The sequence below is a fragment of the Runella sp. MFBS21 genome, assembly GCF_029433105.1.
Classification (GTDB): Bacteria; Bacteroidota; Bacteroidia; order Cytophagales; family Spirosomataceae; genus Runella.
Genome location: NZ_JARNTW010000003.1, coordinates 461371 through 519041 on the forward strand (window position 1 = coordinate 461371; position 57671 = coordinate 519041).

Below are 57671 nucleotides of genomic sequence, written 5' to 3' on the forward strand. Positions count from 1 at the left end.
TACGCCTTTTACTCCCATTAAACTCGACGTTAATGTATTGTATCTAAACGCCGACCAGCTCAAAGTAAAAGGCTATACTCTCCCCTAATCCCTTGTTTTTTACTCGTCAGAAATTCCACAAAGCTCTCAGATAGTTTTTTTGTTTTGATTAATTTCTATGTTATCTTTCTTAAAAAAGTACAGACTTTTATTTAGTCTGATTCCCGTAGGTTTATTTATAATTGCCATTTACCCCAATCTTATCAATCTCCCTACTGGTGATGATATTTACACCATGGAGATTTTTAATCAGCTCCAAACAGCTCCTACTTGGTGGAATAAGGTTCAACTTTTGTTTTCGCAACACAACGAACACCGTATTTTGGTAACTCGGCTAGTAGCGTTGCTTCAATACGCTATCAGTGGGTACGTTGATTTGCGGTGGTGGATTATTGTCGGCAACCTGTCTCTTTTATTGATTGCTTGTCTATTTTATAAAAATATCGCCTCCGATTCTTGGCTCTTTCTCCCCATTGTCTTCATCATCATTTGCCCAGCTTCTAATACACTAGCTGCGATGCAAAATGCCAATTTATTTTCTGTGGCTTTTGGGCTAGCTTCGCTACATTTCGCCCTCAAAAACACCAAGCCCTCCTTTGATTTCTATGCCTTCTTGTTTGCTTTTCTAGCCATTTTTTCCAATGGTGGAGGCTTTGTCAGCTTTGGACTGATGGGTTGCATCTTCTTATTTCAGCGTCGCTATCAATTACTCGCCATTTGGGCCATTTATGGGCTTATCATTTTTACGGGTTATTTCTGGAATTATGAGAAAATATACCGACATCCTACCACTGAAAAACTCTTTGAACAAATCCCCAAAGCAGCACGCTTTTTAATAGCCTTTGCGGGCAGTATTGCGTTTTCACCACGATTGGCTAAAATTACTGGAATTGTTTTTCTGGGATTATTTGGGTACATCATTTACCGGCGCTATTACCTACGCAATCCTTTCATATTTCTATGTTTTACCTATGGCATTGCGATGACATTTCTGACTAGCTTGACGCGCTACGAGCATGGATTTAATACGGCTCTTTCCGAACGTTATTCGATTTATTCAATGCTTATGTCGGCTTGTGCTATTGTGATTGTCTATGATTTTTTAAAAGAATCACCCCGCAGTCAAAATTATGCGCTCATTGGTTTTTGTATCCTAAGTATTTTACTCAATCTCAAATATGTGACACTCAAACTACGCGACCCTGAAGGGACAAAGCTTAAGTTATTGACCAAAATGGAAAACTATCGCCTCAACGATTCCGGATATACCTGCGTCGAAGTTAGTATTTTGCATCGCTTGGCTCAAAATCGTTTTTATGACTACCCTATTACGCAGCCCATCCACCCCAAGAGTTATTATGATAGTCTCAATCGCCCATTATTACCCCATATAAAACTACGGGTAGATAGAGCCTATGTAACAAACAAAAATATTAACCTGCGTTGTACATTTCTATCTCCTGTTGATGCAGCAGCCCAACTCAAGAAAATTGGCCTTAAATATTTATTTATTCATAACGATGACAGTCCATTGGATTGCAGTCACAACGAATTTACTAATCCTAACAACGACCAGACCATGATACTAGACATGGAACTGGAAAATGACCGTCACCACTTAGACTTTCCTCAATTTGAGGTTATACTCCCTAAAAAACACTTTTGGAAGGGAAAATACGCCTTGTATTTTGTTTTTCTGACAGATTCTCCCGTCAATTACCGCCCTGTTAAAACTAATGTTGCCTTCCGTTTATAGAGCAAAAAGTTATTTGGCTACGCATTAAAATCACTAACTTTGTGGTTCTAAAGAACTTGTCGTTCGGGACAAGTTCTAATACGTATACTGTCAACTATAAACTGTCAATACAATAACACATGCCAGGAACTGAACTATATGGCGCCGAAGAGCGCAAAGAAATCAATGACGTACTGGAAACAGGAATATTCTTTCGTTATAACCACGACGCTCAACGCAATAATATCTGGAAAGCCCGCGAAATGGAAGCGGAAGTTTGTAAAGTAGTAGGGGCTAAATATGCCCATGCTGTCTCAAGTGGTTCGACAGCTATTCAGACAGCTCTTGTAGCCGCTGGAATTGGAACTGGTGACGAAGTAATTGTTCCTCCTTTTACCTATATCGCTTCAGTAGAAGCCGTTTTGATGATTGGTGCTTTGCCAGTTTTTGCAGAAATCGACGAAACACTTTGCCTCTCTGCGGAAGGAATTCGTAAAGCCATTACTCCTAAAACCAAAGCAGTTTGTTTGGTACATATGTGTGGCCAAATGGCTGATATGGATGCCATTATGGAGCTCGTCAATGAACATAACCTCATTTTGGTTGAAGATGCAGGACAAGCCATGGGCGCTAGTTACAAAGGAACTTTTACTGGTCTTTGGGGTAAAACGGGGGCGTACTCATACGATTTTTTCAAAATTGCTACCGCCGGTGAAGGAGGTGTATTTGTGACAAACGACGAGCAAGCCTACAAATTTGCGGACAGTTATGCCGACCACGGCCACGACCACATCGGAAGCAACCGTGGCATGGAACAACACCCAATCATCGGGTTCAACTATCGTATCTCTGAGCTTCACGCAGCTGTTGGTTTGGCCCAAACGCGCCGTGTACCGTACTTAGTGCAGAAAAACAACGAGCACAAAAAGTGGTTGATGAATCGCCTTGCCAACGTGCCTGGGGTTTCTTTTGCGCGCATCCCCGATGCTGAAGGAGATTCTGCTACGTTTTTGAATTTACTGCTCCCCGATACCGAAAGCGCACAGGCAGTTGTAGCCGAACTGAACGCCACAGGAGTGGGTGGTTTCAACTACTGGTTTACAAATATGTACCATTTCATCAATCAGTGGGATCACCTCAAAGAAATGCGTACGGCGAGTAAATTAGCGGTTCAAGTATTGGGTGCTCCGCAAGATTATGCTAATCTTGATTTGCCAAAGTCGCAAGAAGTAATCGGTCGTCTCATTTCGTTTGGTGTACGTGTTACGTGGACGCAAACCGAACTTGAAACCCTTGCCAATAACCTAGAAAAGGCGATTCGTAAGGCAATGGCAGCTTATACATGCTAATGTCTTTTCTCAAAAGTATTTAATCAATGGTAATCAGCACGATTAACGGATAACCATTAACAAATAATTGTGCTCTGGCACTAGGAATTTATGCATAAAAATTTCAAAGGAATCGAAAAAACCGTTTTTGGACGGGGAAGTTTTAGCCAATTGGGTGAAATCATCGCCCCACACCGTAGCGAAAACAACGGCTACATGGTGTTTATTATTGACAACTATTTTAAAGGTAAAGAACTAGAAAGCCGCTTGCCCGTTCAGCCTGAGGATACCGTTTATTTCATTGACGTTGACCCACACGAGCCTACCACCGAGCAAATTGACACCTTGCGCGATGAGATTTTGGCCAGTAAAGGTCTTCCGTCGGGTATCATTGGAATCGGAGGTGGAGCCATTATGGACATTGCAAAATGCGTATCGCTGATGGTAACCAACGAAGGCTCTTCTACCTTATACCAAGGGTTAAACCTCATCAAAAAACCAGGCATTTACCACGTGGGCGTTCCTACTATTTCGGGAACTGGCGCGGAGGTTTCGATGACGGCCGTGTTGACTGGCCCTGAAAAAAAATTGGGTTTAAAATGCGAATGGACGGTTTTTAACCAAGTGGTACTTGACCCCGAGTTGATTGCGACCGTTCCGCGCGACTGGTGGTTTTATGTGGGGATGGATACCTACATTCACTGCATCGAGTCAGAAAATGGGCAGTTCAACAACGCTTATTCGCACGCTTACGCCGAGCAATCGATGAAGCTTTGTCGGGAGATTTATTTAGGCGAAAACAGTGGACAAACTGCTGAAAACGATGATAAATTGATGGTAGCATCGTTGATGGGTGGTTTGAGCTTAACATACTCAGAAGTAGGTATTTGCCATGCTATTAGCTACGGGCTTTCTAAAATTTTGGGAATGCGCCACTGTTATTCCAACTGCATTGCGTTCAACCACTTGGGTGATTTTTATCCTGAGGGCGTAGCGGAATTTAAAGAAATGGTTGCCAAACACAATATCACACTACCGCAGGGATTATCGAAAGACTGGACAGATGAGCAAATCACAGCGATGGCCCATGTCTCGTACAAGCTTGATCACATGTGGAATCATGCAGTAGGATATGATTGGAAAGAGAAAGTAACGATTGCAGACATCGAAGCGATTTTTAGAAGATTGTAATTTACTAACCTTAATAAGGCTCAAAACCTTATTAAGGTTAAACTTTACCACAATAACCTGGGGAAATATCTTGATAGTTTTGAACCCAATCGATGTTATCATATATTCAATCATGCCTAGGCTAATAAATTTAATGGAACTTTAAACAATGCAACCTTTTTCATAATTAAAAGGTATAAAACCTTATAATAGATTTATCAATTTGAAAAAATCAGGCAAAATAAAAGCACCTCCCGTCAAATTTCAAACCAAAAGCGCAGCTGCTATTGCCAAACGAACCGAAGAAATAAATGCTAATTCTTTGAAAGGCTTGGTGATTCGTTCAACAGGTTCTTGGTACGACGTTCGTGATGAGGAAGCAAATATTTGGCGCTGTAGGCTACGGGGAAAATTCAAATTTCAGGACTTAAAAGTGACCAACCCCGTGGCCGTAGGGGATCGTGTATTTTGGGAAATTGAAGATGAATCTTTACAAACAGGCATCATCAATGACATCGAGCCACGAGCCAATTACATTGCTCGTCAATCCGTCCAAAAATCAGCACATTCGCATTTATTAGCTGCCAATGTTGATCAAGCTATTATTGTAGCTACCCTTACCTTCCCACGCACATCGTTAGGATTTATTGATCGTTTGTTGGTAGTGGCAGAATCGTTTCGAATTCCAAGTACCGTCATTTTTAATAAACAAGACCTGTTTGACGATGAAACGAAAGAATACCAACATCAGCTGATTGAGCTATATCAAGGGCTAGGTTATACGTGTTTCACTACATCAAGTGTGACAGGCGAAGGAGTAGAGCGTTTTCGAGAATTACTTTCTGGAAAAATTTCTGTATTGTCGGGGCATTCTGGAGTAGGAAAATCAACGCTAGTGAATGCAATTGCTCCTCATTTAAATTTACGCACCAACGAAGTGTCCACTTTTGCTAACAAGGGGGTTCATACCACCACTTTTGCTGAGATGTTTGAATTGGCTCCTTCTACGTTTATCATTGACTCCCCTGGTATCAAAGAGCTAGGACTGTCCAATATAGATCCAGAAGAGGTTAGCCATTATTTCCCCGAAATGCGCGATTTATTGAACGAATGTCGTTTCAATAACTGTCTTCACATTGATGAGCCAAAGTGTGCTGTCAAAGAGGCAGTAGAAGCTGGTAGTATTGCGCTAAGTCGCTATGAAAGCTACTTAAGCATGGTGGCTGGACAAGACAATCGTCGATAACTGAATTGAGTCATAAACAAAAAAGGCGCGTAACGCGCCTTTTTTGTTTATGATTTAAGAGTCCTACTAGTACCCTGTATTTTGCCCAAATACTGAAACTCCCTCAGCATTTTTTGCACTACGGTCAATCTGTGTTTGTGGGATTGGACGTAGATTGTGAATCGGTTTAATGTTAGTTGCAGCTTGAGGATTGTATAACTTAACACGCTCAACCAAAAGGCCCCAACGTTTCAAATCCAACCAGCGGGTCTGCTCTCCAGCCAACTCACGGCCCCGCTCTTCGATAATTTGTTCAAAATTCATATCTGCTTCTTTGATAAGCATCGCATCTTTTTTACCTGGCCAACCCGCGCGATAACGCACTTGGTTGAATGCAGCTACGGCTTCTGCTTTATTTCCTGACTGCAAATAAGCTTCTGCTTGCATCAATAACACGTCCGCCAAACGGAACACAAAGTAATCGCGGCTACCTGCTTCATACGTTAAGTCAGGACGTTTTGTATCGAAGAATTTTTGCAATGTTGGGAAAAGTGCCTCATTATACATACTCGGTACCAATACTTGGTATTTTTTAGCAGCGCGTTGCGCTTTTGTCCATTCTACGCCTGGAATAAAGATAGCAGTATCGCCAGCCGCAAAGTTTAGCTTGGTTTTAGAGTCATCAAAAGAGGGATTTAGATTCGAACCTGGATTATTTGAAAGCCATGTATCTCTAAAGGTCTTTTTGTAACGTGAGTCATTAACACGGTCAGCAAAAAGCGTGTTCAACAAATAAGACGTAGGACGAAGACGCTTAAACGGACGTCCATAGAATACATCACGCTTCATACCAGGCTGCACGTCATACTGCATTCCAAAAAATAAGTGAAGGTTATTACCACCGTTGGTCGCACCAGTGTTGTTTGTAAGGTTTGTCAACGGGTCTGATGTGTATTGCACAGCAAAGACCACTTCACTATTCACTTGATTGTTTTCATCAAAAACACTAGCAAAATCATCTAATAGCTTAAATCCATAAGCTGTAGTCACTGTTTTACACAAGGCTGCTGCTTTGGCAAAATCGTCAGAAGCTTTAGAAGCTGAGTATGCTTTTGCTAAATAAACCTTTGCCAACAATGTTTCGGCAGCAGGCTTAGTAGCACGTCCATAATCTGAAGATTGGGCTTTTGCTTCCAAATCAGGAATTGCCTCATTCAAATCTTTGATAATTGCCGCATACATTTCAGCATCAGTAGCTCTTTTGGTGTCCTTAGTAGGAGCAAGTGTTTCTGTTAACCTTAAATCCACCCCGCCAAATTGTTGGTGTAGGATATAATAGTAATGCGCTCTCAAAAACTTAGCCTCTGCTACTCTCAGTTTTTTAATAGCATCCGAAACACTAGCAGCAGGAGCTCTTTCAATCACTGCATTACAAGTATTGATACCACGGTATAATTCATCCCAAGTATTGATCAAATAATCAACCGTAGGCTGTAACTGAGTATCATAAAAGTGAAAACCCTTATAACCCCCATCCGCACCTGTGGCATAAATATCAGTACCATACTCAGTAAGCGTAAGCCCTTGCTGAGTTCCATAGTAATACCTAAGTGAAGAATAAGCCGATTTTACAGCATCTTCAAAACCCTTAGGGGTATTCATGTAGTTGTTACCAATTCCCGAAATGACTTCTTCATCCAGTAAATCTTTACATGATTGTGTTGTCAACAACAACGCCACAACCCCAAAGATTTTAATGGGTTTTATTATATTATTCAATTTCATTGTCGTAAATGTTTTAAAAGTCTTTGTTTAAAAATCTAAATTAGAACCGAACGTTCAAACCCACCGTTGTAATAGATGTGGCAGGAACAACGTTTGAGCTAACCGATGTTGTACCATTACCCGACGAAGTAATTGTTGCTTCAGGGTCAATTCCATTGTACTTGCTACGGTATTCAGACCAGATTTTTGGTTGTTGAATACTCACGTACAGACGTAGCGACTCTAACTTCAATTTGTTAGCAACACTTTGTGGAACCGTGTAACCAAAGTTAACATTTCTTAATTTGACGAATGTCCCATCAAAATAAATCAAGGTAGTATTGTATTGAGGGAATTCTTGGGTACTGAATGGACGAGGGAACTCATTCGTTGGATTGTTTGGTGTCCAATAATCCACTTTGATTTGTTGGTAACGACCAGCCAATTGGTTTCTATCTTGGTGGAAACCACTTACAATCATGTTACCAAAACGGCCAAATAAGAAGGCTGACAAATCAAATCCTTTGTAAGAAAAGCGTGTTGTAAATCCTGCACTAAAGTTAGGAATATCCGAGCCAAGTAATACCCTATCCAAGGCGTTGATGATACCGTCTCCATTCGTATCCTGTACTTTTATTTGGCCTACACCTGCGCCAAGTGGGTTCGCTTTATCGCCTGGATAGAACTTCGCTGCTTCTTCTTTCTCGCTCAGCTGCCAAATTCCTATTTTTTTATAATCAAAATAGGAATTTAGAGGTTGGCCGATAAACCAACGGTTTCCTAAGTCATCCACTTTTCCGTTGTAAAGTGAGATAATCTCTTCTTTATTTTTGGTAAACGTGAAGTCTGTTGTCCATTTAAAACCACTTGCCGTATTCACATTGACAGTAGTAAACCCTAACTCAATCCCTTTGTTACGCGTTTGACCAACGTTACGAGTTACCGCACCAAAACCAATTGAACCTGGCAACTGATCAGACAAGAGTAAGTCGGTTGTATTTGTTTCGTACAACTCCAATGAACCTTGGATACGACCTCTCAAGAAACTAAAGTCAACCCCAATGTTAGCTGTAGCAGAAGTTTCCCATTTCAAGTCAGGGTTTCCTATGGTATTTGGACGGTATCCAAAGGCCGCAGTTGTTCCCCAAGCATAAGCGGTTCTTGTCAACAACCCTTGTGTTTGGTAAGGTGCCACCCCTTGATTACCTACTTTACCCCATCCAGCACGTAGTTTCAACAAGTCGATCCATTTTACACCTTTCAGGAAAGGTTCATTACTGATATTCCATCCCAACGCAATACCAGGGAAGTTACCATACTTCGTATTCTCACCAAAACGGCTAGAACCATCGCGGCGAATCGTAGCTGTCAAAAGATATTTATCATTAAAATCGTAATTGATACGAGCCATGTACGAGTTAATCGTCCATTGAGTCAAGCCACTACTTACGCCCAACACTGACGCCGCGTTTCCAAGGTTATAAAACTGCTGCGTTTCAGCAGGAACCCCTTGTACATCAGCTGTGTATCTTTCAAAATTATCTCTTTGGATAGATTGAAGCACCGTTGCGCTAAAGTTATGTTTTTGAGCGAACGTTTTATTGTACGTTACGATGTTCTCCAACGTCCAGTTGAAACCAAAATCATTACGTGATGAAGCCTGTGGATCCCCTAACTTACGCGCGTTGGTAGCAGCACCAATAAAACGTCCCCAACGTGAAATCGTAAAATCGGGGCCAAAGTTCACTCGATACTTTAAGCCTTCTAGAATTTTAAATTCCGCATAAATACTATTGAAGATCCGATACTTTTTGGTATTATCTACCTGAGCCCCTGGTACCACCTCCGCCAATGGGTTGGTCAACAAGGCATCGTTAGTAGGTGAGAAAATGATATTACCGTTGTCATCATAAGGACGCGCCAGTGGGTTTTGCTGAATCGTAAAACCATAAGGGTTCAGGTTTTCGCCATTTCTGATACTATACATCGTATAAGATGAAAGACCCACTTTCAACCACTTATTAACACTATGGTCGATATTAGCTCTCAATGAAATACGGGTATAATCTAATCCAGCAGTAATCCCTTTATCTTGAAAATAACCTCCTGAAATGTAAAACTGAGTTCTATCATTTCCGCCTTGTACACCCAAGGAGTGGTTTTGCATAGCTCCGTTTCTTAAAAGCAAATCCTGCCAATCGGTATTTGTACCAGCGGCTAAGCCCTTCGCTACGGCAGGGTCACCGCCCAATACTGCAACTTTGGCATCGGCGGCAGCATCGGCTACTCCTGTAGGTACAGGATTTCCAGCAGCATCTTTATAACCGTTGGTAGCACGATAGGCTTCACGAACATACTCCGCAAATTCAGGTCCACTAAACAACTGAATTTTATCAAGAGGTTTTGAAACACCTCCATAAGTATCAAAAGTAACCGTCGTTTTTCCTTTTACTGCACCTCTTTTGGTTGTAACAAGCACTACCCCGTTTGCACCTCTGGCTCCATAGATAGCAGTAGCAGTAGCATCTTTCAATACTTCCATAGAAGCTACATCACTTGGGTTCAAATCTTCATACCCAGCTGACAAAGGAATTCCATCTACTACATAAAGCGGGTCGTTTCCTGCATTGAATGACCGACGACCACGAATCAAAATCTTAGGTACTGACCCAGGTCTCGAACCCGACTGTGATACGTCAACCCCAGCTACACGTCCTTGCATAGCCTGACCGATACTGGTGATAGGCATCTCTTGGAGTTGTTTGGCAGTTACTTGCGAAATAGCCCCTGTCATTTGGCTTTTCTTCTGTGTACCATATCCTACTACTACTACCTCATTCAGGGTTTTTTGGTCAGTTGTAAGTGTGATATTAAAAACACTACTTTCGCCAACTACTATTTCTTTTTTTTCAAAACCAACCGCTGAAAATACTAAAACAGCTTTATTGTCTTTTACTGTTAGTTTAAAACTCCCTTCTCCATCGGTGTTGGTACCAGTAGTAGTACCTTTGACTACCACACTCACGCCTGGTAAAGGCGAACTGTCTTCTGAAGAAATAACTTTTCCACTAACAGTCTTGTCGACACTCACGGTAGTAGTAGACCTACCACCACTTCCATTGGTGGGCGGCGTATACGCCATTACTGATGATGCACTCAGCACCACAGTTGCAGCCCACACACTACACAAAGTAGAGATTTTCTGCATGATGTTAAGAAAATTTAGATAAATTAAGTGAAGTTAAAATGTAATTATTTCGGGTTTAAGTACTACAAATCACAGGTTAATATTTGTTCGAGTTTAGGGTTAATTAGTAAATTTCACAAAGGTTAGTTAAAATTATTTTATGCAATCGTTGTCGGGAACGTTCCCGAAGTAGAAATTTTAAGACTTAAAATTGACTATTTTGAAGATTTAATTCTGTCGAGTACTATACAAAGATTGATATTTTCTTGTATCTTTTAGTATTTTTCTAACAAGAATTAAATACTATTATGCTAAAATTTATCTTTGAGGTTCCTAAAAAGTGTTATTTTAAGTAAATTTTCCAAAGCACGAGCCCTACTAGTACCACTCCTGCTAAAAGTGCTACGAGCCAACGAACCAAATAAAAAACCGATGCAAGGGGCTTTACTCCCTTATCTAGGGGGTCTATTTCGGGGATTTCATTGACAGATTCCAAAACTCGCTGCCATAATGAACGCACTTCTCCATTGGACAGACCTTCGTACATATTCGATACTTGATTGACGAGGGTCCTAGCTTGGGCTATTTCATGAGATTTGTAAGGATGATTTGTAAGCCATACTTGCCAAAAATTACTCAACTCTACATCGTCGGGCTGTTGTACCCACTGGATAAACAGCGGTTCAGCGGCGAAGTCCTCAACGGTGTAATGAGCAAAGTTTTTCATCTGATACTTTGGCGAGTCTCTATAGAGTTTATGTGATGAAGAAGAGACCAACCGGCACATTCTACTGACATAAAGGCAATTTTTTTATCCGGTACTATCCTGTAATTGGAGTCAGTAGAAAGCTAAAATTGATACTATCAGCCAATTAATCATAATTAATACGGCTTACGATGCTTCGACCGAGTGTTATTTCATCCGTATATTCGAGGTCTCCTCCAATCGGAATCCCCCGGGCGATAGTCGAAATTTTTAGAGAAAGAGGTTTTAGTTTTTTTTGTAGATAAAAAGAAGTAGTATCGCCCTCCATCGTTGGGCTTAATGCCAAAATAACCTCTCGTACTTCGGAGGTTTGACTAAGTCGTTCTAAAAGAGATTCTATTTTCAAGTCACTAGGTCCAATTCCCTCAAGAGGAGAGATAATTCCCCCTAAAACATGATAAAGACCGTTGTATTGTCCTGTATTTTCGATAGCCAGTACATCTCGACTATCTTGCACTACACATATGACAGATTGGTCTCTTTTGGGGCTAAGACAAATACTACAAAGCTCTCCGTCAGAAATATTATGGCACTTTTTACAATAGTGCGTCTGAGTCCGAACCGCCACTAAAGCATCTGCAAGCGCATGGGTTTCTTTTTCAGTACGTTTTAATAAATGTAAAACAATTCGTAAAGCGCTTTTCTTACCAATTCCAGGCAATTTAGAGACCTCACCAACAGCTTCTTCAATAAGTTTAGAAGGAAAATTCATAGATAACTCAGACGACTACACAAAATTCTCTCGCAAAAATACAAATTGCTACGCGAAAAGCACTCGTAATCTTGGAGTTTTCTTTATTCACAATACAGTTTTAAATAGATATAAATTATGGAATTTATAACAAAATCGAATAAAAATTTCCGAGACCTATAACTAATTTCATTCACTTTATTAAGAGACCTAACCTACTGTTTTGTTTTTTTTATACCGTAACGGTGTCTGTCCAAAGCTCTTCTTAAATTGTGTAATAAATTTCACCGAATTGGCATAGCCTAGCCGCTGAGCTACTTCTGCTACATTCCATTTTCCTGACTTCAACCATTGGCTAGCCTGCTGCATACGTCGCTGCTGATAGAATTGATAGAATGGCATCCCAAAATGTTCCTTAAACAGATATTTAAATTTGCTTTCACTCATACCCAACTCTTGACTCAACTCCGCAATTGTAGGAATTGGCTTTCCAAATTCACTCATGTAGTTTTGGACAATCCAATCCATTTTTAGTGAGTCATTTTCTAATGACGAAGTGTTTTTGAGAATCTCCCAAAAACTACCTAAATAATTAAACAATAGACTTTTGAGCAGAAGACTATTGGCAGTAGGCACATAACTTCCCGCTCTAAACAAAGAGGTATGGTGTTGAAGTGAATGAAAAAAAGAGGGAAACGGTGGAAAATCATAGGGGGAATTTCTTAAAGATTGTAAATAAAGTGCTACACCATTCTCCTCCAGCCATTTTGTAGTAAAAGATATTTTGAGTACCTGCCCGGCCCCTACCCTCTTCAAAGGTTCCATTTCAAAAGATTTACCTCCAAAAGACAGAAATTGCGTTTTTATTTGATATTCCAAAGAGCTTTGAAATACCTTCATCGGTGCTAACGAATCCCACAATATAACCTCATTGGTTGCCACCGAAAACGTCGTTTTAGAAGTCACACTCACAAATTCGACCTGCAACCCTGGCTCCAGGTTTAGCATAAGAGCAGTATGAAGTAATTCATCTTTGAGTTTATTTTTCATGTTAAAAAGGGCTAGAATGGTGACAAATACGAAAAAAAGGCAATCATCTTATTGATAATTGCCTACCAAGTTTATGCCTTTTTTTTAAAAAATATACCTAAAAGACTTATTGGATAATATTATGAACTTATAAAACTATTTCTATCAGGAAATAATTTCAGCCGAAATCCCCCTTCTACAAATCTCTTCTCTCATCGGGACAAGTTCTTCCCAAGAGCCATTTTTTACTCGGCACTTCCCCTTATAGTGAATAATGATAGTACATTGTTCGGCTTGTTCAGGCGTATGATTGCAGACATCCATCAAAGTTTCAATGACCCAGTCGAAAGTGTTTACATCGTCATTGAAAACTAACAAACTATACAAAGCCGCATCGACCACGCTCTCTTCAATTTCTTCTACTACGTCTATCTCGGGCATTTCAAACAGTTGCATTGGGTAAAGATTATATTATAGTTTATAAACACTTGTAACAAATTTACAAAAAACGTTATAGGTTTGCAAAACACAAAATGTTTTTAACCATTTTCTTAGCTTATGAGCCCTTTTATAGCCCTTACGATTCTAATTGTTTATTTTACTATTTTGATTTTGATTTCCATTTATACTTCAAAAGGGGCTGATACCAATGCTTTTTTCAATGCAAATAAGCAATCCCCTTGGTATTTGGTCGCTTTTGGAATGATTGGTACTTCCCTCTCGGGTGTCACTTTTATTTCAGTTCCAGGAGCAGTTGGCAAAATTCAGTTCTCTTATTTCCAAGTCGTGCTGGGTTATATTTTAGGGTATCTATTTATCGGTACTGTACTTATGCCCCTTTATTATCGCCTCAACCTTGTCTCTATTTATACTTATTTAGAACAGCGTTTTGGGTTTTGGTCATATAAGACAGGTTCTGCCTTCTTTTTACTCTCTCGTACCCTAGGTTCCGCCGTAAGACTCTATGTGGCGGCTCAGGTGTTGCAGCTTGCCATGTACAATGGTCTGGGTATTCCTTTCGAAATATCGGTATTGATTACGATTGCCTTGATTTGGGTCTATACTTTCAAAGGTGGTGTCAAAACAATCATCATCACAGATACGCTTCAAACTACCTTCTTGGTGACGGCAGTGGCCCTCACTATCTATCTAGTAGCCAAAGAATTGAACTATTCTTTTGGAGGTATGGTCAGTGCCATTTCGAATAGCGAATATTCCCGGATTTTCTTTTTTGATGACCCTAAAGACAACAAATATTTTTGGAAACAATTTCTATCAGGTGCTTTTATTGCGATTACGATGACGGGTATGGACCAAGATTTGATGCAAAAAAATCTTACTTGTAAAAACATCGGAGAAGCCCAAAAGAATATGTTTTGGTTTACGATTACTCTTACTTTTGTGAACCTGATGTTTATGAGCCTCGGCGTGCTACTTTATTTCTATGCCCACACCAAAAATATTGCTCTACCTGCCAAAACCGACGATTTGTATGCGATGCTTGCTCTCAATCATTTTGGGGTCAACGAAGGTACTGCTGGCCTGATTGTGGCTATTACTTTCTTGATAGGAATCACCGCTGCTACTTATGCTAGCTCCGATTCGGCGCTTACGGCTCTTACGACTTCTTTTTGTATTGACTTTATGAACGTTGCCAACAAACCCGAAGCCGAACGCGCCCGCATTAAAAACTGGGTTCACATTGGCTTTTCGGTCTTGTTTTATTTTGTGATTGTGCTTTTCAACCGCCTCAATAGCAAAGAAGTAATTACGGCCATTTTCGACATAGCAGGTTATACCTACGGGCCTTTGTTGGGATTATTTGCGTTTGGGCTTTATACCAAGCGCCCCATCAAAGATACACTTGCACCCGTGATATGCGTGGCAGCTCCTATTTTGACTTATATCCTCAACCAAAACTCGGAAGCGTGGTTTGGCGGTTACAAAATCGGCTTCGAACGGCTCATGCTCAATGGCTTTTTGGTCTTTATAGGTTTATTAATTATCTCTAAACCCAAAAAGCGAATCAACTAAGTACGAATTAACCATTTAGCACAACTCACATCAGATTGGTAAGTTCGGTCACCATTGCATCAGCACCTATATAAAGTGGAGCGCGCTGATGCAATGATTCGGGTATGACCTCCAAAACTCTCTGATAGCCATTGGAAGCCTTGGCACCAGCCTGCTCTGCAATCATCGCCAAAGGAAAACACTCGTACATCAAGCGAAGTTTTCCACTAGGGTCTTTGTGGGTAGGAGGATAAAGATAAATTCCCCCTTTAAGCAAATTCCGATGAAAATCGGCTACCAATGACCCAATATATCTAGCCGCATAACCACGTTTGCGGCATTCTATCAAATACTCTCGCACAAAGCTGTCGTAGCTATTATAGTTTCCTTCATTGTAGGAAAATATCTTTCCGTCAAAGGGGCTACGAATAGCGGGGTGGGATAATATAAACTCCCCCAAAGAAGAATCATAAGTAAATCCTGCCACGCCGTTTCCGGTTGTATACACCAGAATCGTAGAAGATCCGTAAAGAATATACCCTGCTGCTACTTGCTTGTCTCCTCCTTGCAAAAAATCCTCCAATGTAGGTTTTTCGCCCAAAGGAGATACTCTTCGATAAATCGAAAAAATAGTACCAATCGAGACATTCACGTCAATGTTAGAAGAGCCATCAAGAGGGTCTATTGCTACCACATACTTGCTTTGATTGTTGCCAGTATAAATGATTTCGTCTTCTTCTTCCGAAATAATCCCACATACTTCACCTCCATTGATAAGCGCCCTTATAAATCGAATATTGGCCACTACATCTAGTTTTTGCTGGGCTTCCCCTTGTACATTGTTGGTCCCAAAACCTCCCGTAATATCTATCAATCCGGCACGATTGATTTCTCGATTGATTATTTTTCCAGCCAAACCAATATCCCTCAGCAACTGAGATAGCTCCCCTGTCGCAAAAGGAAAAGCATTTTGGTTGTGCATAATATAACGGTCGAGGGTTACACCTACTGGAACAGCAATGCTCTGTGTAATAGTAGTCTCCATGATTTTCGGGGGGGTTGAGATAAAGACCTAACGATGATTTTACACAAAACTATGAAAAGTTATATTTTTACAGTCATCTTCGAATAAATAAATAATTTTAAAAATATTAGAAATATACAATTTGTTTTATATTCCTAATATCTTGTATTTTTTCCATTTTGCGGTCATTTTGAGCTTCCAACAAATCGGCGCACAAGTCGTTCGATAGGTGGTAGGTAACTTTTGCCAAACAGATTAACATGTACCAAGAGCGGATATAAATTATAAAGAGGGATACGACTTTGAAAGTTGGGGGTAAGTCGATATGATTCATTATAGGATTCATAAAACTCATCATCAAAACCTCCAAATAGGTGAGTAAAAGCGATTTCGGCTTCTCTCAAGCCATAATAGGGAGCTGGGTCAATCAGGCATACATAACCATAAGGGTTGGAAAGGAAATTGCCAGACCACAAATCTCCATGGAGTAAAGACGGTTTTTCGTTGGGTAGGAGACTAGGAAGCAAAGGGTAAAATTGCTCAAAACAATCTCGAAGATACGGAGTAATCAATCCATTGTACAATGCCAATCCTACCATAGGGCGAAGTCGTTTTTCTACAAAAAAGTCAATACCATTTTCATAGTATTGATTTTGTTGCTCTAAGGAGCCAATGTAATTATCGAAAGATAATCCAAAAGAAGAGTGCGTATGAGAATGTAAAATAGATAATGAACGGCCAAAATCTTGCCAAAAATCTGGCCGCTGCCCGCCATTTTCGATAAACTCCAACACCAAATATGATTTATCGTTATATTCTCCAAATCCTAATACTTCTGGAATACAAAGAGCGTTTGTCTGCTGAAGAAGCGCGAGACCTTTAGCCTCTTTCTCAAACATATCTTCGTGCTCGGAGTGATTGAATTTAATAAAAAATGTACTTTCGAGGGTCGAAACACGTGCTGCGGTATTGATACTACCTCCCGATACAAACCTTATGTCTGTGATCTCCATAGTGAGCCCAAAGGTTTTAAAAAGTATGGCCTCAAAAAATTGATACTGCTCAGCTGCATTCCACATAAGTGTATCGTCAAACTTAAATTTAGCGTTATGAAAAATACCTATCTTTAATCCTTAAGAATATCTATCGTTTTTCCCATGAATCCAAACCTAACAAAACTTTTTGAAATCGCCCAAAAGCCCGAAAAACGAATCATCGGGCTGATGTCGGGTACCTCTATGGATGGTCTGGATGTGGCACTTTGTCGCATCGTAGGCAGCGGAGTAGATACCGATTTGACTTTAGAGAAGTTTGAAACTGTTTCATTTTCTGAAGATATCAAAGATGAAATTCGAAAAATCTTTGCTAAGAAAGAAATCGACTTTCAGCATCTTTGTTTGCTCAACCCTTGGATAGGCCAACTACACGGAAAAATCGTACTTGATTGTTTAGACAAATGGGGCATTCTTCCCTCGGAGATTGACATTGTAGCAAGTCATGGGCAAACTGTCTTTCATGCCCCTCAAATCCTACATCGACTTTCTAAATACCCCAATGCTACCCTCCAAATAGGCGACGGAGATCACATAGCTGTTAAGACAGGAATTATTACGGTCAGTGATTTTCGTCAAAAACATTGTGCGGCAGGTGGCGAAGGTGCTCCTTTGGCGGTATATGGAGATTATTTTATTTTTTCAAAAAAAGACGAAAACCGTATCATGCTCAACATGGGCGGTATTGCCAATTTTACGTACCTACCCGGTACGCTTAGTTCTGAAGAAGTATTTGTGACTGATACGGGTCCTGGCAATACACTCCTTGATGCTTTTATGCGTAAGTTTTTTAATCGCCCCTATGATGAAGGTGGCAAAGTATCCCTTAGTGGTAAAGTTCATCCTGAGCTGCTCAAATGTCTAAAAAAAGACCCTTTTTTTTCGGGGCCTTTTCCCAAAACTACGGGACCAGAGCTATTTAGCCTTGATTATGTGCGTTTGGCTCAACAACGTAGTCAAACCACTTCCCTTGCTCCTGAAGATCTTATGGCTACACTTACTCGATTTTCGGCCGAAACCATTGCTGAAGCCATACAGCGCGTGTGTTTGCCGGATCAGCAGTATCATCTTTATTTGAGTGGAGGAGGGATGCACAATCCTGCCTTGATAGCTTCATTACGCGAACTTCTGCCGGATTTTCCGATGGCTAGTACAGATACGCTTGGGATTTCGGGCGATGCCAAAGAAGCTGTTTTATTTGCGATTTTGGCCAATGAAGCCTTGTGTGGCAAACATACCGATTTTGGAAGTAGAGAAGGTGTACCGAGTGTCTCGATGGGAAAGATTTCATTTCCTTTTTAAAAAAGTTTCGCCCCAAATTTCCAATTTGATTTGGGGCGAAACTTAAATCTATTGCATCATATCATACGTTTGAGTTGAAATTTTACAAACTGAATTGAGCCGTTTCGTCTCACAAGAAGGCTGATTTCTTTTCCTTCTCCTTTCTGAAGAATTTTATATATTTCACTTATTATCAAATCATTAGAAGACCTATTGTTGATAAATAGCACTTCATCTCCCTCTTGTAAGCCTGCTTCCCAGGCAGGTGAATCTTCTACGATTTTATCAATATAATATCGGCGAAAGTCCTCGCCTTTGGCCCTAACCTCCATACCACTCATATCATGCTCAAATGTCTCTTTCAAACGACGCTTAACGGGCTTCAAAATCATGTAGCGGTCGGCATAGTTAAAAGTTACTTTGAAGCGGCGAAGCAGTTCACATCCAATGTTGCCGTGACGTTCGTCTCGTGCAGAAAGCTTCACGCCAAAACTCACACTATCTGGAAAAGAGGCCAATACATTTTCTAACTCATATTTACCAAAACGTACTTTATCAATTCTTCCCAAACTTCCATTAATGACCCCATTAAGGCCACGACCTAGTTGCGCTCGAAGTACTTTCTGAGGAAGTTGGATTTTGTTGGTAGGTGTTTTGTCAATCAATAAGGCGTGTCCCGCACCCGTATCTATCACCACTCGGATGGGAAGCTCCCGCCCTCCTTCTACCAATGCGACCACATCAGCATAAGGCTTGGTGTCTTCGATTACGATAGGATAGCGCTCCCCTTGTTTGCGACGGTATTTATAGATTTCAGGCCGTACCAATACTAGCTCCCTGTGCAGGAAGTCAATGGTTACGACAAAACTGTTGAAAACATCATACCCAAAAATGCCATCAATCGGCACGCCCACATATTCAGATAGTTTCAGGACATCTTCGTCAAGCACTACCATATTTTGGTGGGTAGCCTTCATCTTACTCATTTCGATGGTATTGCCGATAGCCACAGAGGCAGTGAGTGCTTGCCCCTCTCCCGCACCAGTCAGCTGCACTTTACGAGTAAAATGGAATTTTTGTTTTTTGATGGCGTCAGGATTTGTAATGAGCACAGAGCTCACTCCGGTATCCAAAATGAAATGGAGCGTATCAGAATCATTCACCTTTACAGGCACAACGATGAGATTAGCGTGCATTTCAAAAGGGATTCGGGTAAATTTAGAATTACCCGACAAAAAATATCCGAACCTGTCGTCTTTTTTGCGAGCCTTCTGGGCAAACAAGAAAAAAGGCAACATGGATAACAAGGCCAGTTGTAGATAACGTCGCGCCATAGCTTTATCCCCTAAAAATTCGTAGGCTGTTAGTAAAGATATACTTATTTCTTAGAAAAACAAAAAATATACCCAAAAAAGTGCCGTTTTCAATTAATTTATTCTTGCTAATTTCGCAACACTTTTCAAGTACAAATGCGGTAAATTACTGTTAATTTTGTTGTTTTGAGTTTTACCTTCAAAATCAGTTTTGTAATCCGTATAATATAAAATAAAATTAACCCAATTTTTGTTTAAACCGCTCGATTGAAATGAGAAAAAAAATTGTTGCTGGCAACTGGAAAATGAATAAAACGCTCGATGAAGCGCTCATTCTCACCTCAGAAGTAGTAAATATGGTGCGCGACGAAGTACGCGGCGATGTAGAAGTAGTACTTTGTACGCCTTACATTTATCTGCCAGTACTACAAAAATATGTGGAAGAAGTATCACGCATCTCTTTGGGTGCTCAAAACTGCCATCACAAAGCTTCAGGTGCATACACAGGCGAAATCTCAGCAGCAATGCTTGCTGCCTTGGGTACGCCTTATGTCATTGTCGGGCACAGCGAGCGTCGTCAGTACTTTGGCGAAACAGACGAACTTTTGGCCGAAAAAGTAAAAATTGCACTTGCCAATGGACTCAAGCCTATCTTCTGCTGTGGCGAATTGCTCGAGCAACGTCAAAATGAAGATTTTATAGCTATTGTAAAAAATCAAATCACGGCGGCTCTTTTTGACTTATCAGCCGAAGATTTCGGGAAAGTAGTCATTGCCTACGAACCTGTATGGGCCATTGGTACAGGTCTTACTGCTACTTCACAGCAAGCACAAGACATGCACGCAGCCCTTCGCGCTCATATCGCTTCTCAGTATGGCGAGCAAGTAGCCGATGATACTACTATTTTGTACGGTGGTAGCTGCAACGAAAAAAATGCCCCTGAGCTTTTTGCTTGCCCAGACGTTGACGGTGGGTTGATTGGGGGTGCTTCGCTCAAATCCCGCGAGTTTACGAATATCATCAAAGCTCGGATGTAAGCTGACGACTCTAGAAAAGCTTCTCAGCTTTTCTAGAGTCGTTTCTATTTACTAGTCCTTCACTGCATTACAGCCTCCTCCCAACTCCCTCTCATGAAAAACTCATTCTCTATTTTTCTTTCGGCGATTTTTTGTTTGGTACTCACTCAGTGTCAGCGTCCCGCCACTAAACTATCTCAAGGCGCAATGATTGTCAAAGAAGGGTTTATTGATTGTTTTGAAGCAGGACTACAAGCGGGAGGCAAAGATGTATGGTGCGAAGCTTCGGCGATTTTGTACGACGGCAAAAATGTGACATTGGCAAATGACAAAGATATGCCTGGCGCCAACGCTTCGGTGTTTTATTGGGCATATGCCGATATGGGCACGTTTTCTGCCAAGCCCACTTATCTTACACAATCACTTTTGAAAGCAGCTCAGAAATACGAAGATTTTGCATTGACGCCCAACGGTAAAGTTGCCTTTTTGACCACGGCATTTGATCGTATCAAAGAAGGTAGCCACGAGTGGGATACTTACAACACCCTCTTGTACTGGCTCGTCGGCAACAATCCTCAGCAAATACAGCCTAAAGCCGTGCACCTTGTAGCAGGTGAAAAATTTTCGGTCAGTTTACGAAATGCCCTTTCCAAAGCGCTCACTTCTCCCGAATTTCCAAATGGGATGCCTTATTTCAAAATTGAGGGATTAGCAGCTACCCAAGACAAACTTTATTTTGGAGTGCGGGAAGAAGGAAAACAGTATGACAACTTCAAGTATAAAGCCAAAGTATTGACGGCCTCCTATCACATGGCGGGTGACTCTTTAATATTTGAGAACAATCTTCAAACTATGGCCGATATTAATATTGCCGAACTTCACCCTTCTTTACCCAAACCACTCGCCCTGTCTTGCATCGAATATGACGTACAGCGCAAAATATTTTGGGTACTTACTTCTATGGAAAGTGACACCCAATCCAATTGTGCCTATCTGTGGTGGGCCACCGAAAACGATCTCAAAAACAACAAATTGAACCTTGTTTATGATCGTGCAGGGCAGCCTCTAAAATTCAATCACAAAGCGGAAGATTTAACCCTTGTAGGCGCTCATCGTCTATTGGTGATTCATGATGACGACCGAAACCGCACAAAAATAGGCGACCAGACGCGTCAACCCCATCAAGCCGCCTATTCAGTAGTCGAATTTTAGTACTGAATCTCAAACGCATCGGCATCCAAATGCGCTGGGAAACGCTCTCGAAAGCTCACGAGAGCATCTTTGTCTAAGGTATAAATGACGGTTTTTTCGGCTGAATCTCGGTCAGTAAGCAAATCCCCCTTAAAATCAATCACGACCGAATCTCCCGAATGAGCCACGCCATGTCCATCTTCTCCTACCCGATTGACCCCTAGTACATAACTCAAATTTTCGATAGCTCGCGCTTGCAAAAGCGTATTCCAAGGGTCTCGCCTCACCGCAGGCCAATTGGCTACGTACAGCAACACATCATAGACAAGCCCTTGGTTTCTAGCCCATACTGGAAAACGTAAATCATAACAAATCAGTGGACAAATCCGCCATCCGTTGATTTCTTTGATGATACGTCGCTGCCCTTCGGTATAATGCTCGTGCTCTTTTCCCATCCGAAACAAATGCCGCTTGTCATAATAATCATATTCGCCATTGGGCTGCATCCAAAGCAGCCTATTGAAATATTGCCCTTTTTCTTGAACAATATAACTTCCCGTAACCACCGCTCCCGACTGTGCCGCCATCTGACGCATCCATCTGAAAGTGGTGAGATTCATGGGTTCTGCCAGCGCCTCAGGTTTCATCGAAAAACCCGTCGTAAACATTTCGGGTAATACAATCAAATCAACTTTTTGGGTAATTTCGGCTATTTTTTCCTCCAACATTGCAAGGTTGGCGGTGGGGTTTTCCCAATAAAGTGCCGTCTGAATCAAGGCAACAGTAAGCATCTATTTTTTGTTTATGGAAAATGTCCGTATTCGTTTTAGTAAATAATCCACCCTTATTTCAATTCACTAGCTTTGATTTCACGCGTCCAAAGCGGTTTGTTTTTGGCATCATATACGCTTACTTTTAGCACTCTTTCTTTGGCAGGGCCTGTCACTTCAAAAATGCCAAAATTTCGGGTGTTTTCAACTGTAGTCCCTTCCACAAAAGTAGCGGCCTTTTTTTCTATATCATTGGGTTTTCCAGCTCCTGAAGTAAGGGGAGAAATCGTAAAATCATAAAGAGGATAGGTTCCAAAACGCTCCAACTTGTGCAAAGCTGTGTGGTGGCGGTCACCCGTCAAAAATACTACGCCTGAAATTTTGGCATCCGCAATTTTTTGGAGAAAACGCGCCCGTTCTTCACCATAAGTCGCATAGTTTTCAAACAGATTGGCAGCATTGATTACCTGACCACCCGTCACGATAAATTTAAAAGATGCTTTGCTATTGATAAGTGCATCGATAAGCCATTGGATTTGAGCATCACCAAAATAGGTGCGGTCGTCGGTACGGTTGTTGGGACTACGAAACCAACGATCGTCCAATAAGAAAAACTGTACGTCATTCCATTCAAAAGTACCTGTGCAGGCGCCATCAAAGATATAGTTAGGATTTCCCCAAAAAAGGCGGAAGGCTTCGGAAGTAACATTTTTGAGTGCAAAGCTACGGTCAGCGTCATTGGGGCCATAGTCATGGTCGTCCCAAATAGCATAATGATGCACCGAGCCTAGTAAAGGCTGTAGCTCTGGCAACGAGCGGGTGTGTGTATAGCGATAAAGCACCCCCGTACGTGTATTCCAATCAGGGTCACGGGTGTAAGTATTGTCGCCGCCCCACACCATAAAATCAGGCTTTTGGGAGGCAATACTTTTAAAAATCTCATATTCGCCGCCGTAAGCATTGGGACGGTCGTAGGGAGCATCGTTGATATAAGCACAGCTTCCAAAAGCAAATTTCAAAGCAGGAGGGTCGGTACGCCATTGCCATAAAGTCTGCGATTGAAAACTGAGCTGATAGCTAACATTTGCTTTTTTGCCATCAATCCACACTTCATAATCATACTTCTTGCTAGGCTGCACTTGGTCGGCTATCAGACGTGCAACAAAAGCGGTATTTTTGGCGGTAGTTACCTCATCTGTACTTAGTTTTTGGGCAGGGTTTCCCTGTTCCCAATACATAAACCTCACCTTAGCAGCTTGTTTGGTTTGTACCCAAAGTAACACTTCTCGCATCTCCGAATAGCCCACCATAGGCCCTGACTGAATCTGCGCTAAGCCACACAAAGCACACAGGAACATAAGAGCAAAAAGAAAGGATATTTTCTTCATAGTTATCATTATTTTTGATGCAAGTTAAAAAACAAATGCGGAGTCAAAATCCGTATGGGCAGGTTTTGGTATAAAGTTTTTGTAAAATTCTATCCTATGAAAGACCTCTTCTCTGGGCACGCTCATGATTATGGGCTTTATCGTCCCACTTACCCTACGGCTCTGTATGAATGGGTATTTAGTTATGTCAAGCAGTTTGATTGTGCATGGGATTGTGGCACCGGAAACGGCCAAGTGGCTTCTATACTAGCACAGCGTTTTAAACAAGTAGAAGCCACTGACCTCAGTCAAGCCCAACTTAGTCAGGCAATCGCACTGCCCAATGTACATTATCAAACTTCTCCAGCTGAATACACTCCCTTTGCAGACGCTACTTTCGACCTCATTACAGTAGGCCAAGCGCTTCATTGGTTTGATTTCGGGGCATTTAATGCCGAAGTAAAAAGAGTTGCCAAAAAAGATGCCATCATTTCGGTGTGGGGATATGAGCTATTGCAAATTTTGCCCAAAATCGACGCTATCATTTTGGATTTTTATCGCAACGTGGTGGGGGCATTTTGGGATACTGAACGGCAACATATAGAAAACGAATACGCCGATATTCCTTTTCCTTATCGGAATGTTGAAAAAAAAGTTTTTCTGCAACAATATGATTGGACTCTCACGCAGCTTTGTTTGTATCTCAATACATGGTCGAGTGTACGTAAATTTGAGAAAACCAACGGCTTTAATCCGATTCCTGATTTAGAAGAAAAGCTCTCTCTAGTCTGGGGAACAGCCCCTACCTTGCCCGTCATCTTCCCCGTATTTGCCCAGCTAGGCATCGTGTAAGCCTCCTCTTACCTTAATCATCTACCCCATTATCAGGGCTTTAATACTCCACTCCGTTAAATAAAATCACGAAAGTGAGCTAGGTATTGCTATCTTTTTTTGAAAAATTTGCTTTTCATTGTTCACTTTTATCCAAATTACTTACCATGAAATCTCTCGTTATTACACTACTTGGTTTGGCAATTTCAGCCTCCTCTTTTGCCCAAATTTCCAACGACAATAGCCTTAGTGTACAAATCGACGGCAAAGAATATAAGACCGCTCCTCGCCGTATCAGGATTGGCCCCACATGGTATATTACCGCCAATGCCATTAAGCCCGACAAGTCTTTGCGTTTTTGGTTTTATTCGTTAGAAGGAAAAGAAGTTCCTAGTCCAGGACTATACAAAATTGTGGATGAAGATTATGGTTCCAACAAAAAAACCATGAAAGAATTTACCGAAGACGGCAAATACAAGGGTATCGCCATAGTACGGTATGCTGAAGAAACCCGCAGCCCACGTATGGAATTTCACATGGGAAAATCGCGCCGCGAAAACGGTGGCGAAATAGAAATTACGGCTTCGTCCGAAAAAACACTTGAAGGTAAATTCAACGCTACCCTCGACGGTACTTATTGGAAAGAACGCACTAGCTCGACGGTTTTTGGAGGCGTAGGGCGTATCATCAACAAAATGGAAGACAAAGCCATCACAAGTGCCACAGGCTACGATTCGGATATCGACCCCGAAAAGTGGGACTACAAAAAACAATCCCAAAAAGATGAGATTGCCCTCAAAGACGGGGTCTTTAAATTGGTATTGATGAAAGAAGAAAAATAAGCTACCGCACCGGAATGTTGTGTTATATTTTTTCGCTAAAAGAAACCATTGACTATCTTTGCGCCTCAAAATCTGGAACATCGCCCCAATAACCGTCTGGGGGTTCTGTAATTTAGTCGCTCTGTGAAAATCAATAACAACCAATACGAAATACAAAGCATTCCGGTGCTGGATATTGCCCAGCAATTTGGCACTCCTCTTTATGTGTATGATGCCGATAAAATTGTAGAAAAAATCAATCAACTACGTAGCGCTTTTGCGACGGTTGATTTGAAAATAAAGTTTGCTTGCAAAGCCCTCACCAATATCTCTATCCTCCAACTGATGCGCCAAAATGGCGTCGGGATTGATGTGGTGTCTCCCCAAGAATTAGCGTTAGGATTACATGCAGGCTACCAAGGTAGCGATATTACCTTTACGCCAAGTGGAGTATCTTTTGACGAAATAGAAACCGCAGTTGCGGCAGGTGCGATTATCAATTTGGATAATCTTTCGGTACTTCAAAAATTTGGCGAAAAATACGGCAATACTGTGCCTTGCATGATTCGAATCAAGCCCAATGTGGCAGCGGGTGGCAACGCCAAAATCATGACGGCTCATGAAGGTTCAAAATTTGGAATTGACATTCGTCAACGCGACGAAATCCTCCAAATCGTCAGTCAATATGACATGAACGTGGTAGGGCTGCACCAACACACTGGCTCCGACATCAAAGAAGCAGAAGCCTTTGTACGCGCTGCTGACATCATTTTTGAATTTGCAGCTTCTTTCCCTAAGCTCCAAATCATCGACTTGGGAGGCGGCTTTAAAGTATCCTATAAAGAAGGGGACCCTATCACTGCGATGCCCGAACTAGGGGCTCAACTTAGCGAAGCATTTCACCAACTAAGCCAAAAGCTAGGCCGCAAACTTCAGCTTTGGTTTGAGCCGGGTAAGTTTTTGGTAAGCGAATCAGGGGTTCTTTTGGTAAATGCCAATGTAGTAAAACCCACCCCCAATCGTACTTTTGTAGGAGTCAACTCAGGACTGAATCACTTGATTCGGCCTATGATGTATGGCTCTTATCATCATATCGTAAATGTCTCCAATCCAGTAAGTACACACACTCAAACTTATGATGTAGTAGGGTATATTTGCGAAACTGATACCTTTGCAGAAGCAAGAACCCTCAATGAAGTACACGAAAACGACGTGCTCGCGCTACTCAACGCAGGAGCCTATGGATTTACGATGAGTAGCCAATACAACAGCCGCTTTCGTCCCGCCGAAATACTTGTGTATCAAGGTAAAGCACACCTCATCAGAGCCAGAGAGACAATGGAGGATATATTACGAAATCAAATTCTTTTAAATATTCAATAATCACAGGGAGGTAGTTCGGACAATAGAGCCGAGACTTTATTTCAAAAAAAAGGACTATTTACCTTTTACTAAAACATAGATTCACTCATTTGATATGGGACGCGCGTTTGAATACCGAAAAGCAAGTAAACTAAAGCGGTGGGGAATGATGGCCAAAACCTTCACCCGTATTGGTAAGGATATTGTAATGGCTGTAAAAGCGGGAGGTTCTGATCCTCAAAACAACTCACGCTTACGTGCTATCATCCAAAATGCCAAAGCGGCTAATATGCCCAAAGACAACGTAGAAAGGGCGATCAAGCGGGCCGTGTCTAAAGACCAAGAAGACTACAAAGAGGTAGTATATGAGGGAAAAGGACCGCACGGAATTGCGATTTTGATTGAAGCCACTACCGACAACACCAACCGTACCGTAGCCAATGTGCGTAGCTATTTCAACAAACTTGGCGGCACGCTTGGCACATCGGGCATGCTCGATTACTTGTTTGACCGTAAATGTGTATTCAAAATTTCAGCCGACAATATCGACCTCGAAGAGCTAGAGTTTGAGTTGATTGATTATGGTGCCGAAGAAGTATTTTTGGACGAAGATACCAACGAAATCAACATCTACGGAGAGTTTACGGCCTACGGAAGCCTCCAAACCTTTTTGGAAGAAAAAGGCTATGAACTAAAAGGGGCGGAGTTTACGCGCATCCCGACTGAGCTTAAAGAGCTCACCGAAGAGCAAGCTGCCGAAGTAGATAAGCTCATTGAGCGCATTGAAGAAGACGACGATGTTCAGAATGTATATACCAATATGAAATAAGCCTCTCATGGCTTATTGTACAAAAGCGCGGACTATTACCGCGCTTTTTTTATGTCAACCAAAGGCTTAAAAACTTTCAAGCTATCTGCATTTGAGCCCACGATGAGAGCCGTATGAGTATCTTTGAGCGTGATTTTGGCTACTGTTCTGGCGTCGCTCCTTACCCAAAATCCTGATTTTGAAGTGGCGAGTGGGGTAAAATTCCCACGACCATCTCCCTTCAATGTCCATCCTTGAGAGGCATCATAGCGCCCTGTTAGTGACTCTGGCGCGTACGAATTACCTACTGCTACGATGTCTAATTTGCCGTCTTTATCAAAATCAAGCGGTAAGATATCATTGATAGGGGCGACTTGTGCAGCCGTAGGAAGAAGCTTGGCCTTGAAATGTCCATTACCTAGATTTTCAATATATACTGAGCCCATAATATTGGCTTCTTCTTTGTACATTCCATCTTGGTCTTCTTTAGAAAACAAATCATCAAAGCCCATTTTACCGTATTTATGATAATACAAAACTTTTCGCTTGAGACTCGCCACTTGCTCCACCATCGTCCCACGCGGATGTGCGGGATACTCTCGACCGTCGTTGTAGAGCGACAAAAACGCATCATAATTGCCATTGCTATCAAAATCCTTGGCTCTGACCCTCACAGGCTGCTGTTCAGAAGCTCGATACCGCGAATTCAGCCCTAAATTTCCCACTACAAAATCTATATCACCGTCATTGTCAAAGTCGGCAGCGGCCAAGCTGTTATACCATCCTTTTTGATGATTTAGCTCATGCTCTACTTTTTGTAATGATTTGCCTTGTTTGTTTTTGAGAATCAAAAGGGGCATAAATTCTCCCGTCACTACCAAATCTGGCCAATGGTCATTATCCACATCTACCCATTGGGCCGTCGTTACCATACCAATCGTGGCAAGTTCGGGATTCAATTGGGCGGTCACATCCGTAAATTTCAATTTATCTGGTTGACCTTTGGGAGTATCGTTTCGCAGTATATAGCTACGCGCAGGCTGCGGCCACTTTCGCGGTACTACTCTTCCTCCTACAAATAAGTCCAGATCGCCATCATGGTCATAATCAGCCGCTACCACGCACGAGCCACTTGCGGTAGTAAGGGGTAGTGCCTGCGATGCGGCACTGAAATTGCCCTTACCATCATTCACAAAAAGCATATCTTGATAGGCATCTGTATCGGCAAACTCATTACCTCCTACTACACAATACAAATCATTGTCACCGTCATTATCAGCATCAAAAAGCAACACACCCGTTTCTTCTTGTCTTTTTTCGGCAAGCTGATTGGTCATGTTTTTTTTGATAAACCCTTGGGGAGTTTGTATAAAAAAATATCCACTATGACGCGAAGCACCTGCCACATAAAAATCTTCTAGCCCATCGCCGTTGACATCTCCAACGGCAATTTTAGGGCCTTGGCGAGAATAACGGTGCGGCAAAGTAGGTTGGTAATTAAAGTCCATGTAATCGTTTTCTTCGTGCACAAAAGAAATACCCAAAGATCGACTCGCTTCTATCCAAATAGGCATTTCGGGCGTCTGGAGCAGTTCACGAACCTCATTTTTAGCCTCTTTTTCAGCAAGCACCAAAGTCTGATTTGCACTTACATTTTTTAATAATTGGCGCTTTCCTGAAGACCATTTTATTTCAACTGAATCAATGGAAGGAGTATTACCCAAACCAAAATATTCCATATTTTCGACCGAAGACAAATACCCGCGCTGGAGGGTATGCTCGGCATACTGCTGCTGTTGCTGATGCCACAGGGTGATTTTAGCGCCAATTCCTTCCAGATTGCCTATTTCACCTTGGAGTTTAATTTTCAGGAAATGATTGTTTTTAGATTCTGCGTCTTTGCTTCGAGCATTGTTTTGATACACAAAAGCCTCGTCATTAAGATTATTCATGATAAGGTCTAAGTCGCCATCATCATCAAAATCGGCATAGGCGGTACCATTGCTAAATGTCTTTTCGGGCAAACCCCATTGGGCAGCTTTATTGGTAAATGTCAAATCTTGGTTATTGATAAACAACCAATTGGGCTTTTTAACCTCCCCTAATTCATTGGCTTTTTCACGCAATTGTTGGATTTTCGACGTTTTCCCACCAAAGTTATACTCATTGGCATAAGACGTAAAATCCATATCGGTCACATCCTTGACATAGCCATTGGTAATTAGTAAGTCTTTCCAGCCATCCAAGTTAAAATCCGCAAAAAGCGGCCCCCAACTCCAGTCAGTAGCTGCCACGCCAGCCATGTAGCCAATGTCAGAGAAAGTAACAGCACCATTGCCCATAGGGATGGGACCATTGTTGAGTTGAAGCATATTACGAACAAACTGCGGCTGATACCCTTTCAAAAGTTGTTGCTCATATTTGTCATGCGTTACAGTCGGAAACATCGTTTTTTGCCGTAGATTGTCTTCAGGAAGCATATCTACTACACACAAATCCTCCAATCCGTCGTTGTTGAAATCGGCCATATCTACCCCCATTGAGTTGTGGGATTGATGCGCCAAATAATCCGCTATTTTGTTAGTAAATGTACCATTACGATTATTGATGTAAAGCTGGTCGTTGGACTGAAAATCATTTGCCACATACACATCCGACCAGCCGTCTCCGTTAAAATCTTTGACCACAACCCCTAACCCCCAGCCTTCTATCTGAATTCCAGCCTCTTTGGATACATCTGTGAAATGAGGAAAATTAGGCGAAGCTACCCCTACGTTTTTTGGAAGCGAGCCATCATTACGTAGTAGTTTATCCTGACTATTGCCCGTACCGTCGGTGCGCTGTCCCATGATTTCATTACGGTTAAAATCTTCATGAGAGTTGTTGCAGAGATAAACGTCCAAATCACCGTCATGGTCATAATCAAAAAAAGCCGCTTGGGTAGCATAAGCCGAATCAGCCAGCCCTGCTTCAGCCGCCACTTCCCGAAAAGTAGGAATGCCTTCGTTGTTGTTTCCTTCATTTAGAAAAAGCAAGTTGGGGGCAGGTTTGTTTTTTTGAGGAAATGCCGTAGAAACATAAATATCCAGCCACCCGTCTTGATTAATATCAATCATAGCAACTCCCGTACACCAGTAAGCAGTCTCCGTACGCGCTATTTTTGTAATATCACTAAATCGAATCTTTCCTTCTTGGCTTTCGTTTAAATAGAGCTTACTACTTACTATATTTCCCGCTAAAAACACATCGGGCTTACCGTCATTGTTGACATCGCCTACGCCTACACCTCCCCCATTGTAGATATATTCAAAATTAAACACATTGAGTGTGTCATTTTCTTGGATATTGTTTCGGAAATCAATGCCCGTTTGGGAGGCATCTAACCGCGAGAAGAGGGCATCATCCGAATGGCAGCCCATAAGACAGCTCATTAGCACTACCACAAAAAGAGGAATCAGTTTAGTCATATCACAAATTTATGAAAAAAAGCCCCTCCACATCGAAGGGGCTTTGTCAATAGAGCCTTCAAACTAATAGCTAGGATTTTGGTCTTTTTGTTCAATTTTGGGGTTGTTATCAATTTCACTCTGTGGAATCGGCAACAACTCATGCTTATTGGCAATAAAGTAAGAAATAGGCTCCGTTTTTTGTTTTTTGTTTTTGCGCCAACGAACAATGTCGAAGTTGCGAATTTGCTCGGCTGCAAGCTCTATCATACGCTCATGCACCACCGCATCAAACACTTCGCTCTGATTGCTACAAGGGTAATTTTTGGTAGGATAAGGAGGCATGGCTACCGATTTTCGAGCTCTGACTTGATTCATCAAAGAAATAGCCGCCGCCGAATTGCCCAGTTCATTTTCACATTCGGCTAACATCAACAACACATCTGCATAACGCATGATACGCATATTGATACCACTTGTCACAAACCCATTATCAACTTTATACAAGACAGAATATTTGCGCCAACTTACTTTTTGAGTGACACCATCCACCACCGAAGAGTTTCCTTGCACTCGGTCGTCAGTCATGGTACTTGCACCGTTGTTGAATTTGTCACCTTCTTTCCAATAAGACATATCATAACGAGGGTCATTTTTGGCATCTCCTTTAGAAACCCTTTCGTAAGCGTTCAGCATTTTGTTGGAAGGAATTACATTTCGCCATCCTACGGCTGAATATTCCTGCGTACGTACGGTTTCTTCTTGAACAGCCGAGCCATCACTATCGCCGCCCCAGTTGTAAGCGCCTCCTGACTGGGCATATACTATTTCAAAAATAGACTCACTATTAAACTCACCTTCTTCGTTGGTCAAGTCGAGGTAATTGTCCACCAATTTATAAAACCCCGAATTTACTATTTTCTGTAATTCAGTTTTGGCACTATTGTAGTCACCCATTTGAAGATAGGTACGTGCCAAAAGCGTCTGAGCCGCCGCCTTAGTAGCACGCCCTTGGTTGTTGGCATCATAAGAAGCTGGGAGACCTGATTCGGCCGCTTTCAAATCTGCAATCACCAAATCAAATACTTCTTTTTGAGTAGAACGAGGCGCTGAGCCTTCTACCGACTTTACAAACTCTTTATAAATAGGTACACCTCCAAAAAACACCCCTAGTTCGTAATAAGCCCATGCTCTTAAAAAGCGAGCTTCGCCCACGAGACGGTCACGGGTAGCGGTAGGCATATTGGCTACAGTAGGGCCTTTTTCAATGATTACATTGGCTCTGTGAATAGTACGATACCATCCTCTCCAGATACTATTTGTGAGACCATTGGCGGGGTCATGAACCCCAATCAAGAGCTGATTACGAGGTGTTTCGAGCTGTCCTCCCCCTGAAGCCATCTCATCTCCTCGAAGGTCGTGGGTAAAAAACCATTCTCTTGAAACCAAGCTATTTGACTGTATTAGGGCATAGACAGCATTTACGCCCGCTGTCAGTTCGGCTTCATTGTTAAAATAAGTCTCAAACGTCACCCCATTAGGGTTTACTTTGTTTAAGTCTTCGTCGCTACAGCTGGTGGCCATCCCAAAAGCCAATATACCAGTAATCACGATTGCTTTTTTCATTGGTATTTTCATCATTATTGAAATCCTTTTAATGTGTTAAGTCCGCACACTTTTCTAAAATTTACTAGGCTAGAATCCTAAACTTACCCCAAACATCAAAGTACGGGCTTGTGGATACTGACCATAGTCGATTCCATTGTTCAATAAATTATAGCTTTTTGAAGAAACTTCAGGGTCGTAGCCTGTATATTTAGTAAAGGTCAAGAGGTTTTGGCTTGACACATATACTCTAAGCTTATTTACAGCATTTCGGGTCAGTTTGCTAAGCGAAGCCGCCGGAATGGTATAGCCAATGCTTAGGTTTTTGAGACGTAAATAAGAACCATCTTCCAAGAAGCGATCGGATGTGCGAGTGTTTTGATTAGGATCCCCACTTACAGCTCTTGGCACATCCGTATTGGTATTTTGTGGCGTCCAAGCATTCAAAACATCGGTAGTAGAATTAAACAAACGAAGCATTCCTTGTCCAATCACTTTGGTACCATTATAGACTTTATTGCCTTGTACTCCTTGGAAATAAAGGGTAAAGTCAAAGTTTTTGAAATTACCAGACCAGTTGAGACCATACGAAAACTTAGGAATAAAGCTACCCAAATAAGTGCGGTCGCTTGCATCTACTTTGCCGTCGCCATTGAGGTCTCTAAATTTGATATCACCAGGAGCGGTTTTATCGTTTTGGTAATAAATCGTCTGTCCATTGGCATCTTTTTTGTTCACAGCGTCGATTTCGGCTTGATTCTGGAAGATTTTTTCTACCTGCCATCCATAGAAAGATTGAATAGGATGCCCTGCTTCGGTACGCGTAATGTCATTGCCACCAAAGTCAGAATTAGCCCCCGAATTGATAGTAGCACTTGGCGTAGCCAAACTCAACACTTTATTGCGCGTCACGTCAAAAGTTCCAGTAAGATTCCAATTGAAGTTACTGCTACTATAATTATAACCTGCGGCAAGTTCAAAACCCCAGTTTTTCATGCTTCCAACGTTGGCAAGGGGGCTTTCTGAATATCCTAATGACTCAGACAAAGGTACACTCAACAATAACCCCTCTGTTTGACGAGTATAGTATTCGGTGCTTACAGTGATTTTGTTGCTCATAAGAGATAAATCTAGGCCTACGTTGCTCATACTTGTCACCTCCCAGCTCAACTGATTGTTGCCCAATCGGTTGAAGTACGAACCTAGGTTAGTATTTTGATTCCCAAAAGGATAAATGGTGTTATTGGCTTGAACCAATGGCTGCCATTCATAATCGCCGATAGAGTTGTATCCTGTTTGACCATAGCTTGCACGAAGTTTCAATTCAGAAATCATCGGTAAAGAGTTCATAAATTCTTCTTCGCTGATACGCCACCCTACCGATACGGCAGGGAAGGTTCCCCATTTCCGCCCTGGAGCAAACTTAGAAGAGCCATCTCTCCGAATCGACCCTCCTATTAGATACTTACCAGCATACTCGTAATTGAGACGACCTACGTACGAAATCAAGGTGTTTTCTGACAATGTACTTGAGCCATTTGGATTAGATACCCCCTGAATCACCTGAATATTGTTGTCGGGACGTTGTCCTCGTGCTGTCAGACCTCTTGAAGAAGCTCGTTGCTTTTCGGCCACCGCTGTTAGATTCACGTAATGTTTACCCAACGTTTTTTCAAAAGTCAATTGATTTGTAAACACCGCCGAGAAATATTGATTACGTGTTTCGCTCACGTCGGCAATAACCCGGCTACGGTTACCGTCATTGTAGATAGGTAAAAACGAATTGAAACGCGATGTAGCAAAATCTCCCCCCATCGTAAAGCGATACCTCAACCAATCGGTAAACTTAAGTTCGGCAAACATCGTCCCTAAAAACTTAAAAGCGCGGTCGGTTTGATACTGCTGCTCTTGTTCTGCCACGCGAAGTGGATTTTCGGGGTCAGTAGCGTCTAAGCCTTGGGCTGTTGTGCTGAACCCTCCAATTTTTGTTGGGTCGCGTTCGGGCCAATACGGAATCATCCTCATGATATTCATTACCAAACTCCGACCACCTCCGTCTCGCTCTTGGGTGCGGAAGTCGGTAGCTGCTAATAAGGTTTGTCCAATCGTCAGGTACTTATTGACCTTATGGTCAGAGTTAATACGAAAACTTTGGCGATCGTAGTTGGTAAAAGGCAAAATCCCTTCCTGTTTGAAATACCCTAATGATGCATAAAAACGTGAGGTGGAATTACCGCCTGATAGCGATATCTGATTGTCAGTAATAGGGGCATTTCTAAACATCGTCTTTTGCCAGTCGGTATCGGTCTGTGCAAAAGTCTGCGTAGCACCGTCGTAAATAGGAACATTCAGATTCGTAAATCGTCCCGGAATAGGCTGTCCGGCGGCGGTCAAGAGCGCTGTACCATAACGAATATATTCATCGCGGTTGAGTAAATCGAGGGTTCGCCAAGCCGATTGAGTACCTACATAAGAATCAATTCCGATGCTCAATTTCCCATTGTTGGAGCCTTTTTTGGTAGTAATCAAAACCACCCCGTTAGCTGCCCGAGACCCATAAATAGCTGCGGCACTTGCATCTTTAAGTACTTCCAACGACTCAATGTCTTTGGGGTCAATATTGTTGAGCCCTCCTGCTGGAACCCCATCTATCACATACAATGGATTGGGATTAAGGCTAATAGAACCTACACCACGTATCCTTACTACCGGCTCAGAACCTGGGCCGCTGTTGTTGGTAATCGATACCCCCGGTACACGTCCTTGCATCGCTTGCGTGGCACTTACTACGGGCAAAGCCTTGAGTTCTTTCTGAGTTACTGACGATACGGCTCCCGTCAATGAGGATTTTTTCTGAGTACCATACCCTACCACAACTACTTCATTCAAAGATGAAGTAGAGGCTGCCAAAGCTATATCAATAGATGTACGTCCCGATGTTACTCTTACTTCTTGGGAGGCGTACCCAATAAAGCTAAAAACCAAGGTTACATCTCCGTCAGGTACCGACAATTGATAACGTCCCTGTCCGTCGGTAGTAGTACCTTTGTTAGTACCTTTTAGAAGTACACTTACTCCTGCTAGCATTTCTCCACTTTCTTGGTCCGTAATTTTACCTTGGACTGTACGGTCAGCGATTGATGTCATGCTGAACCCCATACGGGTTATCTTCGAAGCCATCAATGTATTAGGAGTGGTATTGATTTCACTTACGCTATGAGAGGTTTCAGGGAAATCGACTTTGTTGAGCTTACGAATCACTTTTTCTTTCTTTTGCTCACTTGACAAAATAATGTAGAAATTATCGCGTACTTTCTCGTATTTAAGGCCACTATTTTTTAGGACTTTATCAAGTTGATCTTCTACTTTAGATGCTTTTCCAGTATTGACCAACGGAATTTGAGCATCCATTAATTCACTACGATAAATAAACGATACTTTATACCGTTTTTCTAAATCAGTAAGTACAGTCTTAAGGGCTATCATTTTGGGTCGTTCGGAGGTACTCCCATTCTCTTGAGGCGTGTAACGCTGATTCGACGCTACCAACTGAGCATGTGATGATTCTGTAAACAGAACACCCACAAGTCCCAAGCTCATCAGCCAGTGTACAATTCGTTTCATCATGTGTGTAGTTTTAGGTTTTGAGTGAGTTTAACTTTGTTTTGGGTGATTAATTGAAAAATGGCTATTGATTGGATTGGATAATGACTTTATCTTGATTTTTAATAATTTTCAGATCAAACAAACGTCCTAGAGCTTCTAGCAAAATATCAATATTTTGGGTAGGAATTGTGCCCGAAAATTCTTGACGAAGTAGCGTTTTGTCTTCTATTACTACTTCTAATCCATAGGTATCTTCTAGCTGTTGGGCGATGTCAGCCAGCGACATTTTGTCAAAAGTGAGTCGGGCATTACGCCACGAAGAATAGACTTCAGAATTAACCCTACGGGCGACAAGTTTTGTATCCTGAGCATTTGACTCGTACAAGTCCCCTGGCTTCATTACCAAAGGTGTATAGTCTTGCTCTGAATGAGTGAGTTGAATCTTTCCAGTATTTAGTACTACGCGAGTTTTGGTTTTACGAGCATACACATCAAATTCAGTCCCGAGTACTTCTACATTTACTTTATTGGGTAAATGCACCAAAAAATGCTGATGATTAGGAGTATGAGCTACCTGAAAAAAGCCCTCCCCCTCAATCCACACCTCCCGCTTCTGAAAACTGTGCCACTGTTTTTTGAAACGTAATTTTGAATTGCCATTGAGAGTGATTAGCGTACTATCAGATAGTTTTACGGTGCGCGTCTCGCCATAGGCAGTTTGAACAATCTCCTCTTTCATAAACTGATACCAATACCCTCCTGCTAGTACTACCATAGCTGCTGCCACCCAACGTGCCCATGTCCAATACATCGAATGCACATTAGAAAAAGTCGTGCGCTTATTGATTTTTTGTTGCAGGCGAGCCAATAAGGCTTCCGAATCAAAAGCAGCTTCTGATTCACTAAGCTCTCTATGGGCTAAGTCATCATCTAAACGCTGCTGTAAGTACTGCTGTCCTTCTTTAGTATCAAACCACTTGAGTACTAGCTCAGCCTCTTCTACGCTGCACTGATTATTAAAATACTTTTCAACTAATTCTGATTGCATAGGTTGACGTGTAAGAAATGTTACTTCCTTATACACCAAACCACAAGAGTGGTATTATACTAAATGAAGATTATTTTAAGTTTTTTTTAGATAAAAAACCTAGAAGATTGAAAATCAAAACATTATCCAAAATAATATTGGAAATAAAACAATTTCAATACGGTGTTGAACGTAGGTTCTGAGAAAATGAAGGGCTTGAGAAAATTGAAATTTAACCGTATTAATAGAGAGACCCATTTGAAACGCTACTTCCTCGTTTTTGAGCCCACTTTGCATTCTTAGTTCGAATACTTTCTTTTTTTGAGGCGACAACTTTGAAATTCCCTGCTGAAGTATGCTACTATATTCGTCCCATTGTTTGACTTCCTCCCCTGTTCCTTCGCTTTCAGACCAGTCGAGGGTGTATTCGATGTATCGTAAAATCTCGCGTTTTTGATCCCTTAACACATTAAGAAGGTGATTTTTCATCATAGTCGCCAAAAAACCTTTGAGAGACTGCTGGGTATTTAATTGATAACGATGAGTCCAAAACTTCAAAAAAATATCTTGGAGCGCATCTTCTGCCAAAGCGGGATCTTTAAGATATTTCAAAGCAATTCCATACAAATACCGATTGTATAAACGGTATACTTTAGCGAAAGCAGCCTCTGCCAAAGAGGTAGCCTCTGCTTGAAGATCCACTATCAGTTGTACTTCTATTGTAGAGTTGCTTCTCGCGACCGAAGGGTGCATTTTTTTAAAATTACTTATTCAACCTATGTACTTTATTTGTCAAACTTCACTGCCTATTAGTGAAATTTTATCTAAATATAGTAATATATTTTTAACAAAGCAACAGCTTATGGTAATTTTAACTATATCTTTTTGAAATTAAATCAACTTCCTTTACAATCCCCTCAAAATCAGACGCTTTAAACCATCTAAAATTCCCTTGATGCTTAAACCATGTAAGCTGGCGCTTAGCATAGCGGCGCGAGTTGCGCTTCAACAATCTAACCATTTCATTAAACCCATATTGCCCGTCGAAATAATCGAAAACTTCTTTATAACCTACCGTTTGGAGAGCATTATGCTCGCGATACGGTAGTAGGGATTTGGCCTCTTCGACAAGCCCTTTACGAAGCATATCATCCATTCGCATATCAATGCGCTGATACAATTCTTCCCGGTCTCTTTCGAGCGCTATTGGGATGATTTGAAAGGGACGTTTTACAGGCTGACGCTCGCGAAAAGACGAAAAAGGTTTAGATGTCATTATACATACTTCCAAGGCACGCACCACTCTTTGCGTATTTTGGAGGTCGTTTTGGGCACAATAAACTGGATCTAATTCACGCAGCTGACTCTGGAGCGATTCAAGTCCTTCGAGTTGGAGTCGATGCATAAGTTCGGTGCGAAGCTCCAGCGGAGTCTCAGGCAAATCATCCAATCCTTCACATACTGCTTTGATATAAAGCCCTGAGCCTCCTGTCAAGATGACAATGTCTTTTGTCTCAAAAATCTTATCTATCACCGCCAAAGCATCTCGCTCAAAGGCCCCTGCACTATACAAAATATCAATCGAATGAGAATCTATAAAATGATGCGGTACACCCGCCATTTCTTCGGGGGTGGGTTTGGCAGTACCGATGCTCAATTCTCGATAAAACTGCCGCGAATCGGCCGAGATTACCTCTGTATCAAAAAATTTTGCCAAACGCACACACAGATTTGTTTTTCCTACTGCCGTGGGGCCCGCAATCACTACCAGCGTTTTTGGAGTTGGCATATCATCATAAAAAAAAGCTAAGTGTTCAATATCAGGCTTCTTCAAACCTTTTACTCAACACTTAGCCAACAAAAATGTATTAATTAATTTGCTTTTAAAGTCAACTCTTCCGTTTCTCCTGATACGTTTTTAGTTGATATTTCTAGCGTATTTCGCGTAAAATTGCTTATCGTATATTTTGTGGTTTTATTGAGAATAAGCTCCGTCTCGGCGGTATTAAATTCCCAACTTCCCTTTTCATAAACTTGTTCGTCAGTAGGTTTACATTTGGTTGCACCTTCATTACGCTCATACGTTTTGTTGGTATTAAAAACCCAATTATCATCCTTAGCACACGCAAGTGTGTAAGGCAATACATTCAAACCATTTACTTTGGCTACTTCTACCCGCCATGATTTAGTGGAGGTTCCGGCCAGCAATTCGGTCTTGGTGACACCTGGCTCAGGTTGGGGGTCATCCTCGTCATCTCCTTTTGTAGTCTCACATCCTAGCACTCCCACCACTAGTGACACTGCCAGCAACCATGTAAAAACAAGTTTCATGCTTTCAAATTATATTTATTCAAAATAACGCTTTTCTTTTTAAAGAAGCAATGATTTTGCCAAAGTTACCCTTTGTTTCTTCCACAAATTAGAAAACGAAAAATTTATCTAACTTTCGCAAAATCATCACAAGCAATGGACTTTTCTTTATTACTTTTTTTCCTTATTACGCTCGGCCTAGGCGGTGGGCTTGGATTTGGTACTTTATATTTTTTAAAGTCCAAACAAAATGCCAATAAGCAACTCGTTCAGTCTTCTACTATTTTGCTAGAACGCATCGAAAAGGTGTTTAAGGTAGTGATGGCTGAAGGCTATTTTACCGAAATATTTGATTATAAAGACGACAAAAAGTTTTTATATCTTTTCAAAAACTCAAAAAAAGCACTCATCATCGCCAAAGCGAAAGTGCTCGTAGGATTTGATTTTGCAAAGATGCGATTTCACATTGACGAAAAAACCAACAAAATGGTCATAGAATATTTTCCCGAACCAGAGGTGCTTTCAATCGATACTGATTATAAATTTTATGATATTGAGCACGGCATTTGGAACAGGTTCAATCACGAAGATTATACAAACCTGCTGGTAGATGCCAAACAAGCCATGAACGAAAAAGCGCTTACAAGCGACTTACCCCGTATTGCCAATAATCAGGTACAATTCATGATGTTTCAGTTGGCATCTTCGATGGGTTGGAATATTGATATGCAGCTTCCCCCTTCCAACCAAAAAAAGCTCGAACAATTTAACGAATATGACGAAGTAAAGGCGGAAGTTTTGCCCTTGCCCAAAGACGAAAATGACGAAGACTAGTCTGTCAATGCAAAATCCGAAAGATAAGTTCTTTCAAAATAGCTTCTTCATTGACGGTACCTGATTCAATGCCTTTGGAGGCATTGTCGGCATGGCGAATCGCTTTGATGGCATTGACCACATGCCCCAATGAATACTGACGTGCTGCCGATAAATAATCTTTCACAAAAAACGGATTAACCCCCAATACCGAAGCCAAATTACCTTCTGACTTATCCTGAGTACCGTGAATGACTAATACTTTACTGAAAAAATTGTAAAGAATAATCAACACCTGTGGCAAGGGATTTTCTTTGGTATGGGTCGCGAAATAATTAGCGATTTTATTGGCTTTAATCACATCCCGCTGAGTGAGTGCTTTCTGAAGCTCAAATACGTTGTATTCTTTGCTGATACCCACATATTTTTCCACCACTCCGGCGGTGATTTCGTCACTAGCTGAGAGATTGAGTAAGATTTTGTCGATTTCGCTCGTAATACGTTTCAAGTCATTGCCAATATTTTCGACCAGCATCTGAATCGCCTTGATACTGATTTTGGCTCCTAAGCTACGCGTGTATTCGCCTACCCAATCGGGGAGTTTGTTGTCGTACATTTTTTTACATTGTACCAGCACGCCATTTTTTTCGAAAGTCTTGGGCAAGGACTTTCGCATGTCAAAATTTCCTTGAAAACACAATACCAATATCGTAGAAGACAACGGCCGCGTAGCATAGTCCTCTAGCAAAGTAGTTTTTTCTTTGTTGTCGATACCGCTGATTTGCTGGGCTTCTTTGACCAATACGAGCTGGCGCTCCGCCATAAAAGGAAACCGACGAGCATAATTTAGGATGGCTCCCAAATCAACATCTTTGCCAAAGAGCACAAATTGATTAAAGCCTTTTTCGGCTTCTGGAACTGCCACTTTTTCGATGGCCTCCGCCAATTGCTCAATGTAGTAAGGTTCATCGCCGTAGATAAAATACAAAGGTTGTAGTTTTTTTTGGCGAATTTCTTTGAGCGTTTGTTCGGGGGTAAGATTCATGAAGTAGTAGTTTACAAAAATGCCATGGGGGCTATTGAAGACCATGTAGGCCGCAAAAATCGGAAATCATCTATCAGAAATCAACTATATCTTTTACCTTCTTCCATATTCAATCAATCGATACCCTACAAGTTGGTCAGCTCTAGCCGCCGGAGGGCGGTGATAGACAAAGATTTCGTAATCGTTGGCGGTGTTAGAAAAACTCCCTTCAAAAGAAACATCGTCCATCTGGCCGTCTCCTTTCAAAGCATAATAGCAGTAATTTACCACGCCTTGTTTGATATACATACTCGCTTCGTAAGCTCCTGAGCTATTATTGTAGGTCATGCGGCTGGCGTCGTCGTGCTGCCATAGATTAAAAGCTCCCCCTACATACACCTGCGCGTTGGGATATAAGGGAGATTGAAGCGTAAATACAACATTGAGGTAATCGGCTTCATTGGAACTATTGGCGGCATCTCGATTGAGTACAATGTACTGTCCATTGAGGTCTTGCGCCTGAAAATTTGCTCCCCCCGCCAGTCGAGAAGCATCTTTGTGAAGTCGCACTATGGTCTGGTCAGGCAGTTGCTCAATGTCATTGACGCTCATTCCTACGGCTCGTGACAGGCGAGTATCAAACCAGCGAAACTCATTGCCTCCTAGAATGTTGTTGGACAAGTCAAAGGGGCGGTACTCCAATCGATAATCAAAAGCCCGCACATTGGTAGGACGTAGTTTTGTAAGGACTTTGTCCCAACGGAAATTTTGTCGAATTACTATTTTTAAATCATCCTGTGGTGACAATAGCTCATATCCTTTGTATTCGATATCAAAATCTATCTGTTGGTGAGTGCGCTGCTCGGCTATGCCGGTCGAAAGTCGGACTTGAGGCGATACATTTACCCGCGCCTGATACACCATAAACCGCCGACTCAATACTAATTTGGCAGGTCGTTTGTCTTCGTATACCGCTACTACGTAGTTTCCAGGAAGCTTCAACTTAGGTAATTCAAATACATAGTGGAAGTAAGGAACTTTGGTATTGAACGATGATTGATAGTCGTTGATAGGGTAATCATTGTATTCATAAGTAAACTCAATATCGTTGAGATTGGAAGGAGTCCAGTCTGCATTACAATGAAAAACCTTATAACGAAAACTACGAAAACGCGCCGAAAGATCATCAAACTCGGCAATGAGTGGGGTATTGGAATCCAAGCTCACCACTGGCGGATAAGTAGTACGGGCGGGGTCTTGCAACTGCACGGGAGCAGGATATACCGCTACTGTTTTGATATTGGCTTCATAGATAGCATCTTCATAGCGCAGGCCATTGAGTTTTTGAGCAAAAAGGTTCGTGGTTATGCCCAAAAACATTATCAAGAAATAAGTAAGTTGTTTAATCATTACATAATTTTCTTTTGGTATATACCTTGTACTCTAACGGAATGAGGTTCATTTTTGTGTTTTCAAATCACTATATTGCACAAATGTAAAAACTGATTTCCATGCAACGTCGAAATTTCCTCCAAACCCTTGCCGCAACCACCACACTCACCGTGCCAGCTTTTTCAAAAGCAAAGCCAATCATCAAACCTCCTCGCCTCAAGCCCGGCGATACCGTCGGTTTGGTATGCCCTGCTGCTCCTGCTTATAGCAAACAAACCGTGGAGGTCATTGCAGAATCTATGCAAGCATTAGGATTTAAGGTCAAATATGGCAAAAGAATGTGGGAAAGATATGGCTACTTGGCAGGAAAAGACGACGAACGCGCCGCCGACATCAACGAAATGTTTGCCGACCGTTCGGTACAAGCCATTGTATGCGTACATGGTGGATGGGGTTGTGCACGCCTTTTACCACTTTTAGACTACGACATGATACGCAAAAACCCCAAGGTACTCCTTGGTTACTCAGATGTCACGGCTTTGTTGTTAGGGATTTATAGTCAAACGGGCCTTGTGACTTTCCATGGTCCCGTAGGAGCAGTAAGTTGGAATGAATTTACGGTGAGTTATTTACGAAAAGTTTTGATGAACGGAGAAGCGATTCTTTACAAAAACCCAAAAGTTATAGGTGATAACCTCACTCAAGTAGCTGACCGCATCGACGTAATCAACTCCGGGAAAGCCCGTGGACGTCTATTGGGCGGAAACCTTACCGTCTTGAGTCACTTGCTAGGTACGCCTTATTTACCTGAATGGAAAGGTTCACTTTTTTTTGCGGAAGATGTAAGTGAGGCTCCCTACCGCATGGACCGTATGATTACGCAAGTGAAGTTGGCAGGAATCTTAGACGAAGTCAATGGTTTTATTTTTGGTAAATGTACCGAATGCGACCCTGGCGACGGTAGCTACGGCTCACTCACCCTCGAAGACCTCTGGAACGACCACATCCGTCCTTCTCAAAAACCTGCCTTTGCGGGAGCTATGATTGGGCATATTCGCCAAAAGTTCACAATTCCCGTAGGCGTCGAAGCCGAAATGGACGCCCAAGCTGGCACGATTCGCTTCTTAGAAAGTGCCGTAATCTAAACGAAGTACGGATTAAAATTGGATAAAAATCAAACTTTTTGCTCTTCGTTTTTCGTTTGAGTAGATTATCACTCCTTTGCATGAAACCAGTTTATTATTACCTTTTTTTGTTAGCCGTTTTTTCTTTTGCATTGAGTTCTTGTCAAGACCCAACAGAAAAAACCGTTCCCGTGAGTATTCAGCGTTTAGAAACGGAAATTTTTGGTGCCAAAAGTCCCAACGATTTGGCTGCTTTATTTAAAAAACATCCCTATCTAAAGGCATACTTTGGACTTCCTAAAAACACCTCTGATTCTTTGTTGGTAGCACAGCTCTTTGTCAATATCAACAACCAAGATTTACAACAATTCCAAAAAGAATTGCAAGCACAATTTGGAGATTTGACTGACCTCCAAACCCAGCTTCAAGGGGCGTTTGGACAAATTAAGGCCAATTATCCCACCTTTAAAGTGCCTCAAGTGATGACGGCCATAACGGGTTTTATGGGTTCGGATTTGTACGTATCAGATAGTGTCATCGTGATTGGGTTAGATTATTTTGGCGGCCCCAAAGCCAAGTATCGTCCACAGTTGCATGATTACCAACTGCGCCGTTATGAGCAAGAATACATTGTACCAGCGATTTTGTTTTTTATTTCTGAAAAATACAACAAGGTTGCCAAAGAAGACCAAACGCTCTTAGCGGACATGATTTGGTATGGTAAGGGTTTTGAATTTGTCAAACATATCGCTCCTGCTACAGCCGATAGTCTCATTATTGGGTATTCTACGCAGCAATTGGCCGATGTGTATGCCTCTCAAGAAGACATTTGGGCTTACTTTATTGACAGAAAACTATTATATCAAACCCGCGACGCCGAAAAAGATCGTTTTATCGGCGAGCGTCCTGCTACACCTGAGATTAGCCAATATTGTCCTGGAGGGATTGCCAGGTGGGTAGGATGGCGCATCGTAAGCAGGTATTTGCAAGAAAAACCAAGCACTTCATTGACAGACTTAATGAATACTACCGACCCTCGTAAAATCTTAGAAGACTCTAAATATAAAGGTCAGAAAGAAGAAGAGTAAAGGTTATTCTTAATCCAAACACCTAAAAAAAATGTCCCAATCTCAAGAAAACTCTCCAGATTCTTCAAGAAATAAAAAACTTAAATTCAATAAAGAGAATATTTCTAAGACCTTCAAAATTTTTCGTTTTGTTTGGCCTTATAAAACTCAGTTTTTATTAGGAATTTTATTTTTAATTTGTTCTACTACTACCAATCTTATCTTTCCCAAACTTATTGGGGAGATTGTGTCAGTGATTGAAGGAAAATCAAACTATCAACTCAATCAAGTAGTTATTTTCTTGATCGGTATCCTAATAGTTCAATCTGTATTTTCCTTTGGCCGTATTTACTTTTTTTCACTTGTTAGTGAGCGTTCCATGGCCGCCATACGTCATACCGTGTACCAAAAAATCATCTCTCTGCCAGTAGGATTTTTTGAACAAACTCGTATAGGAGAGCTGATGAGCCGTATCACTTCTGATGTACAATCGCTCCAAGATGTGCTATCTTATACCCTAGCTGAACTTTTTCGGTCTATTGCTGTGGTAAGTGCAGGTGTTGTTATTATTGGATTGATTTCTTGGAAGCTTACTGTTTTTATGTTAGCGACGTTTCCAGTTGTCATCGTAATAGCGATGTTTTTTGGGCGGCATTTACGGAGATTATCAAAAAAAGCCCAAGATGAACTTGCCCGCGCCAATGTGATTGTGGAAGAAACGCTTCAGGCAGTAATGGTTGTTAAAGCTTTTACGAATGAACCTCTCGAAAGTCAACGCTACGGAAATGCCCTCTCGAAAGTTATTGTAGCTGCTATCAAAGTAGCTCGTTTTCGGGGGAGTTTTGCTTCTTTTATCATTTTTGCGCTTTTTGGGGGAATTGTAGGCATTGTGTGGTTTGGCGCTACGATGGTAGAAAAGGGCGAAATGCCACTTTCTGAACTCATGACCTTTTTGTTTTATACCATGTTTATCGGGGGGTCAATTGGAGGCTTGGGAGATATTTATGCCCAAATTCAAAAAACTTTGGGCGCTTCTGAACGGTTGTTAGAAATTTTGGATGAAAAATCAGAAGTTGAAATAAGTCCCCAACTCGCTCCTGTGTCGATTGGTGGAAATATTACTTTTGAAAATATTCAATTTTCTTATCCTACCCGCTCCGACATCACAGTATTAAAAGACATCTCCTTAGAAGTAGCTGCGGGTCGAAAAATCGCGTTGGTGGGTTATAGCGGCGCCGGAAAATCTACTATTGTGCAGCTATTGATGAGATATTATCATCCTCAGAAAGGAAAAATTTTGGTAGACGGCCAAGATATTCAGTCCTTTGAAATCAGTGCTTATCGACAAAATATCGCCGTAGTACCCCAAGAAGTCATTCTTTTTGGAGGAACAATCTACGAAAATATCGCTTATGGCAAACCTACCGCCACTGAAGCAGAAATTGTATCGGCAGCGCGAAAAGCTAATGCTTTAGATTTTATTGAATCCTTTCCTGAAAAATTTGAGACCGTTGTAGGTGAGCGAGGCATTAAACTTTCCGGCGGACAACGTCAACGGATTGCGATTGCGAGGGCGATTTTAAAGGATCCCAAAATTTTGATTCTTGACGAAGCCACTAGTTCATTAGACGCCGAGTCAGAAAAGCTCGTACAAGAAGCACTTGATAGCTTGATGCAAAACCGTACAACCATTATCATTGCACACCGTCTAGCCACCGTCCGTAATGTAGATTGTATCTATGTCATCAAAGATGGGGTTATTCTTGAATCTGGTTCACATGAGCAGCTCACGGCTTATCCCAACGGACTCTATGCTAGCCTAATCAAGCTACAGTTTGAGATGGTTGACTAAATCATGATTTATCTTTATTTTATAATATCATTGATTTTCAATTCTGTTTTTATTTTTTTGAGGGCCATTTAAATCATCCAATATTCATTCAAATCTTCTAAATGATATGCTAAACCTCATCGTCCGACTTGTAGTGAGTACAGTGGTAGTGATTGTAGCAAGCCGCGTACTCAAAGGCTTCTATGTAGATACTACCCAAACCGCCATCATCGTGGCTATCGTAATGGGTATTCTCAATACATTTATCAAGCCTATTTTGCAGTTTTTGTCCTTGCCAATCACGATTCTCACACTTGGCTTATTCTACTTTATTATCAATATTGCATTGGTATACTTGTGTGCCTATTTGGTAGATGGCTTCGATGTTAATAGTGCTTTGGCGGCTCTTTTGTTTAGCCTAGGGCTTTCGTTGGCACATTCTATTGCAGGGGCATTTATGGATTAAAAAATAAAAAAATACCCGTCAGTGCTAAACTGACGGGTGTCTCAACATTACCAAGATGGTGTAGTTATAGTAATTTGTTGACTAAAGACATTAGAGGAAAATTATTTTACTTTTACGTATTGTTTGAAGATTTTGTCAGCAACCGTAAATTCGAAAACATACTCACCAGAAGCTAGATGTCCTAGATTAAAACGATTGGCATTTGACAAATAACCGTCATACACTACTTCACCTGCAAGGTTTAAAATAGCTACTCCCAAGTCAGCTACGTTTTTGTTTGAAGTAGTCACTGCGAAGCGATTAAGTCCAATCGATTCTACTTGTGGAATGATTACTTCTTTATAGCTATTTTCGTTGATTTCAACGTTACCGTTTTCGATTGAAAGCTCTTGGGAAGACCAAAAACCGTCGTTTGAGCAGTTGAGGTAATAAGTGCCAGAAGGCAAGGCATTGAGGTTAAACTGAGTGGTAACATTTTCGTTACCTTTAACTTCACCTGCATATACAATGACACCCTCTTTATCTTTCAATTCTACGTCCAACGTACCTACGTTTGGCTGGTTGATACGTAATTCAACTTTCTTTGTATCGCGTTTTACTAATTTTACATCCTTGTTGATTAGATGACTTTCTGCCATGGCGCTTCCTGCGTTGGCCAACATCATAGCTGCTAAGATTGTCGAAAGTACTGTGATCTTTTTCATTTGGTTTATTGTTTTAGTACCATCTTGTCACACCTTCATAAGGTGGTTTGTTTTTGACATTGCAAAGTTGTAAGGTTTTGATTTATAAAAAAATAGGGTAAAAACAACCTCTTGATAAAGTCATATACACCATTTAAACCTTTTCTCAAAATAGTACAAAACACAGAATTCTAAAACCAGATAATTCAATACGTACTAGGTTTCATACAATTAAATTTTTCACAAAACTGAAAAGTTCTTTAAATAATACAACAAAAATAGAAAAAGTACAACATTCAATAATCCAGTTCGCTACCCAAAATGTACAAAAACGTCATTTTGACACTTATCCAAACATTACTAGCTCACCTCTACTTTGCATAATTTGAAGATGGTGCGCGGTATGATAGACTGTAAAAAGCATCATTTCTTTAAGAGTAATAGAGCCTAACAGAGGATGTGGAATCAAGCAATTTTCTAGGTCACTTTCAGACCACGCCAAAAACACCCTCTCTAATTCTTTATAAGTAGAAGTAAATGTTTTTATTAACTCTTCGGTATCATTTCCTTCTAAGATAGGAACAAAGGCACTTGGGGCTTGAACACCCCCGCCCAAAGCTTCTTGATAAATCCTCACCATGACCTCATAAGACCTCGACGTGTAAGAAGCCTGCCCCCATTTCTCTACAAAATAGCTAGCAGGCCGTCCCAATACTCGTATAAAAGGCTGCGCCGACTGAATTAAGTGCTGCACATTTTCAGCTGCCGACCATACATCTACGCCAGGCTTCGCATAAAGCACCTCAGAAGGAGTATGAGTCATAAAAGACACAACTGCATCGGCTTTTGTCCACAATAGGGAAAGAATAGCTACTTTTTCCATGATGATTTGATTGTTTTTGAATTGTTGGTAATTCAATTATAAATTGTGAGTGTCGAAACGATAAACTGCCCGCTGTAATACATCCTCTAAATAGCGACTCTTACCCGTAAGTTTGACCATGATCCACGCGCCTTCATACTCTACCACCGCCTGCTCTGCCAATTTTTGCGCCTCCTCGGAAGTATATTTATAGGCATACACATGTGAGAGTACTTGTAAATATTCTTCAAAAAACACCTGCATTTGTGGCAAAAATTCGTCCGTGACTAGGGCCGTTTCGATAGCCATGTTTCCCATCAGGCATCCACCTTCGGTACTAGCTACGATTTTTATTTTTTTTGAGATCATTTTCTCAAGCCGTTGGCGCGGCGACAATGATTCATCGTAGGCAATCGGGAATACTTTTTCTTTAAAATAGCTATGAACCAGCTTTAACACCTCACTCATCAAAGCATCTTTACTAGGGAAATAGTGATAAAAACTACCCTTTTGCAAGCCACAAGCCGCCGCCAAATCAGCCATACTTGTACGATGATAGCCTTGCTTTTTAAATAGCAATAACGCCTGTCTCACCACCTCCTCTTTTGTAACCTTTTGAATAGGCATCTCACACTTGATTTTATATTTTGTACTACAAGATTAAAACTTAAAAATGATTTTACCAAACGGTCGTTTGGTAAAATATCTATACTATTTTACCAAAATAATATAGATAGATTTTAAGTCTTAGTTACTTATTTTTGTAGACTCAACAAACTACCCAATGAGATACCGCTCTCAACTATTATTGCTTGGAGTTTTATTTTTTCATTTAAGCATAGGATTTTCCCAAAAAACCTATTTGCTAAAACCCGCTCGTGTTTTTGATGGGATTGCTATCCATGAAGGTTGGTGGGTATTGGTTCAGGAGGAAAAAATTGTGAGGGTAGGTCCCTCTACTGATTTTAAAAATCTATCGAATACTTCTCTCGAAACCATTGATCTCAAAGGGTGTACTTTACTTCCAGGTTTGATTGAAGGGCATTCACATCTTTTTTTGCATCCTTACAATGAAACACCTTGGGACGACCAAGTACTGCGGGAAGCACGTTCTCTGCGCACTGCCCGCGCCACCCTCCACGCCAAACTCACCCTTAAGGCAGGATTTACAACTGTGCGGGATTTAGGGACCGAAGGAGCCGAATTTGATGATGTGGGGCTCAAGCAGGCCATCAATCAAGGGATTGTTCCGGGGCCTCGAATGCTCATCGCGACCAAGGCTCTCATTGCCACTGGAAGCTATGCTCCCAAGGGCTTTAGCCCTGATATAGAAGTACCTCAAGGCGCAGAAGAAGCAGATGGACATGACAAACTGATTCAGGCCGTAAGAAGGCAAATAGGAAAAGGGGCGGATGTTGTCAAAATCTACGCTGATTACCGCTGGGGATTGATGGGCGAAGCCCGCCCTACGTTTTTAGTAGACGAAATCAAGCTCATCGTAGAAACTGCTCGCAGCAGTGGCCGCCCTACTATAGCTCACGCAGGTAGCACCGAAGGAATGCGACGAGCCATAATGGGAGGTTGCGAAACCCTCGAACATGGCGATGCAGGTACTCCTGAGATTTTTAAATTGATGCAAGAAAAAGGGGTAGCTCTCTGCCCAACACTAGCTGCTGGTGATGCTGTGAGTCAGTATAGAGGCTGGAAAAAGGGAGTAGAACCTGAGCCTGAACGTATTAAAAACAAACGCCTCACTTTCAAACAAGCCCTTGACGCTGGCGTCATCATCTGTTTTGGAGGCGACGTGGGTGTGTTTGCCCACGGCGACAATGCCCGCGAAATGGAAATGATGGTAGAATATGGCATGAAACCCCTTGAAGTATTAAAATCTGCTACTTCTACCAATGCTCGGGTATTTCACTTAGCACAACTAGGGCAGATACAACCGTCGTTTTTGGCTGATCTGGTAGCCGTAGAAGGCCACCCAGACCAACAAATCAGTGATATTAGAAGAGTAAAAATGGTCATGAAAAATGGCATTATTTTTAAAGAATAGATGTTAAACTAAAATCACTTATATTGGTTATAAGTGAAAAAATAAGCAAAATCGTTGGGGATAATATAGTGAAAATGGATTTTTTTTCGCAAAATTGTACCCTTGTCCGAATCCATCCAATATTCATTAACCTACCACTGCTCTATGTCAGATAAAGCACAACTTATATTAGAAGGTAAAACCTATGAGTTTCCCACCATTGAAGGATCTGAGCAAGAAAAAGCCATTGATATCAATACCTTGCGCGACTCAACGGGTTATATAACAATCGATAGTGGCTACAAAAATACGGGAGCAACCAAGAGCGCCATTACATTTCTAGACGGCGAAGAAGGGATTTTGCGTTACCGTGGTTACTCAATCGAAGAATTAGCCGAAAAGGCCACCTTCCTTGAAGTAGCTTACTTGTTGATTTATGGTGAACTTCCTACCCAAGCCCAGTATGATCATTTTGAGCATGAAATTCGTACCCATACATTGGTAAACGAAGACATGCGAAAAATCTTTGAAGGATTTCCCGTCAATGCTCACCCTATGGGCGTACTTTCGTCGCTAGTAAGTGCGATGAGTGCTTTCTACCCTGATTCTTACAATGAAAAAGCACCCGATAGCACCGAAACCCACATCATCAGATTGATGGCCAAAATGCCTACGATCGCTACTTGGTCATTCAAAAAATCACAGGGGCATCCAGTAAATTATCCTAAAAACGAACTCGACTACTGCTCAAACTTCCTCCACATGATGTTTGCTCTACCAGTAGAAGAATACACCGTAGACCCTGTTGTATCAAAAGCTCTAAACAAACTTTTGATTCTCCACGCTGACCATGAGCAGAACTGTTCAACTTCGACTGTAAGGCTCGTAGGTTCATCACGTGCCAATCTTTATTCTTCGATTTCGGCGGGGATTTGTGCTTTGTGGGGACCTCTTCATGGAGGAGCCAATCAGGAAGTAATCGAAATGCTCGAAGATATCAAAGCCGACGGCGGCGATGTAGCCAAATATGTGGATATGGCCAAAAATGCCAAAACAAGCGGCTTCCGTCTCTTTGGATTTGGGCACCGGGTTTACAAAAACTTTGACCCACGTGCCAAAATCATCAAAAAAGCAGCAGACGAGGTATTGGCCAAATTGGGTGTGAATGACCCCGTTCTTGAAATTGCTAAAGGACTTGAAGAAGCAGCATTGCATGACGAATATTTTGTGAGCCGCCGCTTGTATCCAAACGTAGACTTCTACTCAGGAATCATTTATCGGGCGTTGGGTATTCCTACCAACATGTTTACGGTAATGTTTGCATTGGGACGTCTACCTGGCTGGATTGCTCAATGGAAAGAAATGCGTACCAACAAAGAACCTATCGGACGCCCACGTCAAATCTACACTGGAGCTACTTTACGTCCATTTGTTGAGATGGCAGACCGTTAAGCACAGACTTTATTAGCATACATAATTGAGGCATTATCAATTAGTGCTTTCATCAATAAAAATCCCCGAAAATGTCTATTTGACAAATTTCGGGGATTTTATGTTTCAAAGGATTATCAACAATGCTTTTGGGCACTCTCCCACTCTAAGCTTTTAAGTTTATTTTGACTCTCTCTAAATAACAATTCAAAATATTGTATCTTTGCAGTCATGATTGACAGAGCGACATATCAAACAGAACTTTTTAATAATAGCAAAGGGGTTACATACCAATGTGACCGCACAGCACGGATTATCGTGGAGTTTAGCGGCTATATTATGGCTTTCAAAATCACCGATTTTCTTTACTTCAAAAGAAAAGTTGACAGTGTAGATTTGCACGCCATGATTTTTAATTTATCTGATGATTATGACTTTGAAGTAATCGAAGCTCCCCAAGCCAATCTATCGCTCAAACTAACCCTCTGTGACTTGGTCAATCTTCGCGATTTGTTGGCAGGCACTAAGTTTATGCTGGATCTCAACAGTATGCTTTATGAGTTGATTTACAACGTCCCTACTTACGCTTGATATCTACATTCAAAATTTGACAATCAACTAGTCACCTTTTTGACCTCTACATAAAAGTTGTTGTCAACTTCAAGCTCTTTTAATCTCTTTATTTTTAAGGTTTTCCAGTCAGAAGTAGGTTGTATTTTTTCCCATTCTCCTTTCTCATTTTTATATTTAATTGGCATCGCAAAGCCTTCTACGCAATTGTTCCAACGGTAGAGTAGCTTTTTCTTTTCGATTTTATATTCAAGTAATGGAATCTTGGTATCTCGTAGGTATTGGTCAAAAATTTTCGACAAGTCCATCCCTGTTTGTTGACTCATATAATCTTCAATCTGACGTGTAGTGACAGTTTGATGGTAAAAAGATTGGTTCATACCCCTCAATATTTGACGCCATTTTTCATCGTTATCTACCATTTGGCGAATCGTATGAAGCATATTGCCGCCTTTGTAGTACATATCTCCCGACCCACTATTATTGACATTATAAATGCCAATAATGGGTTTGTCGTTACGGATTAGCTTTCTACATCCAATCACGTATTCGCTACCTGCTTGTTTACCAAAATAGTATTCTGTATATAGATTTTCGGAGTAATTAGTAAAACTTTCGTGTATCCACATATCAGCTACGTCTTTGTAAGTAATGTTGTTGGCATACCATTCATGGCCCGATTCGTGGATTATAATAAAATCCCATTTCAAGCCCCAACCCGTAGCGGATAAATCTCGGCCCAAATAACCATTTTGGTACCCATTGCCATAGGTTACAGAGCTTTGATGCTCCATTCCTAAATAAGGTACTTCTACCAATTTATAGCCATCTTCGTAAAATGGATAAGGGCCAAACCAATGCTCAAAAGCACGCAGCATTGGCTTCACTTGCTGAAATTGACTTTTGGCTTTTTCTATGTTTTCGGCCAAGGCATAAAACGATAAATCTAACGTTCCTTTCTCCCCTTTTAGGGTGTCAGTCCAGCTTACATAATTTCCGATATTGACATTAACGCCGTAGTTGTTGATTGGATTCTGAACATACCATTCAAAAGTCCGGGTATTATCATTGTTGTCGATTACACGCCGCAAACGTCCGTTAGAAATATCCATCAATGGCTTGGGCACAGTCACGCTAATTTGCATACTATCAGGCTCATCGTACATGTGGTCTTTGCAAGGCCACCATACACTTGCCCCTAGCCCCTGACAAGAAGTGGCGACGAAAGGCAAGCCTTCTTTGTCTTTTTTCCACGAAAACCCTCCGTCCCAAGGAGCGCGTTTAGCAACGTGTGGCTTGCCACTGTACTCCACCAAAATAGATTCTTGATTACCACTAGATTGGGGTTTTTGAAGTGTTACAAAAAAAGCATTACCATCACGACGAAAATCCAGTTCTTTTCCGTCTTGGGTGATTCGTTGTATGGTAAGGGGTCGCTGTAAATCTACTTGTAATACTTGAGCAGGCTGAAGTACTTTGTAGCGAATGTTTACACTGCCTTTGATACTACTGTCGGCAGGATTGATGCGGACATTAAGATGATAAAACTGCAAATCCCACCAAGCACGCTCTTGGGTAATACTCCCCCTCAAAGTATCGTCATGAGTAAAGGTATATTTTTGGGCAAAAAGGTTAAATTGAGCAATTAAAAACAAGCCTACAAAAGCAAGAAATTTCATTGGATACTAGGTTAGTTGTGGGGCAGAAGTAAATCGGGCAAATTCGATACAACAATAATAGCAGTTTAAGGGCAAAAAAAAAATCCGAACAGGAAGCCCATTCGGATTTTCAATCTTTACTCAACGTTATGAAAAACTCTATACTTAAGACGTGAGTAAAGAACTAAGGTCACATTTTTTATTTTTTTTTACGCAATCACCACGCAATCACCCCTTTCCACTTCGTGTTCTACCTTTTTGTACTTCACATCTTTCACCACGCGCCCGTCACGGTACTGAACAGTCACTTTTTGGTTACGGTCGGCGATTTTGATAGAGCGTACAGGGGCTTGTTTTTCGACTTGGCGAGCTGCATAAGCATTAGGCCCTCCTGCCACTTCTTCTTCCTCCTCTACACGATTGGTTTGTAATTTGGGTTCTGGGGCACGACGTGCCGAGCGAGGGGCTGGCTGTTGAGGCTCTTCTTCCTGCGGAATGTAAGTCTTCATCAAGAAGCTAATCGTCTCAAAATTAACTTTAGTCATGAGACGCTTAAACAACTCCACTGATTCAAACTTATAAATCAACAATGGGTCTTTTTGCTCATAGGCCGCATTCTGAACAGACTGTTTCAAATCGTCCATGTCACGGAGGTGCTCTTTCCATTCTTGGTCGATGAGTGAAAGTACCACAAATTTCTCCATTTCACGTACAATCTCACGACCATTGGTATCGACAGCTTTCTGTAAGTTTACACCGATTTGGGTACCTTTGATACCATCCGTAAACGGAATCACTATCTCCTGAACTGTTCCGCCGTGTTCGGCAGCAATTTGTTTGAGTACGGGCACTACTTGTTCAGAAATGACTTTATTCTTTTGGGCATAGTGCTGTTCGGCAGCGTTGTACAAACGTTGTACTCGCTGTTCTGGCTTCAACTTATTGTATTCATCACGTTGGAATGGCGGCTCAATTCCGAAGTTGGTAATCACTGCCAATTCCAATTCTTCGTAGTTACTTTCGGTATTGGTGATGATTTCGTTACAAACTTCATAAAGCGTATCAGCAATGTCAATTGACAAGCGATCTCCAAACAAAGCATTGCGGCGACGTTTGTAGATGTTTTCACGCTGCATGTTCATCACGTCGTCGTATTCGAGCAAGCGCTTACGAATACCAAAGTTGTTTTCTTCTACTTTGATTTGTGCACGCTCAATTGACTTGGTCACCATCGAATGCTGAATCACCTCGCCTTCTTCGAGCCCCATACGGTCCATGATACCCGCAATACGATCAGAACCAAACATACGCATCAAACCATCTTCGAGCGATACAAAAAACTGTGAAGTACCAGGGTCTCCTTGACGACCTGCACGCCCTCTCAACTGACGGTCTACGCGGCGGCTTTCGTGGCGCTCTGTACCTACAATGGCCAAGCCACCTGCCGCTTTTGCCTCTGGTGTCAGCTTTATGTCGGTACCCCGACCGGCCATGTTGGTTGCGATTGTCACTGTGCCTGGCTTACCAGCCTCGGCTACTATTTCGGCCTCACGTTGGTGCTGTTTTGCGTTCAATACTTGGTGAGGAATCTTACGCAAGGTCAGCATCCGGCTAAGTAACTCGGAGTTTTCGACCGAAGTAGTACCCACCAATACGGGGCGCCCTTTTCCTACTAACTCCACTATCTCGTCTCCTACGGCATTGTATTTTTCGCGTACTGAGCGATATACTTTATCTTCTTCGTCTTTTCGTACTACTGGTATATTAGTAGGAATACTTACTACATCAAGTTTGTAAATGGTCCAAAACTCCCCAGCCTCGGTTTGGGCAGTACCCGTCATCCCACATAGCTTATGGTACATACGGAAATAGTTTTGGAGCGTAACAGTCGCATAGGTTTGAGTAGCATCTTCTACCTTCACATTTTCTTTGGCTTCTACGGCTTGATGAAGTCCATCTGACCAGCGACGCCCCTCCATGATACGGCCTGTTTGCTCATCTACGATTTTAACTTTACCGTCCATGAGTACATAGTCCACATCCCGCTCAAACAAAGAATAGGCTTTCAACAATTGTTGTACCGTATGCACACGTTGTGTTTTGATAGAATAATCGCGGATTACCTCTTCTTTACGCAACAATTTCTGTTGGTCATTATAATCTGGGTTTTGGTCGATAGCATTCAAGTCAATCGACAAATCAGGAAGTACGAAGAAAGTAGGATCTTCACCTTCTCCTGTGATATAATCTAATCCTTTTTCGGTAAGCTCTACGCTATTGTTTTTTTCTTCAATGGTAAAAAACAATGGGGCATCAGCCTCGGGCATCAACTTCTGGTTTTCGGCCAAATAGATTTTTTCGGTTTCCTGCATGAGGGTTTTCATCCCCGTCTCACTCAAAAACTTAATGAGAGGTTTGTATTTGGGAAATCCGCGATGCGCACGAAACAACGCCAATCCACCTTCTTTTTTATCGCCAGCCGCAATTTTTTTCTTGGCTTCGTTGAGCAAATCTGTCACCAAACGTTTTTGGGCATCCACTATGCGCGATACGCGAGGCTTCAATTCTGCAAAATCCTGCTCATCACCACGAGGCACTGGCCCACTGATAATCAAAGGAGTACGAGCATCATCAATCAATACTGAGTCCACCTCATCGACCATCGCGAAGTGGTGCTTACGCTGTACAAGTTCTTCGGGGGTATGCGCCATATTATCACGCAGATAGTCAAAACCAAACTCATTGTTGGTTCCATAAGTAATATCCGCTAGGTAAGCTTGACGACGCGCAAAAGTATTGGGCTGATGACGGTCGATACAATCCACGCGCAACCCGTGAAATTCAAACAGAGGTCCATTCCACTCACTATCGCGGCGAGCCAAGTAGTCGTTGACAGTTACGACATGCACTCCCTGCCCCGACAATGCATTCAAGAATG

46 protein-coding genes (2 of these 46 only partly in view) are annotated in these 57671 nt (G+C 41.6%); 21 read left to right on the forward strand and 25 right to left on the reverse strand.

The features are described 5' to 3' along the window. The 5 genes from P1X15_RS09355 to rsgA all read left to right on the forward strand — a co-directional run. Window positions 1-88, forward strand: partial view of a peptidylprolyl isomerase gene (locus P1X15_RS09355; RefSeq protein ID WP_277337883.1) — the end only. Its footprint begins 494 nt before the window's first position; the window shows 88 of its 582 coding nt (coding positions 495-582); its start codon lies beyond the left edge, outside the window; it ends in the stop codon at window positions 86-88. 69 nt (window positions 89-157) lie between these two features. Next, entirely contained in the window at window positions 158-1795 is a 1638-nt protein-coding gene (locus tag P1X15_RS09360; protein WP_277337884.1) for a hypothetical protein, read from the forward strand. 119 nt (window positions 1796-1914) lie between these two features. Continuing rightward, window positions 1915-3123 carry a DegT/DnrJ/EryC1/StrS aminotransferase family protein gene (locus P1X15_RS09365; RefSeq protein WP_277337885.1) on the forward strand — a complete coding sequence of 403 codons (1209 nt, stop codon included), beginning with the start codon at window positions 1915-1917 and terminating at the stop codon, window positions 3121-3123. Window positions 3124-3213: 90 nt separating this feature from the next. Continuing rightward, window positions 3214-4293 (forward strand): iron-containing alcohol dehydrogenase family protein, encoded by a 1080-nt coding sequence (locus tag P1X15_RS09370; protein WP_277337886.1) that lies wholly within the window; start codon window positions 3214-3216, stop codon window positions 4291-4293. A 301-nt stretch (window positions 4294-4594) separates the two neighbouring features. Next, window positions 4595-5518 (forward strand): ribosome small subunit-dependent GTPase A, encoded by a 924-nt coding sequence (rsgA, locus tag P1X15_RS09375; protein WP_310586012.1) that lies wholly within the window; start codon window positions 4595-4597, stop codon window positions 5516-5518. Between the two features lie 66 nt (window positions 5519-5584). On the opposite strand, the gene P1X15_RS09380 is transcribed toward rsgA, so the two are convergent. From P1X15_RS09380 to P1X15_RS09405, 6 genes are all read right to left on the reverse strand, one after another. After that, a complete protein-coding gene (locus tag P1X15_RS09380; protein ID WP_277337887.1) occupies window positions 5585-7282 on the reverse strand; it encodes a RagB/SusD family nutrient uptake outer membrane protein in 1698 nt (565 codons plus the stop codon). Between the two features lie 40 nt (window positions 7283-7322). Further along, on the reverse strand, window positions 7323-10403 hold the full coding sequence (locus P1X15_RS09385; RefSeq protein ID WP_277338068.1) for a TonB-dependent receptor: 3081 nt from the start codon (window positions 10401-10403) through the stop codon (window positions 7323-7325). Window positions 10404-10791: 388 nt separating this feature from the next. Next, window positions 10792-11175, reverse strand: coding sequence for a hypothetical protein (locus P1X15_RS09390; RefSeq protein ID WP_277337888.1), 384 nt, complete (start codon window positions 11173-11175; stop codon window positions 10792-10794). 145 nt (window positions 11176-11320) lie between these two features. Then, entirely contained in the window at window positions 11321-11926 is a 606-nt protein-coding gene (recR, locus tag P1X15_RS09395; protein ID WP_277337889.1) for a recombination mediator RecR, read from the reverse strand. A 189-nt stretch (window positions 11927-12115) separates the two neighbouring features. Then, window positions 12116-12955: an AraC family transcriptional regulator gene (locus P1X15_RS09400; RefSeq protein WP_277337890.1), complete on the reverse strand. Its 840-nt coding sequence runs from the start codon at window positions 12953-12955 to the stop codon at window positions 12116-12118. 144 nt (window positions 12956-13099) lie between these two features. Then, window positions 13100-13390: an ATP-dependent Clp protease adaptor ClpS gene (locus tag P1X15_RS09405; RefSeq protein ID WP_277337891.1), complete on the reverse strand. Its 291-nt coding sequence runs from the start codon at window positions 13388-13390 to the stop codon at window positions 13100-13102. A gap of 102 nt (window positions 13391-13492) precedes the next feature. Here P1X15_RS09405 and P1X15_RS09410 point away from each other — a divergent pair, with 102 nt between their 5' ends. After that, window positions 13493-14968, forward strand: a complete 1476-nt coding sequence (locus tag P1X15_RS09410; RefSeq protein WP_277337892.1) for a sodium:solute symporter — start codon at window positions 13493-13495, stop codon at window positions 14966-14968. Window positions 14969-14993: 25 nt separating this feature from the next. Here the strand turns inward: P1X15_RS09410 and fbp are convergent, their stop codons facing one another. Both fbp and P1X15_RS09420 read right to left on the reverse strand, forming a co-directional pair. Further along, window positions 14994-15992 carry a class 1 fructose-bisphosphatase gene (fbp, locus tag P1X15_RS09415; protein ID WP_277337893.1) on the reverse strand — a complete coding sequence of 333 codons (999 nt, stop codon included), beginning with the start codon at window positions 15990-15992 and terminating at the stop codon, window positions 14994-14996. A gap of 164 nt (window positions 15993-16156) precedes the next feature. Continuing rightward, complete coding sequence (locus tag P1X15_RS09420; protein ID WP_277337894.1) at window positions 16157-17050, reverse strand: fructosamine kinase family protein; 894 nt, start codon at window positions 17048-17050, stop codon at window positions 16157-16159. 78 nt (window positions 17051-17128) lie between these two features. Here P1X15_RS09420 and P1X15_RS09425 point away from each other — a divergent pair, with 78 nt between their 5' ends. Further along, on the forward strand, window positions 17129-18325 hold the full coding sequence (locus P1X15_RS09425) for an anhydro-N-acetylmuramic acid kinase (RefSeq protein ID WP_277337895.1): 1197 nt from the start codon (window positions 17129-17131) through the stop codon (window positions 18323-18325). Between the two features lie 56 nt (window positions 18326-18381). Here P1X15_RS09425 and P1X15_RS09430 read toward each other — a convergent pair whose 3' ends face one another. Beyond that, window positions 18382-19638: an aspartyl protease family protein gene (locus P1X15_RS09430; RefSeq protein ID WP_409049678.1), complete on the reverse strand. Its 1257-nt coding sequence runs from the start codon at window positions 19636-19638 to the stop codon at window positions 18382-18384. Between the two features lie 251 nt (window positions 19639-19889). On the opposite strand from P1X15_RS09430, the gene tpiA reads away from it, so the two are divergent. Continuing rightward, entirely contained in the window at window positions 19890-20654 is a 765-nt protein-coding gene (gene tpiA / locus P1X15_RS09435) for a triose-phosphate isomerase (RefSeq protein WP_028666887.1), read from the forward strand. Between the two features lie 93 nt (window positions 20655-20747). After that, a complete protein-coding gene (locus tag P1X15_RS09440) occupies window positions 20748-21845 on the forward strand; it encodes a hypothetical protein (protein ID WP_277337896.1) in 1098 nt (365 codons plus the stop codon). Here the strand turns inward: P1X15_RS09440 and P1X15_RS09445 are convergent. Then, window positions 21842-22615, reverse strand: a complete 774-nt coding sequence (locus P1X15_RS09445) for an amidohydrolase (RefSeq protein WP_277337897.1) — start codon at window positions 22613-22615, stop codon at window positions 21842-21844. The genes P1X15_RS09440 and P1X15_RS09445 overlap by 4 nt on opposite strands. 53 nt (window positions 22616-22668) lie before the next feature. After that, a complete protein-coding gene (locus P1X15_RS09450) occupies window positions 22669-23982 on the reverse strand; it encodes an alkaline phosphatase (protein WP_277337898.1) in 1314 nt (437 codons plus the stop codon). Between the two features lie 96 nt (window positions 23983-24078). Between P1X15_RS09450 and P1X15_RS09455 the strand changes: the two genes are divergently transcribed. The 4 genes from P1X15_RS09455 to P1X15_RS09470 all read left to right on the forward strand — a co-directional run bounded on the left by P1X15_RS09455 (window position 24079) and on the right by P1X15_RS09470 (window position 27804). After that, a complete protein-coding gene (locus P1X15_RS09455; protein WP_277337899.1) occupies window positions 24079-24813 on the forward strand; it encodes a class I SAM-dependent methyltransferase in 735 nt (244 codons plus the stop codon). Between the two features lie 146 nt (window positions 24814-24959). Further along, window positions 24960-25634 carry a hypothetical protein gene (locus tag P1X15_RS09460; protein WP_277337900.1) on the forward strand — a complete coding sequence of 225 codons (675 nt, stop codon included), beginning with the start codon at window positions 24960-24962 and terminating at the stop codon, window positions 25632-25634. A gap of 123 nt (window positions 25635-25757) precedes the next feature. Beyond that, window positions 25758-26996 carry a diaminopimelate decarboxylase gene (lysA, locus tag P1X15_RS09465; protein ID WP_277337901.1) on the forward strand — a complete coding sequence of 413 codons (1239 nt, stop codon included), beginning with the start codon at window positions 25758-25760 and terminating at the stop codon, window positions 26994-26996. A 94-nt stretch (window positions 26997-27090) separates the two neighbouring features. After that, entirely contained in the window at window positions 27091-27804 is a 714-nt protein-coding gene (locus P1X15_RS09470) for a YebC/PmpR family DNA-binding transcriptional regulator (protein ID WP_028666894.1), read from the forward strand. A 35-nt stretch (window positions 27805-27839) separates the two neighbouring features. On the opposite strand, the gene P1X15_RS09475 is transcribed toward P1X15_RS09470, so the two are convergent. From P1X15_RS09475 to P1X15_RS09505, 7 genes are all read right to left on the reverse strand, one after another. Next, window positions 27840-31250 carry a VCBS repeat-containing protein gene (locus P1X15_RS09475; RefSeq protein ID WP_277337903.1) on the reverse strand — a complete coding sequence of 1137 codons (3411 nt, stop codon included), beginning with the start codon at window positions 31248-31250 and terminating at the stop codon, window positions 27840-27842. A 63-nt stretch (window positions 31251-31313) separates the two neighbouring features. Then, entirely contained in the window at window positions 31314-32855 is a 1542-nt protein-coding gene (locus P1X15_RS09480) for a RagB/SusD family nutrient uptake outer membrane protein (RefSeq protein WP_277337904.1), read from the reverse strand. Window positions 32856-32924: 69 nt separating this feature from the next. After that, window positions 32925-36461, reverse strand: coding sequence for a TonB-dependent receptor (locus P1X15_RS09485; protein WP_277337905.1), 3537 nt, complete (start codon window positions 36459-36461; stop codon window positions 32925-32927). A gap of 61 nt (window positions 36462-36522) precedes the next feature. After that, window positions 36523-37488, reverse strand: a complete 966-nt coding sequence (locus tag P1X15_RS09490; RefSeq protein ID WP_277337906.1) for a FecR family protein — start codon at window positions 37486-37488, stop codon at window positions 36523-36525. Between the two features lie 114 nt (window positions 37489-37602). Then, the gene (locus P1X15_RS09495; RefSeq protein WP_277337907.1) at window positions 37603-38220 is read right to left on the reverse strand and encodes an RNA polymerase sigma factor; all 618 of its coding nucleotides are present in this window, start codon (window positions 38218-38220) and stop codon (window positions 37603-37605) included. 118 nt (window positions 38221-38338) lie between these two features. Then, complete coding sequence (miaA, locus tag P1X15_RS09500; protein ID WP_277337908.1) at window positions 38339-39256, reverse strand: tRNA (adenosine(37)-N6)-dimethylallyltransferase MiaA; 918 nt, start codon at window positions 39254-39256, stop codon at window positions 38339-38341. 83 nt (window positions 39257-39339) lie between these two features. Beyond that, a complete protein-coding gene (locus tag P1X15_RS09505; protein WP_273215460.1) occupies window positions 39340-39798 on the reverse strand; it encodes a hypothetical protein in 459 nt (152 codons plus the stop codon). A 135-nt stretch (window positions 39799-39933) separates the two neighbouring features. Between P1X15_RS09505 and P1X15_RS09510 the strand changes: the two genes are divergently transcribed. Then, a complete protein-coding gene (locus tag P1X15_RS09510) occupies window positions 39934-40611 on the forward strand; it encodes a DUF4230 domain-containing protein (RefSeq protein ID WP_277337909.1) in 678 nt (225 codons plus the stop codon). A gap of 4 nt (window positions 40612-40615) precedes the next feature. Here the strand turns inward: P1X15_RS09510 and holA are convergent, their stop codons facing one another. Next, the gene (holA, locus tag P1X15_RS09515) at window positions 40616-41635 is read right to left on the reverse strand and encodes a DNA polymerase III subunit delta (RefSeq protein WP_277337910.1); all 1020 of its coding nucleotides are present in this window, start codon (window positions 41633-41635) and stop codon (window positions 40616-40618) included. A 93-nt stretch (window positions 41636-41728) separates the two neighbouring features. Beyond that, entirely contained in the window at window positions 41729-43024 is a 1296-nt protein-coding gene (locus tag P1X15_RS09520) for a DUF5103 domain-containing protein (RefSeq protein WP_277337911.1), read from the reverse strand. A gap of 101 nt (window positions 43025-43125) precedes the next feature. Between P1X15_RS09520 and P1X15_RS09525 the strand changes: the two genes are divergently transcribed. The 4 genes from P1X15_RS09525 (at window position 43126) to P1X15_RS09540 (ending at window position 47494) form a co-directional block, all read left to right on the forward strand. Further along, a complete protein-coding gene (locus P1X15_RS09525; RefSeq protein WP_277337912.1) occupies window positions 43126-44151 on the forward strand; it encodes an LD-carboxypeptidase in 1026 nt (341 codons plus the stop codon). 80 nt (window positions 44152-44231) lie between these two features. Then, entirely contained in the window at window positions 44232-45218 is a 987-nt protein-coding gene (locus tag P1X15_RS09530) for a gliding motility protein (protein ID WP_277337913.1), read from the forward strand. A 31-nt stretch (window positions 45219-45249) separates the two neighbouring features. Continuing rightward, entirely contained in the window at window positions 45250-47049 is a 1800-nt protein-coding gene (locus P1X15_RS09535) for an ABC transporter ATP-binding protein (protein WP_277337914.1), read from the forward strand. Between the two features lie 106 nt (window positions 47050-47155). Further along, complete coding sequence (locus tag P1X15_RS09540) at window positions 47156-47494, forward strand: phage holin family protein (protein ID WP_037327581.1); 339 nt, start codon at window positions 47156-47158, stop codon at window positions 47492-47494. Window positions 47495-47595: 101 nt separating this feature from the next. Here P1X15_RS09540 and P1X15_RS09545 read toward each other — a convergent pair whose 3' ends face one another. From P1X15_RS09545 to P1X15_RS09555, 3 genes are all read right to left on the reverse strand, one after another. Further along, on the reverse strand, window positions 47596-48198 hold the full coding sequence (locus tag P1X15_RS09545; RefSeq protein ID WP_277337915.1) for a hypothetical protein: 603 nt from the start codon (window positions 48196-48198) through the stop codon (window positions 47596-47598). 325 nt (window positions 48199-48523) lie between these two features. Further along, entirely contained in the window at window positions 48524-49060 is a 537-nt protein-coding gene (locus P1X15_RS09550) for a DinB family protein (RefSeq protein ID WP_277337916.1), read from the reverse strand. Between the two features lie 36 nt (window positions 49061-49096). After that, window positions 49097-49666 (reverse strand): TetR/AcrR family transcriptional regulator, encoded by a 570-nt coding sequence (locus P1X15_RS09555; protein ID WP_277337917.1) that lies wholly within the window; start codon window positions 49664-49666, stop codon window positions 49097-49099. 157 nt (window positions 49667-49823) lie between these two features. Here P1X15_RS09555 and P1X15_RS09560 point away from each other — a divergent pair, with 157 nt between their 5' ends. From P1X15_RS09560 to P1X15_RS09570, 3 genes are all read left to right on the forward strand, one after another. Then, window positions 49824-51095, forward strand: coding sequence for an amidohydrolase family protein (locus P1X15_RS09560; protein ID WP_277337918.1), 1272 nt, complete (start codon window positions 49824-49826; stop codon window positions 51093-51095). Between the two features lie 144 nt (window positions 51096-51239). Then, window positions 51240-52526 (forward strand): citrate synthase, encoded by a 1287-nt coding sequence (locus P1X15_RS09565; RefSeq protein ID WP_277337919.1) that lies wholly within the window; start codon window positions 51240-51242, stop codon window positions 52524-52526. 210 nt (window positions 52527-52736) lie between these two features. Further along, window positions 52737-53096: a hypothetical protein gene (locus tag P1X15_RS09570; RefSeq protein ID WP_277337920.1), complete on the forward strand. Its 360-nt coding sequence runs from the start codon at window positions 52737-52739 to the stop codon at window positions 53094-53096. Window positions 53097-53119: 23 nt separating this feature from the next. On the opposite strand, the gene P1X15_RS09575 is transcribed toward P1X15_RS09570, so the two are convergent. Together P1X15_RS09575 and secA are read right to left on the reverse strand one after the other, a co-directional pair. Continuing rightward, window positions 53120-54754, reverse strand: a complete 1635-nt coding sequence (locus P1X15_RS09575; protein ID WP_277337921.1) for a M1 family metallopeptidase — start codon at window positions 54752-54754, stop codon at window positions 53120-53122. Window positions 54755-54942: 188 nt separating this feature from the next. After that, window positions 54943-57671: the 3' portion of a preprotein translocase subunit SecA gene (secA, locus tag P1X15_RS09580; RefSeq protein ID WP_277337922.1), read on the reverse strand. Its footprint extends 625 nt past the window's final position; the window shows 2729 of its 3354 coding nt (coding positions 626-3354); its start codon lies beyond the right edge, outside the window; its stop codon occupies window positions 54943-54945.

What these genes read in the sequence shown, in the direction of transcription:
- P1X15_RS09360 (WP_277337884.1), top strand. Translation starts at nt 158, where the DNA reads ATGTTATCTTTCTTAAAAAAGTACAGACTTTTATTTAGTCTGATTCCC.
- P1X15_RS09365 (WP_277337885.1), top strand. Translation starts at nt 1,915, where the DNA reads ATGCCAGGAACTGAACTATATGGCGCCGAAGAGCGCAAAGAAATCAAT.
- P1X15_RS09370 (WP_277337886.1), top strand. Translation starts at nt 3,214, where the DNA reads ATGCATAAAAATTTCAAAGGAATCGAAAAAACCGTTTTTGGACGGGGA.
- P1X15_RS09380 (WP_277337887.1), bottom strand. Translation starts at nt 7,282, where the DNA reads ATGAAATTGAATAATATAATAAAACCCATTAAAATCTTTGGGGTTGTG.
- P1X15_RS09385 (WP_277338068.1), bottom strand. Translation starts at nt 10,403, where the DNA reads ATGGCGTATACGCCGCCCACCAATGGAAGTGGTGGTAGGTCTACTACT.
- P1X15_RS09390 (WP_277337888.1), bottom strand. Translation starts at nt 11,175, where the DNA reads ATGAAAAACTTTGCTCATTACACCGTTGAGGACTTCGCCGCTGAACCG.
- recR (WP_277337889.1), bottom strand. Translation starts at nt 11,926, where the DNA reads ATGAATTTTCCTTCTAAACTTATTGAAGAAGCTGTTGGTGAGGTCTCT.
- P1X15_RS09400 (WP_277337890.1), bottom strand. Translation starts at nt 12,955, where the DNA reads ATGAAAAATAAACTCAAAGATGAATTACTTCATACTGCTCTTATGCTA.
- P1X15_RS09405 (WP_277337891.1), bottom strand. Translation starts at nt 13,390, where the DNA reads ATGCAACTGTTTGAAATGCCCGAGATAGACGTAGTAGAAGAAATTGAA.
- P1X15_RS09410 (WP_277337892.1), top strand. Translation starts at nt 13,493, where the DNA reads ATGAGCCCTTTTATAGCCCTTACGATTCTAATTGTTTATTTTACTATT.
- fbp (WP_277337893.1), bottom strand. Translation starts at nt 15,992, where the DNA reads ATGGAGACTACTATTACACAGAGCATTGCTGTTCCAGTAGGTGTAACC.
- P1X15_RS09420 (WP_277337894.1), bottom strand. Translation starts at nt 17,050, where the DNA reads ATGTGGAATGCAGCTGAGCAGTATCAATTTTTTGAGGCCATACTTTTT.
- P1X15_RS09425 (WP_277337895.1), top strand. Translation starts at nt 17,129, where the DNA reads ATGAATCCAAACCTAACAAAACTTTTTGAAATCGCCCAAAAGCCCGAA.
- P1X15_RS09430 (WP_409049678.1), bottom strand. Translation starts at nt 19,638, where the DNA reads ATGGCGCGACGTTATCTACAACTGGCCTTGTTATCCATGTTGCCTTTT.
- tpiA (WP_028666887.1), top strand. Translation starts at nt 19,890, where the DNA reads ATGAGAAAAAAAATTGTTGCTGGCAACTGGAAAATGAATAAAACGCTC.
- P1X15_RS09440 (WP_277337896.1), top strand. Translation starts at nt 20,748, where the DNA reads ATGAAAAACTCATTCTCTATTTTTCTTTCGGCGATTTTTTGTTTGGTA.
- P1X15_RS09445 (WP_277337897.1), bottom strand. Translation starts at nt 22,615, where the DNA reads ATGCTTACTGTTGCCTTGATTCAGACGGCACTTTATTGGGAAAACCCC.
- P1X15_RS09450 (WP_277337898.1), bottom strand. Translation starts at nt 23,982, where the DNA reads ATGAAGAAAATATCCTTTCTTTTTGCTCTTATGTTCCTGTGTGCTTTG.
- P1X15_RS09455 (WP_277337899.1), top strand. Translation starts at nt 24,079, where the DNA reads ATGAAAGACCTCTTCTCTGGGCACGCTCATGATTATGGGCTTTATCGT.
- P1X15_RS09460 (WP_277337900.1), top strand. Translation starts at nt 24,960, where the DNA reads ATGAAATCTCTCGTTATTACACTACTTGGTTTGGCAATTTCAGCCTCC.
- P1X15_RS09470 (WP_028666894.1), top strand. Translation starts at nt 27,091, where the DNA reads ATGGGACGCGCGTTTGAATACCGAAAAGCAAGTAAACTAAAGCGGTGG.
- P1X15_RS09475 (WP_277337903.1), bottom strand. Translation starts at nt 31,250, where the DNA reads ATGACTAAACTGATTCCTCTTTTTGTGGTAGTGCTAATGAGCTGTCTT.
- P1X15_RS09480 (WP_277337904.1), bottom strand. Translation starts at nt 32,855, where the DNA reads ATGAAAAAAGCAATCGTGATTACTGGTATATTGGCTTTTGGGATGGCC.
- P1X15_RS09485 (WP_277337905.1), bottom strand. Translation starts at nt 36,461, where the DNA reads ATGATGAAACGAATTGTACACTGGCTGATGAGCTTGGGACTTGTGGGT.
- P1X15_RS09490 (WP_277337906.1), bottom strand. Translation starts at nt 37,488, where the DNA reads ATGCAATCAGAATTAGTTGAAAAGTATTTTAATAATCAGTGCAGCGTA.
- P1X15_RS09495 (WP_277337907.1), bottom strand. Translation starts at nt 38,220, where the DNA reads ATGCACCCTTCGGTCGCGAGAAGCAACTCTACAATAGAAGTACAACTG.
- miaA (WP_277337908.1), bottom strand. Translation starts at nt 39,256, where the DNA reads ATGCCAACTCCAAAAACGCTGGTAGTGATTGCGGGCCCCACGGCAGTA.
- P1X15_RS09505 (WP_273215460.1), bottom strand. Translation starts at nt 39,798, where the DNA reads ATGAAACTTGTTTTTACATGGTTGCTGGCAGTGTCACTAGTGGTGGGA.
- P1X15_RS09510 (WP_277337909.1), top strand. Translation starts at nt 39,934, where the DNA reads ATGGACTTTTCTTTATTACTTTTTTTCCTTATTACGCTCGGCCTAGGC.
- holA (WP_277337910.1), bottom strand. Translation starts at nt 41,635, where the DNA reads ATGAATCTTACCCCCGAACAAACGCTCAAAGAAATTCGCCAAAAAAAA.
- P1X15_RS09520 (WP_277337911.1), bottom strand. Translation starts at nt 43,024, where the DNA reads ATGATTAAACAACTTACTTATTTCTTGATAATGTTTTTGGGCATAACC.
- P1X15_RS09525 (WP_277337912.1), top strand. Translation starts at nt 43,126, where the DNA reads ATGCAACGTCGAAATTTCCTCCAAACCCTTGCCGCAACCACCACACTC.
- P1X15_RS09530 (WP_277337913.1), top strand. Translation starts at nt 44,232, where the DNA reads ATGAAACCAGTTTATTATTACCTTTTTTTGTTAGCCGTTTTTTCTTTT.
- P1X15_RS09535 (WP_277337914.1), top strand. Translation starts at nt 45,250, where the DNA reads ATGTCCCAATCTCAAGAAAACTCTCCAGATTCTTCAAGAAATAAAAAA.
- P1X15_RS09540 (WP_037327581.1), top strand. Translation starts at nt 47,156, where the DNA reads ATGCTAAACCTCATCGTCCGACTTGTAGTGAGTACAGTGGTAGTGATT.
- P1X15_RS09545 (WP_277337915.1), bottom strand. Translation starts at nt 48,198, where the DNA reads ATGAAAAAGATCACAGTACTTTCGACAATCTTAGCAGCTATGATGTTG.
- P1X15_RS09550 (WP_277337916.1), bottom strand. Translation starts at nt 49,060, where the DNA reads ATGGAAAAAGTAGCTATTCTTTCCCTATTGTGGACAAAAGCCGATGCA.
- P1X15_RS09555 (WP_277337917.1), bottom strand. Translation starts at nt 49,666, where the DNA reads ATGCCTATTCAAAAGGTTACAAAAGAGGAGGTGGTGAGACAGGCGTTA.
- P1X15_RS09560 (WP_277337918.1), top strand. Translation starts at nt 49,824, where the DNA reads ATGAGATACCGCTCTCAACTATTATTGCTTGGAGTTTTATTTTTTCAT.
- P1X15_RS09565 (WP_277337919.1), top strand. Translation starts at nt 51,240, where the DNA reads ATGTCAGATAAAGCACAACTTATATTAGAAGGTAAAACCTATGAGTTT.
- P1X15_RS09570 (WP_277337920.1), top strand. Translation starts at nt 52,737, where the DNA reads ATGATTGACAGAGCGACATATCAAACAGAACTTTTTAATAATAGCAAA.
- P1X15_RS09575 (WP_277337921.1), bottom strand. Translation starts at nt 54,754, where the DNA reads ATGAAATTTCTTGCTTTTGTAGGCTTGTTTTTAATTGCTCAATTTAAC.